General features: G+C 69.1%; 41 protein-coding genes and 1 tRNA gene (1 of these 42 cut by a window edge). 31 read left to right on the forward strand and 11 right to left on the reverse strand.

Translation table 11 applies throughout. The features are described from left to right. The 8 genes from OMP43_RS20200 to OMP43_RS20235 all read left to right on the forward strand — a co-directional run. Positions 1-225: the 3' portion of a flagellar motor protein MotB gene (locus OMP43_RS20200; protein ID WP_280281390.1), read on the forward strand. It extends 270 nt beyond the left edge of the window; only the last 225 of its 495 coding nucleotides appear in the window; its start codon lies off the left edge, out of view; it ends in the stop codon at positions 223-225. Then, positions 222-812: a flagella basal body P-ring formation protein FlgA gene (locus OMP43_RS20205; RefSeq protein WP_280281349.1), complete on the forward strand. Its 591-nt coding sequence runs from the start codon at positions 222-224 to the stop codon at positions 810-812. Before OMP43_RS20200 ends, OMP43_RS20205 begins: the two co-directional genes overlap by 4 nt. A 69-nt stretch (positions 813-881) precedes the next feature. Continuing rightward, a complete protein-coding gene (locus tag OMP43_RS20210; RefSeq protein ID WP_280281350.1) occupies positions 882-1,175 on the forward strand; it encodes a flagellar biosynthesis anti-sigma factor FlgM in 294 nt (97 codons plus the stop codon). Further along, positions 1,162-1,473 carry a flagellar protein FlgN gene (locus tag OMP43_RS20215; RefSeq protein ID WP_280281351.1) on the forward strand — a complete coding sequence of 104 codons (312 nt, stop codon included), beginning with the start codon at positions 1,162-1,164 and terminating at the stop codon, positions 1,471-1,473. The genes OMP43_RS20210 and OMP43_RS20215 overlap by 14 nt, the downstream gene beginning before the upstream one ends. 87 nt (positions 1,474-1,560) lie before the next feature. Beyond that, on the forward strand, positions 1,561-2,448 hold the full coding sequence (locus OMP43_RS20220) for a lytic transglycosylase domain-containing protein (RefSeq protein WP_280281352.1): 888 nt from the start codon (positions 1,561-1,563) through the stop codon (positions 2,446-2,448). A 6-nt stretch (positions 2,449-2,454) separates the two neighbouring features. Continuing rightward, positions 2,455-4,536 carry a flagellar biosynthesis protein FlhA gene (flhA, locus tag OMP43_RS20225; protein WP_280281353.1) on the forward strand — a complete coding sequence of 694 codons (2,082 nt, stop codon included), beginning with the start codon at positions 2,455-2,457 and terminating at the stop codon, positions 4,534-4,536. Further along, positions 4,533-5,297 carry an RNA polymerase sigma factor FliA gene (gene fliA / locus OMP43_RS20230; RefSeq protein ID WP_280281354.1) on the forward strand — a complete coding sequence of 255 codons (765 nt, stop codon included), beginning with the start codon at positions 4,533-4,535 and terminating at the stop codon, positions 5,295-5,297. Before flhA ends, fliA begins: the two co-directional genes overlap by 4 nt. A 141-nt stretch (positions 5,298-5,438) precedes the next feature. Further along, positions 5,439-6,794 carry a M28 family peptidase gene (locus OMP43_RS20235; protein ID WP_280281355.1) on the forward strand — a complete coding sequence of 452 codons (1,356 nt, stop codon included), beginning with the start codon at positions 5,439-5,441 and terminating at the stop codon, positions 6,792-6,794. A 144-nt stretch (positions 6,795-6,938) separates the two neighbouring features. Here the strand turns inward: OMP43_RS20235 and OMP43_RS20240 are convergent, their stop codons facing one another. Continuing rightward, positions 6,939-7,823: a flagellin gene (locus tag OMP43_RS20240; protein WP_280281356.1), complete on the reverse strand. Its 885-nt coding sequence runs from the start codon at positions 7,821-7,823 to the stop codon at positions 6,939-6,941. 222 nt (positions 7,824-8,045) lie between these two features. On the opposite strand from OMP43_RS20240, the gene OMP43_RS20245 reads away from it, so the two are divergent. From OMP43_RS20245 to OMP43_RS20330, 18 genes are all read left to right on the forward strand, one after another. Next, the gene (locus OMP43_RS20245; protein WP_280281357.1) at positions 8,046-9,305 is read left to right on the forward strand and encodes a sigma 54-interacting transcriptional regulator; all 1,260 of its coding nucleotides are present in this window, start codon (positions 8,046-8,048) and stop codon (positions 9,303-9,305) included. Then, positions 9,302-9,670: a flagellar hook-basal body complex protein FliE gene (fliE, locus tag OMP43_RS20250; RefSeq protein WP_280281358.1), complete on the forward strand. Its 369-nt coding sequence runs from the start codon at positions 9,302-9,304 to the stop codon at positions 9,668-9,670. The genes OMP43_RS20245 and fliE overlap by 4 nt, the downstream gene beginning before the upstream one ends. A gap of 3 nt (positions 9,671-9,673) precedes the next feature. Then, entirely contained in the window at positions 9,674-11,356 is a 1,683-nt protein-coding gene (gene fliF, locus OMP43_RS20255) for a flagellar basal-body MS-ring/collar protein FliF (protein WP_280281359.1), read from the forward strand. Next, positions 11,353-12,369 (forward strand): flagellar motor switch protein FliG, encoded by a 1,017-nt coding sequence (gene fliG / locus OMP43_RS20260; protein WP_280281360.1) that lies wholly within the window; start codon positions 11,353-11,355, stop codon positions 12,367-12,369. Before fliF ends, fliG begins: the two co-directional genes overlap by 4 nt. Then, a complete protein-coding gene (locus OMP43_RS20265) occupies positions 12,362-13,093 on the forward strand; it encodes a FliH/SctL family protein (protein WP_280281361.1) in 732 nt (243 codons plus the stop codon). The genes fliG and OMP43_RS20265 overlap by 8 nt, the downstream gene beginning before the upstream one ends. Next, complete coding sequence (locus OMP43_RS20270; protein WP_280281362.1) at positions 13,087-14,415, forward strand: FliI/YscN family ATPase; 1,329 nt, start codon at positions 13,087-13,089, stop codon at positions 14,413-14,415. The genes OMP43_RS20265 and OMP43_RS20270 overlap by 7 nt, the downstream gene beginning before the upstream one ends. Positions 14,416-14,459: 44 nt before the next feature. Continuing rightward, a complete protein-coding gene (locus OMP43_RS20275) occupies positions 14,460-14,885 on the forward strand; it encodes a hypothetical protein (RefSeq protein ID WP_280281363.1) in 426 nt (141 codons plus the stop codon). Between the two features lie 35 nt (positions 14,886-14,920). Continuing rightward, the gene (locus OMP43_RS20280) at positions 14,921-16,465 is read left to right on the forward strand and encodes a flagellar hook-length control protein FliK (RefSeq protein WP_280281364.1); all 1,545 of its coding nucleotides are present in this window, start codon (positions 14,921-14,923) and stop codon (positions 16,463-16,465) included. An 18-nt stretch (positions 16,466-16,483) separates the two neighbouring features. Continuing rightward, positions 16,484-17,113 (forward strand): flagellar basal body-associated FliL family protein, encoded by a 630-nt coding sequence (locus tag OMP43_RS20285; RefSeq protein WP_280281365.1) that lies wholly within the window; start codon positions 16,484-16,486, stop codon positions 17,111-17,113. A 6-nt stretch (positions 17,114-17,119) separates the two neighbouring features. Then, the gene (locus OMP43_RS20290; RefSeq protein WP_280281366.1) at positions 17,120-18,067 is read left to right on the forward strand and encodes a flagellar motor switch protein FliM; all 948 of its coding nucleotides are present in this window, start codon (positions 17,120-17,122) and stop codon (positions 18,065-18,067) included. Beyond that, positions 18,064-18,360 carry a flagellar motor switch protein FliN gene (gene fliN / locus OMP43_RS20295; RefSeq protein ID WP_280281367.1) on the forward strand — a complete coding sequence of 99 codons (297 nt, stop codon included), beginning with the start codon at positions 18,064-18,066 and terminating at the stop codon, positions 18,358-18,360. Before OMP43_RS20290 ends, fliN begins: the two co-directional genes overlap by 4 nt. A 4-nt stretch (positions 18,361-18,364) precedes the next feature. Then, positions 18,365-18,613, forward strand: a complete 249-nt coding sequence (locus OMP43_RS20300) for a flagellar biosynthetic protein FliO (RefSeq protein ID WP_086127677.1) — start codon at positions 18,365-18,367, stop codon at positions 18,611-18,613. Next, positions 18,610-19,440 (forward strand): flagellar type III secretion system pore protein FliP, encoded by an 831-nt coding sequence (fliP, locus tag OMP43_RS20305; protein ID WP_280281368.1) that lies wholly within the window; start codon positions 18,610-18,612, stop codon positions 19,438-19,440. The genes OMP43_RS20300 and fliP overlap by 4 nt, the downstream gene beginning before the upstream one ends. Before the next feature lie 105 nt (positions 19,441-19,545). Further along, a complete protein-coding gene (fliQ, locus tag OMP43_RS20310; protein ID WP_086127675.1) occupies positions 19,546-19,815 on the forward strand; it encodes a flagellar biosynthesis protein FliQ in 270 nt (89 codons plus the stop codon). A gap of 7 nt (positions 19,816-19,822) precedes the next feature. Then, complete coding sequence (fliR, locus tag OMP43_RS20315) at positions 19,823-20,593, forward strand: flagellar biosynthetic protein FliR (RefSeq protein WP_280281369.1); 771 nt, start codon at positions 19,823-19,825, stop codon at positions 20,591-20,593. Then, positions 20,593-21,729, forward strand: a complete 1,137-nt coding sequence (locus tag OMP43_RS20320) for a flagellar type III secretion system protein FlhB (RefSeq protein WP_280281370.1) — start codon at positions 20,593-20,595, stop codon at positions 21,727-21,729. The genes fliR and OMP43_RS20320 overlap by 1 nt, the downstream gene beginning before the upstream one ends. Before the next feature lie 45 nt (positions 21,730-21,774). Next, positions 21,775-23,181 (forward strand): flagellar filament capping protein FliD, encoded by a 1,407-nt coding sequence (gene fliD, locus OMP43_RS20325; protein WP_280281371.1) that lies wholly within the window; start codon positions 21,775-21,777, stop codon positions 23,179-23,181. Then, on the forward strand, positions 23,181-23,579 hold the full coding sequence (locus OMP43_RS20330) for a flagellar protein FliS (RefSeq protein WP_280281372.1): 399 nt from the start codon (positions 23,181-23,183) through the stop codon (positions 23,577-23,579). Before fliD ends, OMP43_RS20330 begins: the two co-directional genes overlap by 1 nt. A 214-nt stretch (positions 23,580-23,793) precedes the next feature. Here the strand turns inward: OMP43_RS20330 and OMP43_RS20335 are convergent, their stop codons facing one another. The 3 genes from OMP43_RS20335 to OMP43_RS20345 all read right to left on the reverse strand — a co-directional run bounded on the left by OMP43_RS20335 (position 23,794) and on the right by OMP43_RS20345 (position 26,545). Next, positions 23,794-24,714 (reverse strand): oxidoreductase, encoded by a 921-nt coding sequence (locus tag OMP43_RS20335; RefSeq protein WP_280281373.1) that lies wholly within the window; start codon positions 24,712-24,714, stop codon positions 23,794-23,796. A 53-nt stretch (positions 24,715-24,767) separates the two neighbouring features. Beyond that, a complete protein-coding gene (locus OMP43_RS20340) occupies positions 24,768-25,343 on the reverse strand; it encodes a TetR/AcrR family transcriptional regulator (RefSeq protein ID WP_280281374.1) in 576 nt (191 codons plus the stop codon). Between the two features lie 122 nt (positions 25,344-25,465). Next, positions 25,466-26,545 (reverse strand): CaiB/BaiF CoA-transferase family protein, encoded by a 1,080-nt coding sequence (locus tag OMP43_RS20345; protein WP_280281375.1) that lies wholly within the window; start codon positions 26,543-26,545, stop codon positions 25,466-25,468. A 98-nt stretch (positions 26,546-26,643) separates the two neighbouring features. Between OMP43_RS20345 and OMP43_RS20350 the strand changes: the two genes are divergently transcribed. Together OMP43_RS20350 and OMP43_RS20355 are read left to right on the forward strand one after the other, a co-directional pair. Further along, the gene (locus OMP43_RS20350; RefSeq protein WP_280281376.1) at positions 26,644-27,189 is read left to right on the forward strand and encodes an NADPH-dependent FMN reductase; all 546 of its coding nucleotides are present in this window, start codon (positions 26,644-26,646) and stop codon (positions 27,187-27,189) included. A gap of 60 nt (positions 27,190-27,249) precedes the next feature. Beyond that, on the forward strand, positions 27,250-27,798 hold the full coding sequence (locus OMP43_RS20355) for a response regulator (protein WP_280281377.1): 549 nt from the start codon (positions 27,250-27,252) through the stop codon (positions 27,796-27,798). A gap of 7 nt (positions 27,799-27,805) precedes the next feature. Here OMP43_RS20355 and OMP43_RS20360 read toward each other — a convergent pair whose 3' ends face one another. Genes OMP43_RS20360 through argH form a run of 5 tightly spaced genes read right to left on the reverse strand, consistent with a single transcriptional unit; the run spans position 27,806 to position 32,390 of the window. Then, positions 27,806-28,759 (reverse strand): CorA family divalent cation transporter, encoded by a 954-nt coding sequence (locus OMP43_RS20360; protein ID WP_280281378.1) that lies wholly within the window; start codon positions 28,757-28,759, stop codon positions 27,806-27,808. After that, on the reverse strand, positions 28,756-29,487 hold the full coding sequence (locus OMP43_RS20365) for an NAD(P)-dependent oxidoreductase (RefSeq protein ID WP_280281379.1): 732 nt from the start codon (positions 29,485-29,487) through the stop codon (positions 28,756-28,758). The genes OMP43_RS20360 and OMP43_RS20365 overlap by 4 nt, the downstream gene beginning before the upstream one ends. After that, positions 29,484-30,746, reverse strand: coding sequence for a diaminopimelate decarboxylase (gene lysA / locus OMP43_RS20370; RefSeq protein ID WP_280281380.1), 1,263 nt, complete (start codon positions 30,744-30,746; stop codon positions 29,484-29,486). Before lysA ends, OMP43_RS20365 begins: the two co-directional genes overlap by 4 nt. Before the next feature lie 19 nt (positions 30,747-30,765). Continuing rightward, entirely contained in the window at positions 30,766-31,014 is a 249-nt protein-coding gene (locus OMP43_RS20375) for a hypothetical protein (protein WP_280281381.1), read from the reverse strand. Next, the gene (gene argH, locus OMP43_RS20380) at positions 31,011-32,390 is read right to left on the reverse strand and encodes an argininosuccinate lyase (RefSeq protein WP_280281382.1); all 1,380 of its coding nucleotides are present in this window, start codon (positions 32,388-32,390) and stop codon (positions 31,011-31,013) included. Before argH ends, OMP43_RS20375 begins: the two co-directional genes overlap by 4 nt. Before the next feature lie 109 nt (positions 32,391-32,499). Between argH and OMP43_RS20385 the strand changes: the two genes are divergently transcribed. Beyond that, entirely contained in the window at positions 32,500-32,997 is a 498-nt protein-coding gene (locus tag OMP43_RS20385; protein WP_348538619.1) for a TlpA disulfide reductase family protein, read from the forward strand. Positions 32,998-33,260: 263 nt separating this feature from the next. Here OMP43_RS20385 and OMP43_RS20390 read toward each other — a convergent pair whose 3' ends face one another. Both OMP43_RS20390 and OMP43_RS20395 read right to left on the reverse strand, forming a co-directional pair. After that, on the reverse strand, positions 33,261-33,947 hold the full coding sequence (locus OMP43_RS20390; protein WP_280281384.1) for an RlmE family RNA methyltransferase: 687 nt from the start codon (positions 33,945-33,947) through the stop codon (positions 33,261-33,263). Between the two features lie 160 nt (positions 33,948-34,107). Continuing rightward, the gene (locus tag OMP43_RS20395) at positions 34,108-35,079 is read right to left on the reverse strand and encodes a Ppx/GppA phosphatase family protein (protein WP_280281385.1); all 972 of its coding nucleotides are present in this window, start codon (positions 35,077-35,079) and stop codon (positions 34,108-34,110) included. 239 nt (positions 35,080-35,318) lie between these two features. Between OMP43_RS20395 and OMP43_RS20400 the strand changes: the two genes are divergently transcribed. After that, a tRNA-Gln gene (locus OMP43_RS20400) sits at positions 35,319-35,392 on the forward strand. 510 nt (positions 35,393-35,902) lie between these two features. Further along, positions 35,903-44,479, forward strand: an 8,577-nt coding sequence (locus OMP43_RS20405) for a hypothetical protein (protein ID WP_280281386.1), incomplete at its 3' end; no start/stop codon positions are given.

A 44,479-nucleotide genomic window follows, 5' to 3' on the forward strand; every position in this document is an offset into this window, starting at 1 on the left:
GACCCGCGGACCCTGTTGCGCATCACCGGCGAAGTCGACGGATCGGAAGCGGATGTCGATCCGGCTACCGGCAGCGGCCCGATCCTCGCCGCCGATCGCGCCCGCGCCGTCGCCGCCCTGCTGGTCGGCCAGCGCGCGGTCGATCCCGCGCGCATCATGATCTCCACCGGCCGCGGCCAGCGCCGCGCCGTCCTCGCCCTCGGCTTCGAGGGAGACCGGCAATGATCCGCCGCCCGGCAATCGCCACGCCTCTTTCCATGGAGAAGACCATGTTCCTCGCCATCGCTCTCGTCACCGCCGCACCCGCCGGCGCGCAGGATTTCCAGTCGACCCAGGCGCTCGACGCGATCGTCGCCCAGTTCGCCGGCAAGCCCGTCGGCGCGCAGGGCGGGGCGATCGCCCCGATCGACCGGCGGCTGAAGCTCGCCTCCTGCCCCGCGCCCCAGCTCGAATGGCGCAGCGAGAATCGCGACGCGGTCGTGGTGCGCTGCATGGCGCCGGCCTGGAAGATCTTCGTGCCCGTCGCCGCGGTGCCCCGCCCCCGGGCCGAGCAGCCCGCGCCGATGCCCGCCACCACGCTCGTCCGCCCGGCGATCCCGGTGAAGGTGGAGCCGGTGATCAAGCGCGGCGACGCAGTCACGGTGGAGGCGGGGGCCGAGGGGTTCGCGATCTCGCGACAGGGCATCGCGATGAACGACGCGCCTCCGGGCGGCCGGATCGGCATCAAGGTGGACGACAGGCAGCCGCCGATCCAGGCGATCGCGATCGAGCCCGGCCGCGCCCGCCTGCCCGGCTTTGCCGAGGGCAGCTGAAATTTTTCCGTAAAGCTTCGCGCGCCCTGGCCGTTTGAAGGGCTGCAGGCACAGCTAGGATCGCAGGCAATGGTGGACTCAATCGGCACGAAGGGAGGCGCGGTCACCGATCGTCGCACCGTGCCCGTTGACCCCGCCGCCCGCGTGGCGGCGGTGCGCCCGGTCGCGAGCGACGCGCCGGCGGTGCGGAGCGCCGCGGCGGAGATCGCCGTGGAACAGGCGGCGCGGCCGCCGGTCGACACCGATCGGGTCTCGCGCATCCGCAAGGCGATCCACGACAACAAGTTCCCGCTTTCTCCCTCGACGATCGCCGACCGGCTGCTCGCCTTCAAGCTCGATTGGAAGTCCCGTGAACCGTCGTGACGCGCTCATCCAGGTGATCGAATGCCTTCACGCCGAGATCGCGGCGCTCAAGGCGAACGATGTCGCCGCGCTCGAGGCGGCCACCCGCACCAAGCTGGCCGCGATCGACACGGTCGCGCTGCACGACGGCGAGGCGCCCGGCCCCGAGATCCGCGAGCTCGCCGCCGAGGCGCACAAGCTCAACGAGACTTGCCGCATCTATGTGAACCTGATGGCGGCAAATGTTCGCCGCCGCCTGCAAATCCTTTCCGGCCAGCAGGCCCCCGCCTACAAGGTGGGCGGCTACGCCCTCGGCTGAACGGGCGTTTCCGACATCCGTTAACCGTAACTGGCACGGTCCTTGCTGTGGATAGCCTCGGATTAGGCTATTCGGATTCCAGGATCGATGAGCGTTACTTCGGTCAACACCAGGGCAAGCGTCCAGACGGCGATCGCCGCGGCAAGCCGCAAGACCGGCATCGACTTCAACTATCTGCTCGGCCAGGCGCAGGTGGAAAGCGGGCTGCGCGCCGATGCGCGCGCCGGCACGTCCTCCGCCACCGGCCTCTATCAGTTCATCGAGCAGAGCTGGCTGGGCGTGGTGAAGCAGCACGGTGCCGAGCACGGCCTGTCCTGGGCCGCCGACAGCATCAAGCAGACCGGCACCGGCCGCTATGTCGTCAGCGATCCCGCCGCGCGCAGCGCGATCCTGGGCCTGCGCAGCGATCCGCAGACCGCGTCGCTGATGGCCGCCGAGCATGCCGCCGACAACAAGGCGGCGCTCGAGGATTCGCTCGGCCGCCCCGCCACCGGCACCGATCTCTACATGGCGCACTTCCTCGGCCTGGGCGGCGCCGGCAAGTTCCTGAGCGCGATGGCCGACAGCCCCGGCCGTACCGGCGCCTCGCTGTTCCCCGCCGCCGCGCGCGCCAATCGCAGCGTGTTCTACGCGTCGAACGGCCAGCCGCGCACGCTCTCGGACATCTATAGCCGCTTCGCCGGCAAGCTCGACCAGGGCGCGGCCGCGGGCGGCGCCGCCGGCATCGCCCCGGACGGGCTCGATGCCGGCTTCGCCGCCGCCGCGCGCGCCTGGAGCGACGGCGACAACGAAGTCGTGCTCGGCAACGGCGCGGTCGATCGCGACCGCCACTGGGTGCAGAACACGCTCGCCCAGCTGAACGTCGCCCAGGGTTCGCCCGGCGAACCGGCGCTCGGCCGCCGCATCGATCCGCTCCGGCCGACGCCGGAGAATGCCAGGCTCGCCTATCTCATGCTCGCGAATCTGGGAGCGTAACCCCCCGTGTCCGCACTCTCGCTTCCCGCAGGGACCGGCCCTGCCCTGAAGAGCTTCGCGCTGCCCGGCGCGATCCTGCTGCTCGTCGCGCTGATGGTGGTGCCGATCCCGGCCTTCCTGCTCGACGCCTTCTTCATCCTCAACATCATGATCAGCCTCGCGGTGCTGATGGTGGCGCTGAACGCGCAGAAGCCGCTCGATTTCTCCGCCTTCCCCACCGTGCTGCTGTTTGCGACGCTGTTCCGACTCGGCCTCAACGTCGCCTCGACGCGCGTCGTGCTGGTGCACGGCCATGAGGGGGAAAGCGCCGCCGGCCATGTGATCGAGGCGTTCGGCACCTTCATGATCGGCGGCGACTATGTCGTCGGCCTGGTGGTGTTCGCGGTCATCGTGATCATCAACATGATCGTCGTCACCAAGGGTGCCGGCCGCGTCTCGGAAGTCTCGGCGCGCTTCACCCTCGATGCGCTGCCCGGCAAGCAGATGGCGATCGACGCCGATCTCAATGCCGGCCTGATCACGCCCGACGACGCGAAGAAGCGCCGCGAGGAAGTGTCGACCGAAGCCGATTTCTACGGCGCGATGGACGGTTCGTCCAAGTTCGTGAAGGGCGACGCGATCGCCGGCCTGCTGATCCTGGCGATCAACGTGATCGGCGGCCTGATCCTCGGCGTCGCCAGCCATCACATGGCAGTGGGCGAGGCGGCCTCCACCTATGTCCTGCTCGCCATCGGCGATGCGCTGGTCGCGCAGGTGCCGGCGCTGCTGCTCTCGATCGCCGCCGCGGCGATCGTCACCCGCGTCGCGTCGAGCCACGACCTGGCCGGCCAGATCGGCACCCAGTTCGCCAGCCACAAGACCTGGATGCCGGTCGCCGTCATCCTGGGCCTGCTCGGCGTCTTCCCGGGCATGCCGCATTTCCTGATGCTGCCGGCCGCCGCCGCCGCCGGCTTCGCGGCCTGGCGCCTGCGCAAGGCGGCCAACCGCCCGAAGCCCGTCGCCGCGCCGCCGGCCGAGCCGGCCGACCTTTCCAGGATCGGCTGGGACGAAGTGACCGACAACATGCAGGTGATGCTCGACATCGGCTATGGCCTGGTGCCGCTGGTCGACGAGCGGCGCGGCGGCCCGCTGATGGGCCGCATCACCGGGGTGCGCCGCCAGCTCTCCAAGGAGCTCGGCTTCGTCGTGCCCCAGGTGCGCGTGCGCGACGACATCAACCTGGCGCCCTTCACCTATCGCATCGTCATCGGCGGCGTCGTCGTCGCCGAGGACAATGTCTCGCCCGACGAGGTGCTGGCGATCGACACCGGCCAGGCCTCGGGCCGCCTCGACGGCAAGCCGGTCAAGGACCCGACCTTCGGGCTCGACGCGCTGTGGATCGCCCAGGGCGATTCCGATGCCGCCACGGGCCTGGGCTATCTCGTCGTCGATCCGGGCACCGTGGTCGCCACCCATCTGAACCAGTGCCTGATCCAGAATGCGTCGGACCTGCTCGGCCCGGACGAGGTCCAGGCGCTGCTCGACGGGCTCAAGGAGCGTTCGGCCCAGCTGGTCGCGGCGCTGTGCCCGTCGCCGGTGCCGCTCACCACGCTCACCCAGGTGCTGCGCGGCCTGCTCGCCGAGAGCATCCCGCTCAAGGAGTTCCGCCGGATCGCCGCCGCCATCGCGGTCGCCGCCCAGCGGACGCTGGACGCGGACGAGCTGATGGAGCTGATCCGCCCCGAGCTCGGCCCGCTGATCATCCAGCGCCTGTGCGGCGTGCGCGAGCCGCTGCGGGTGATGACGCTCGAAGGCCAGCTCGAGGCGCTGCTCGGCCAGGCGGTCCGCTCGGATCCCTCGAAGCGTCATACGATCGAGCCCGATCTGGGCCGTCGCATCGCCGAGGCGCTGCAGCGCGCCGCCCAGCCGCTGATCGCCGAGGCCAAGCCCTTCGCGCTCGTCGTCCAGCCCTCGATCCGGGTGGCGATCCGCAAGCTGGTCAAGACGATCCTGCCCGACACGCCGGTGATGAGCTTCTTCGAAGTGCCCGAGGACAAGGCCGTCGAAGTCGTCGCGGTGATCGGCGCGCCGGAGGCGCTGCCCGCATGAACGCTTTCACTCCGGGGAAACTGGACGCCATGGCTTCACTGGCCCTTACGCCGCTGACCTACACGCCCACGCCGCCGCGGCGCGATCCCGAGGCGCTGGTGCGCAGGCACCTGCCGCTCGTCCGGCGCATCGCCTGGCACATCCATGGCTCGATGAGCTCGCTCGTCGAGGTGGAGGACCTGATCCAGGTCGGGCTGGTCGCGCTGATCGAGGCGGCGGCGGCGTTCGAGGACCGGGGGCAGGTGACCTTCGAGCAATATCTCGCCACCCGGCTGCGCGGCGCGATGATCGACGAGCTGCGCCGCCAGGCGACCACCACGCGCGGGGCGATGCGCCGGCGCAAGGCCTATCAGGAAGCGATATCGGTGCTGACCAACGAACTGGGCCGCGCGCCCGACGACGAACAGGTCGCCGCCCGACTCGGCGTGACGCCGGAGAAGCTGCGCGCCGACTATGCCAATGCCGAGGCGGTGCGCTTCGATTCGATCGACGACAGCTATTCGGACGAGAGCCCCTGGTTCATGTCCGACGAGCCCAGCGCCTTCGACCAGCTGGCGGAGAGCGACCAGCGCGAGGCGCTGATCGCGGCGATCGCCGAGCTGCCGGAGCGCGAGCAGCAGGTGATCCAGCTCTATTATGTCGAGGAACTGAATCTCGAGGAGATCGGGCAGGTCCTGGGCGTGGGGGCCGCGCGCATCTGCCAGATCAAGGCGTCGGCGCATGCGCGGCTGAAGAAGGGGCTGGCGCGCCGGCTCGGCTAGTCGCCGCCAGCATCGAGCAGGCGAAATCCCACATCGCAAGGCGGTCCGGCCGCAGCCTCGCCGATCCGGGCCTTTGCCGGCGCCGCTTGCGCCGCATCGACGCTTGCCGCAGAAATCCCCGCTGACCATTCGGGGGATTGCATGACCAAGCATCTGTTCCTGGCCGGCGCGATGGCGTTGGGCCTGCTGGCGTCGCCGGCCTTCGCGCAGGACGCATGGACCGTCCGCCCCGAATGGGTGCGCGCGCACGAATCCTTCCTTGCCAGCGAGGCCCTGCAGGGGCGCGGCAGCGCGACCCGCGACGAAGCGATCGCCGCCACCTATGTCGGCTCGCAGTTCGAAGGCTATGGGCTCAAGGTCGCGCCGGGCATGACCGGCTATCTCCAGCCCGCCAAGGTGATCCGCTACGCGCTGAACGGCCCGGCGACGCTGACGATCGCGGGCAAGCCGGCCGCCGCGCCCATGGTGCTGGTCGGCGCGGCCGAGAGCATTTCCGGCACGTCCGCGGTGTTCGACGGCGCCGATCTCGCCAAGATCCCGCATGCCCAGGTGCTGTTCGTGACCGGCGGCAAGGCCTCGCCCATGGCGCTGGTCCGCGCCGCCAGCGCGGCCGGGGCGAAGCTGGTGATCGTGCGCGAGGACGATGCGACGCGGGGGCTGGCCAAGGCGCTGGGCGGCAAGCCGCGCATGCCCGCCGGGCTCGAGGGCAAGGCGCCGCCGAGCTATGCCGCCTTCGCGACGCTGCCCTCGGCCGATTTCGACAAGGCGGTGGCCCAGGCCGGCGCGCCGGTCGCGCTCGGCCTGCCGGTGGTGCGCGAGGAGGCGATCACCACCAACGCGATCGGCTGGCTGCCGGGCAGCGATCCCAAGGCGGGCGTGATCCTGGTCACCGCGCATCTCGACCATCTCGGCCGCAAGCCCGACGGCACGATCATGTACGGCGCGAACGACGATGCCTCGGGCACCACCGCGGTGCTCGAGCTGGCCCGGGCGATGGCGGCGGCGAAGCAGGCCCGGCGCGGGCTGTTGTTCGTCGCCTATGGCAGCGAGGAGATCGGGGGCTATGGCTCGAGCTGGTTCGGCGATCACCCGCCGGTGCCGCTCGACCAGATCGTCGCCAATATCGAGATCGAGATGATCGGCGCGCAGGATCCCAAGCTGCCCGCCGGCACGATGATGATGACCGGCTTCGAGCGCTCCACCCTGGGCGAGACGCTGAAGGCGCATGGCGCGCTGGTCACCGCCGATCCCTATCCCGAGCAGCGTTTCTTCGAGCGCTCGGACAATTATTCGCTCGCCGTGCGCGGGGTGGTGGCGCACACCATTTCGGGCTGGGCGGTCACGCCGACCTATCACACGCCCGACGACACGCTCGCCAATCTCGACATCGCGTTCATGACGCGCGCGATCCAGTCGCTGGTCGAGCCGCTGCACGCGCTGGCCAACAGCGATGCCCGGCCGCAATGGAAGCCCGGCGGCAAGCCCGAGGGGAAGTAGCGCAGGGCGCCGGCGCGATCTTCGCCGGACAAGGAAAAACCCCGGTGGACGATCCCACCGGGGTTCCCCATGCGCCCCCTCCGGCAAGAAGGGGTGACCGGCCTTGGTGCCTGTCAGGGGGGTGACACCCCGACCGGCACGCGCTTACTGAAGCAGCTTGAGCACCGACTGCTGGCTCTGGTTCGCCTGGGCGAGCATCGCCGTCGACGCCTGCGACAGGATCTGGGCCTTGGCCAGCGCCGTCGTCTCCGCCGAATAATCGGTGTCCTCGATGCGGCTGCGGGCGTCGCTCAGGTTCGCGACGTTGGTCGTCAGGTTGTTGACCACCGAGTCGAGGCGGCTCTGCGCGGCGCCGAGCGAGGCGCGGAGCGTGGCGACCGACTTCAGCGCGGTATCCACGGTGCCCTGGGCGGTGTCGGCGCTGCCCGAGGTGCCGACCGAGAGGGCCGGGACGGCCGGGCTGGCGGCGGCGTCACCCACGATGCTGCCCACGTCGAGCGCGTCGATGCTGATCGTGATCTTGTCGGTCGATTCGGCGCCGGTCTGGATCGAGAAGGTCTTCGCGGCGACTTCGCCGGCGGCCGGGGCCGCGGGATCCGCCGGCGGCTTGCCGATCTGGAACAGCGTGTTGCCGTTGAACTTGGTGTTGGTCAGCACGTCCTTGATCTGCGAGGTCAGCTGCGTGACTTCGGCCTGCAGGTTCTTGCGGTCGTCGTCCGAATAGGTGCCGCTCGACGACTGGACCGCCAGCTCGCGGATGCGCTGCAGCATGTTGGTCACTTCGTTGAGCGCGCCTTCCGCGGTCTGCGCCAGCGAGATGCCGTCATTGGCGTTGCGGACCGCCTGGGTCATGCCGCGGATCGAGGCGGTCATGGTCGAGGCGATCGCCAGGCCGGCGGCGTCGTCCTTCGCGCTGTTGATGCGCTTGCCGGTCGACAGGCGCTCCATGGCCGTGCTCAGCGCCTTGTTGGCGCCGGTCGAAGCATTGGCGGCGCGCAGCGCCGCGGTGTTGGTCGAGATAACAGTCATGTTCGTTACTCCATGCTCGTCGGCTTCCCGCCTACCCCCCTGAACGGGAGCTCGGAGCCGCCAGGCCAAGGAACGGCCGCCCGCCGCCGGGCTTAAGCAAAAAATTTCGCCGCTACGCGCGCACGCGTAGACGCGCCCGGACCAAGGTTGCTGCGGGACACGCAATTTTACGCGGCGTTAACCAAGCCGGCGGCAAAAGGATGGTGTCTCAGGGGGTAACCAATGCGATCCATCGTCCCGTCCGCCGCAGTGCTGCGCCAGAAATATGCTCTCGTCTCGTCGCTGCGCGCCCAGGGTTTCGCCATCGGCACCTGCGAGGACGGCCGGCCGGCCGCCCAGGACCTGTTCCTCGTCGCCGAGGGCGAAGTGCCGCCCGCCGCGGCGCGCACGCTGATCCTGGGCGACGAAGGCCGCCAGGCGATCGCGTTCGGCGACGGCAATCCGGCCCGGCTCTCCTATACGGCGGAAGACGCCGCGGTCGGCGCGGGCTTCGCCACGGCGCTGCTGCGCGGCCCGCACGAGCCGGTCGCCGCCGATCCCGAGAGCCTGGCGCTGCTGGCGCTGGCCGAGCGGGTCGCCGCGTCGGATATCACCGTCCTGATCAACGGCCCCACCGGCACCGGCAAGGAAGTCCTTGCCCGCGCCATCCACAACGGCTCCGCCCGCCGCGAGGGCCCGTTCGTCGCCATCAACTGCGCCGCGCTGCCCGAGACGATGCTCGAGGCGATGCTGTTCGGCCACCAGAAGGGCGCATTCACCGGTGCCTCCTCGGGCGGCCAGGGCTTTTTCCGCGCCGCGCATGGCGGCACGCTGCTGCTCGACGAGATCGCCGAGATGCCGCTCAACCTCCAGGCCAAGCTGCTGCGCGCGCTGCAGGAGCGCGAAGTGGTGCCGATCGGCGGCACCCTGCCGGAGAAGGTGGACGTCCGCGTCATCGCCTGCGCCAATCGCGACCTGCAGGGCGAAGTCACCGCCGGCCGCTTCCGCGCCGACCTTTATTACCGCCTCTCGGTCTTCCCGCTGACCACCAAGGCGCTGGCCGAGCGCCCCGGCGACATCGCCGCGCTCTCGGCCGCGATGGTCGTCCGCCATGCCGGCGGGCGCGGCGCGATGCCGTGGATCTCGAACGCGGCGCTCGATGCGCTCGCCAGCCATGACTGGCCGGGCAATGTCCGCGAGCTCGAGAACGTCATCCAGCGCGCGCTGCTGCTCTGCGGCGGCCGCACCATCGATCCCGAGCATCTGATCTTCGACAGGCCGGCCACGCGCCGCGTCGAGATCGAGGCGGCGGGCACGCTCTCCAACATCGTCCAGATCCACGAATTCGCCGCGATCCGCGAGATGCTCGCCGAATGCGGCGGCAGCCGGATCGAGACTGCCAGGCGGCTCGGCATCTCGGAGCGCACGCTGCGCTACCGCCTCGCCAAGGCGCGCGAGCAGGGCGAGAGCATCGACACCGGTAAGGCGAGGGCTTCGGCATGAGCGGCATCGACGGTATCGGCGGCGGCGCGATGAGCGTCGACCGGGTCCTGGCGCTCCGCGCCCAGATCCTCGAGCGCAACGCCGCGCTCGCCAAGGCCAACGAGACGCCGGCGGGCGCGGTGACGGGCACGTCGGGGAGCAAGTCCGCGACTTTCGCCGCGTCGATGGAAGACGCCTTCAAGCAGGTCAACCAGGCCCAGAGCCAGGCCGGTGCGCTCTCCGAAGCCTATGAGCGCGGCGAGACGGTCGACATCGCCAAGGTGATGCTCGCCCGCCAGCAGGCCTCGGTCGGCTTCGAGGCGACCCTGCAGGTCCGCAACAAACTCCTGTCCGCCTACAAGGACATCATGAGCATGCCGGTGTAACCCATGAGCAACGCCCTCACCTCCGCCGATGCCGCCATCCCGTCCGCCGCCGGCCGGCTCGGCGCGCCGCTCGCCCAGATGCGGGGCCTGCTCGCGCAGCCCGCGGTCCGGCGGGCCATGCCGCTCCTCTTCCTGATCGGCCTGGTCGCCGCTGGCTTCCTGGCCTGGTCGCTGGTCTCGACGCCGCCGCAGCGGATCCTGTTCGCCAATGTGAGCGATGCCGACAAGGCGGCGATCACTACGGCGCTGCAGGGAGCGAGCATCCGCTCGAGCATCGACGGCTCGGGCTCGATCACCGTCGCCGAGGATGATTTCCACAAGGCCCGCATGCTGCTCGCCAGCCAGAACCTGCCCAAGGCGGCGCCGGGCGGCTACCAGATCCTCGACCAGCTCCCTATGGGCGTCAGCCGTGCGGTGGAGGGCGAGCGCCTGCGCCAGGCCCGCGAGACCGAGCTCGCCCGCTCGATCGAGGAGATCGATTCGGTCGCCGAGGCGCGCGTCCATCTCGCCACGCCCGAGGCCAGCGTCTTCGTGCGCGACAAGGCGGTGCCCACCGCTTCGGTGATCCTCAAGCTCCAGCCCGGCCGCGCGCTGGGCGATGCGCAGACCCGCGCGATCGTCAATCTCGTCGCCTCGTCGGTTCCCGGCATGGCGCCGGAGAACGTCACCATCGTCGACCAGATGGGCGCCCTGCTGTCCAAGAAGGGCAACGAGGCCAATTCGGCCGGCGACGCCCGCATCGACTATCAGCGCCGCATCGAGGACAAATATCGCGAGCAGCTCGTCCAGCTGCTGACGCCGCTGGTCGGTGCCGGCAACTTCACCGCCGAGGTGCAGGCCGATGTCGATCTGGACGAGAATCAGGCGACGCGCGAGAGCTATGACAAGGAAGGCGCCGTGCTCGCGGCCGAGCAGGGCGCCTGGACCGGCAGCAAGGACGGCAACGCGCCCGGCGGCATTCCCGGCGCGCTCTCCAACACGCCGCCGCCCGCCAGCACGATCACCGCGCCCAATGCGCAGCCGACGCCCGGCGCGGCGCCCGCCGCCGGCGCCGCGGCCACCGCCGGCGCAAGCCAGGCCACGCCGCAGAAGCAGAGCGACAGCTTCTCCCGCGCCTATCAGACCGGCAAGCAGGTCTCGGTCACGCGCCAGGCGCCGGGCGGGATCAGGCGCCTCTCGGTCGCGGTGCTGCTGCGCGAGGAGCCGGGCAAGCCGCGCTCGACGGTGGAGATCCAGCAGATCACCCAGCTGGTCCAGGCCGCGATGGGCTATAATCAGGGCCGTGCCGACCAGGTGACGGTGATCAGCCGCAAGTTCACCACCGCCGCCGATGCCGCCGACAAGGGCCCGGCCTGGTACGAGGCCAATTGGGTGCCGCTCGCCGCGCGCAACGCGACGGCGCTGGTGATCGCGCTGCTCGTGCTGTTCCTGGGCGTTCGCCCGCTCACCAAGGCGCTGCTCAAGAAGCGCGAGGAGCCGGCCGCAGGCAATCGCCCGGCGCTGTCGATGGGTGGCCATGCCGGCGAGGAAGGCGGGCACGGCGCGCCGCCGGTCTCGATCGACATGCTCGAAGGCGCTCATAACAGCTATGACGAGCGGGTCGGCCTGGTCCGCGGCTTCACCCGCGACAATCCCGCGCGTGCCGCCCTGGCGGTCCGCGACATGATCAAGGCCGACGCGCAATGAACGCCATCCGCAGCTTCAACGGCGTCGAGCGCGCCGCGGTCCTGATGATGCTGGTGGGCGAGGAGGAAGCCGCGGCGATCCTCCAGAAGCTCGATCCGGAGGAAGTGCGCCAGCTCGGCAAGGCGATGTTCAACGTGGCGGACGTCAGCGAGGCCGAGGTCGAGATCGTCCTGGACGATTTCGTCTTCAAGGCGCGCGAGCGCACCGGCGTCACGTTCGATCCGGCGCCGAAGATCGAGAGCATCATGACCAGGGCGCTGGGCCCCGAGCGCGCCTCGGGCGTGCTCGCCCGGGTGATGCCGGCCAGCCAGGTCGCCGCGATCGAATGGCTCGACTGGTTCGAGCCCGAGGAGATCGCCGGGATGATCGAGGCGGAGCATCCGCAGATCGCCGCGGTCCTGCTCGCCAATCTCGATCCCGACATCGCCGCCAAGGTGTTCGAGCATTTGCCCGAGGCGGCGCAGCCGCAGATCCTGCGCCGCATCGCCAAGCTGGGCCCGATCCCGCCCGAGGCGATCGAGACGCTGAAGACGATGCTCCAGGGCCGCGCCGGCATGGGCGGGCGCAAGTCGAGCGGCGGGCTCCAGCTGGGCGGCACGCGCGAGGCGGCGAAGATCCTTTCCGGCGCGCGCAAGATCACCGAGCAGCGCGTCATGCCCAAGCTCGCCAAGATCGACCGCGAGGTCGCCCGCGCGATCGAGGAGGCGATGTTCGTCTTCGACAATCTGCTCGAGCTCGACGACAAGAACCTGTCGACGCTCATCCGCAACATCGACAGCAATATCCTGGTCAAGTCGCTCAAGGGCGTCGAGGAAGAGGTTCGCGGCCGGTTCCTCGGCTGCATGTCGAGCCGCGCCGCCGATGGCATCCGCGACGAGATCGAATCGCTGGGGCCGATGAAGATGGCCGATGTGCTCGACGCGCAGAAGGCGATGATCGCGATCGCGCGCGGCCTGGTGAAGGACGGCACGATCCAGATGCCGTCAAAGGGCGGGGACGACGACTATGTCTGATTTCTCGCCGGGATTCGCCGGGCGGATCAGCGCGGCCGGGCATGTGCTGGCCCGCGCCTTTGGCGACGGCGCCGGCTTCGCGCCGTCGGATGTCGACCGGATCGGCCGCCGCGTGTTCGAGGAGGTATCGGCCCAGCCGCGCCACTTCGCGCCGGCCAATCCGGAAGCCAATCCCACCGAGGGCTGGGATCCGTTCACCGCCGATGCCCAGCATCCCGCCGAGCATGGCGCGTTCATCGATCCGATCGCGGCCGCGCACGAGGCGGGCTTCGCCGAGGGGCATGCCGCCGCGCTCGTCGAGGCCGAGGCCGCCAAGGCGCGCGAGACGGCGCTGCTCGACCAGATCTCGGCCGCGCTCGCCAGCGGCGCCCATTTCGACCGCGAGCGCATGGCCGGGCAGTTGCGCCAGACCGTGCTCCACCTGGTCACCAGGCTGGTCGGCGAAGTCGGCGTCGCGCCGGACGTGCTCGCCCAGCGGATCCATGCCGCGGTCGACCTGCTGGCCGACAGCGCCGAATCCGCGCTGCTGCGCCTCCATCCCGACGACGTCCCCTTCGTCCAGGGCAAGCTCCCCGCCACGGTCTTCCCGGTCGGCGACCCGCATGTCCAGCGCGGCGGCTTCGTGATCGAGAGCGCCTCGACCATCGTCGAGGACGGCCCCGACCTGTGGCTCGAGCAGCTCGCCCAGGCGATCGACCGCGTGCCGATCCCGCCGGTATGCTGAACCTGTTCACCGAAGACTATCTGGATGGCCTTGGCCGCAGCGACTTCGTCGCCCGGCCGCGCATTTCCGGCCGGCTCGCTTCCTATGACGGGCTGCTGATGGAGGCGGTCGGCCTCCAGCTGCCGGTCGGCACCGTCTGCGCGATCGGCGACGGCGCCAGCCGGGTCGAGGCCGAAGTGATCGGCTTCCGTTCGGGCAGGACGCTGCTGATGAATCTCGGCGGCCCCGCCGCGCTGCTGCCCAACGCCCCGGTTCGCCCGATCGGTGCGCCGGGCGAGGCCGAGGTGGGTGCCGCGATGCTCGGCCGGGTGGTCGACGGTTCGGGCAAGCCGATCGACGGCCTCGGCCCGATCCGGGGCGCGGGGAAATGGCCGCTGGCCGGCAAGCTCCAGTCGCCGCTCGATCGCGGCCGGGTGCTCGAGCCGCTCGATGTCGGCGTGCGCGCGATCAACGGGCTGCTCACCATCGGCCAGGGCCAGCGCGTCGGCATCATGGCCGGCTCGGGCGTCGGCAAGTCGGTGCTGCTCGGCATGATGGTCCGCGCGGCCCAGGCGGACGTGATCGTCATCGGCCTGATCGGCGAGCGCAGCCGCGAAGTCGCCGATTTCCTCGAGACCAAGGTGGCGGGCGAGGCGCGGGCGCGCTCGGTCGTCGTCGCGGTTCCCGCCAATCATTCCCCCGTGCTCCGCATTCGCGGCGCGCTGCGCGCCACCGCCATTGCCGAGGCGTTCCGCGCCGAGGGCAAGAAGGTGCTGCTGATCATGGATTCGCTCACTCGCGTCGCCCATGCCGGGCGCGAGATCGGCCTGGCGCTGGGCGAGCCGGCCTCGGCGCGCGGCTATCCGCCCTCGGCCATCGCGATGCTGCCCAGCCTGATCGAGCGCGCCGGCACCGATGTGCACAGCGGCGGCTCGATCACCGCGATCTACACCGTGCTCGCCGACGGCGACGACGGCAACGATCCGGTGGTGGACAGCGCCCGCTCGATCCTGGACGGCCATATCGTGCTGAGCCGCGCGCTCGCCGAGCGCGGCGTCTATCCGGCGATCGACCTGGGGCCCTCGGTCAGCCGCGTGATGACCGATATCGCGCCCAAGGATCATGTGGCGGCCGCGCGCGTGCTGCGCCGGCACCTCGCCACCTATGAGGAGAATCGCGACCTGGTGCTGATGGGCGCCTATCGCGCCGGTGCCGATCCGGAGATCGACGCGGCGATCGCCTGCCATCCGGCGGTGATGGAATATATCCGCCAGGGCGCCGACGAGATCGTGACGCTGCCCGATGCGGTGGCCGAGCTGGTCGGCGTGTTCGGCCATGGCTGATCCGATGGCGGTGCCGGCCCGCGGCCCGGTGCCGGAAACCCGATATGCCTAGGTCGGCGAAGAAGCTCGGCCGCCTGCTCCGCGTCCGCACGCTCCAGCTCGACCTGGTCCGTGCCGACGAAGTGCGGGCGCTCGCCAAGGTCGACCAGGAAGCCCGGCTGCGCGATCGCATCGCCAATCTGGCGGCGAATGTGGCGCCGGCGCCCAGCGTTTCCGAATCGGCCTCGAGCCTGGCCGCCGCCGCGCATTTCCGCGAGCGGCTCCACCAGTCCGCCTTCGCCGCCGAGAAGCGCGTCGAAGTGGCCGAGCAGAGCCTGGAGATGGCGCGCGCCGCCACGCGCGAGGCACGGCGCGACCAGAATGCGATCGAGAAGCTGATCACCCGCGCCGAAGCCGATGCCGCGCTCAAGGCGCTGCGCGAGCTCGAGCAGCTGCCGCCCATGGGCAGAAATCGGCACGATATTTGCTGAGTGCCCCGTGAACCTTGTTTCACGGGGACCTGAACTTGATCCAGCTCGCTACCGCGCTTCCCGCCATCACCGTGGGGCCCGTCAAGCCGAACGCCGCGATTGCCGCGGATGCGGGCGGCTTCGCGCTGGCGCTCGACGCGCTGATGCCAGGGATCGCGGCTCCCCCAATCCCTTCCCCGCCGCAACCCGGCGAAGTGCCGGTCCTGCCGCCGATGGGGCAGGAATCTGCCGAAGGCGGCAAGGAATTGCCGGATGCCGTGCCCGCGCTCGACGGCAAGGCCGGGGAGCAGGCGGGTTCGGATGCCGAGCAGGACGGCGATGCGGCTGCCGAGGACGCGCCGCCCCCGCCCTTCGCCTGGTTCGCCGCCGCGCCGGCGCCTGCACCTGCGCCCGAGCCAGGTCCCGAAGCCGATGCCCCATTGCCGATCATGCGCGGCGACGCCGGCGGCAAGGCGCCGGCCCATCGCGAGAACATGCTCCCCCCGGCCGTCGTGGCCGAGACCGGCACGGTACCGGACGGCAAGGCGAAGGCCGAGCGTGCCGCCGCGCGGGTCGCCGCCGAACCGGACGCGCCGGTCGCGCCCGAGGCCAGGCCGCAGCCCGAGGCGGCGGCGCAGGCACCGGCGCTGCGCCGCCGCGGTGCCGAGAGCGCCCCGCCCGTCGCGCCCGCCCCGTCGCGCACGGTGCCGGCGCCCGGCGCGGCACGCGGCAATCCGGCCGTCGATCCGGCCGTCGATCCGGCCATGGCCGACCTCGCCGCTGCCGCCGTCGCGCAGGCGGAGCCCGCAAAGGCCGCCGATGCGCCCGGATCCGTGCCGCCGCAGCCCGTGCTCGCCCCGGCACCGCGCGAACTCCGCCGGGCTGCCGCCGAGGCGCCGGTGGTGCGCATCGCGCTCGACCGGCCGGCACCGCCGCAGAAGGTGTCGATCGCCGATGTGACCCAGGGGCGGCGCGAGGCACCGGCCGCTCCGCCGCCGGCCGCCGTGCCGCAACCGGGCGTCGCGCTCGAGCCGGCCCGCCCGGGCGCCCCGGCCAGGGCGCCGGGCGATTCGCAGCCCGATCTCTCGACGCTCGCCGCGCCGGCCACCGGCACCCAGACGATCCTGGCCGCTTCCGCCGCCGGCGCGAGCCAGGATGCCGCGCTCGACATGCGCCACCAGCAATGGACGGCGAAGATGATGGACCGGATCGAGACGCTGCGCGACGCCGCGCCGGCGCGCGAGACTCGGCTCAGCCTGATGCCCGAGGCGCTCGGCAAGGTCGACATCGCGATCCGCCAGGACGATGCCGGCATCCACGTCCAGTTCCATACCGAGAGCCAGGCCGCGCGCCAGCTGATCGCCGATGCCCAGCCCAGGCTGGCGGAGATCGCCGAGCAGCGCGGCATCCGCCTTGGCTCGACCAGCGTCGAATCGAACGCGACCGGCACCGGCACCGGCACCGGCGCCGGTCCGGGCAATCCGCAGACGGGGCAGGGCGAGCGCCACGACGCCGCCCCCAACCGCCACCAGCCCCTGGCGGCGCCCGCCGCCCGCCGCGAGGCGCGGGCTTCCACCCATGACGACGAACGGGTCGCCTGAGACCCCCGGAGATAGATGATGTCCGACGCCAAGACCGAAAGCGCCGACGCGCCGAAGAAGAAGAAAAAGAACCTGCTGCTGCTCGTCGGCCTGCCCGTGCTGCTGCTCGGCGGCGGCGGCGGGGCGGCCTTTTACGGCATGCAGGCCGGCTGGTTCAGCGCGACCGCGCATGCCGAGCAGAATGACGAGCCCCGGCTGGTGCCCAAGAGCGAGGAGAAGCGCGCCTCGATGAGCGGCGGCGGCGAGGGCGGCCATGGCGGCGAAGGCGAGGGGGGCGCGGCCCCCGGCCATGGCGGCAAGCCCACGCCCAAGGGCGAGGGCGGCGACAAATATGCCTCGAGCTATTATCCGATGGAGAAGGAGTTCACTTCCAACCTCCAGGACAGCGTCCATTTCGTCCAGGTCGGCATCGCCGTGTCGACGCCCTATGACGAGCGCGTCCTCGAGAACATCAAGACGCACGAGATCGCGATTCGCTCGGCCGTGCTGATGGCGCTCGGCGAGACGACCGAGGACGAGGTGTTCACCGCCGAGGGCAAGCGCCACATCCAGGACCGGCTGGCCAAGGCGATCAACGGCGTTCTGAAGGAAAAGGAAGGCTTTGGCGGCGTTAGTAACGTCTACTTTACCAATTTCATTGTTCAGTGAACGGGCATGGTTAACAGCCCTTCATCAGACGGCACGGCCGAACGGCGGGAACGCCCCCGAGCCAGCGCGGAGCACGCGCCGGCGCTGGGGACGGCCAACCTCAATCCGTTCGGCGACCTCGTCACGCTGCAGCATCTGAGCGCGCGGCTGGCCAAGTCGCTGAAGGGCGCTTTCGAAGGGCTGCTGCGCAAGGATCTGCGCGCCTGGGCCGAGCCGCTCTCGGTCCAGCGCTTCGCCGACTACAAGGCGGAGCGCGGCGGCACGCTCTCGGCCTGGCAGCCGCTGGCGATGGGCAATGCCCGTGCCCGGGCCCAGTTCGTGCTCGAGGCCGGGCTGGTCTTCGAGATGCTCGATGCCTTTTTCGGCGGAGACGGCGAGGCGCCGCATCCGCTGCCCGGCGAGTTCACGCCGTCCGCCGAGGCGCTGGTCGGCCGGCTGGCCCAGTCGGCCACCCTGCTGCTCGACCGGGCCTGGGAGCCGCTCTCGCGTATCGCCTTCCGCGTGGAGGCTGCGCCCAATCTCGCCGCCGCGCCCGATTTCGGCGCGGACGACCCCGTCGTCGTCACTCGCTTCGGCCTGGCCGAGGGCGAGGGCCGGCCGCATTTCGTCGACATCCTCTATCCCGTCGCCGCGCTGAAGCCGCACGGCGCCGCGCTGATGGTCAAGGTGCACGGCAACAAGGACGAGGTGGAGCCCGAATGGCGCTCGGGCCTCACCCGCGCGGTGATGGCGGTCACGCTGCCCGTCCGCTCGGTGCTCGCCGAACCGACCATGCCGCTCGGCCGCCTGCTCGAGCTCAAGGAAGGCGACGTCATTCCGATCGATTTCGGCCCCGAGGTTCCGGTGATGGTGGCGAAGCGCCGCCTGGGCACCGGCCTTGTCGGCACCGCCAACGGCCGTGCGGCCGTCCGCCTCACTTCGCTCGAACCGATCAACGCAGAGGACTTCCAATGAACGACATGACGGCCGCATTCCAGGTCGACACTGCCGTCGCCGCCAATTTCCGGCTGCTGCAGGACGTCGACGTCAAGCTGACCGTCGAGATCGGCTCGACCCGGCTGACGCTGCGCGAGCTGCTCGCGCTGGGCGAGAGCAGCGTGATCGAGCTCGACCGCGAGGCCAACGAGCTGCTCGACGTGTTCGTCAACGGCACGCTGATCGGCCGCGGCGAAGTGGTCACGGTCGGCGAGAAGTTCGGCGTGCGGATGACCGAGCTGGTCAGCCCGGACAAGCGCGCGGCCCGCTGATCCCATGACCTGGTACATCCTCAAGCTGATCGTGCTGCTGCCGCTGGTCTGCGGCCTGCTGGTCGGTTGCCTCTATGCCTGGCGCAAGCTCGAATCGCGCCTGCCCAGGAACCAGCAGACGCGCATGGTGCAGCTGAAGGAGACGATGCTGCTCTCCCCCGGCCTGCGCCTCGCCGTCATCGAGTTCGAGGGGCAGAAGCTGCTCGTCTCGGTGAGCCGCAGCGGCGTCACCCTGGTGGACAAGCAGCAATGACGCGGGCGCTCATCCCGGCGCCGCGCACGGTCGGCGGGCGCGCGGCCCTGTTCATCGGGCTGCTCGCCTTTCTGGTGCTCTTCGCCTTCCCGGCCTTCGCCCAGGGCGCCGCCCCGGTCGCGCCCGCCCCGGTCGCCACGCCGGGCGCGGGCGACGCGGTCGACCGCGCGCTCGGCGACCTGGGCGGCGGCAACGCCCCGCTCAGCCTGTCGCTCCAGGTCCTCATCATCATGGGCCTGCTCACGGTGCTGCCGGGCATCCTGCTGATGATGACCAGCTTCACCCGGATCATCATCGTGCTGGCGCTTCTCCGGCAAGCACTGGGCCTCCAGCAGACCCCGCCGAACCAGGTGCTGATCGGCCTGGCGATGTTCCTGAGCTTCTTCGTGATGGCGCCGACGCTGAACACGATGAACGTCAGCGCGATCCAGCCCTATTCGGCCGGCAAGATCGGCGCGACCGAGATGATCGCCAAGTCCGGCGAGGCGCTGCATGGCTTCATGATCAAGCAGACCCGCACCAAGGACGTCACGCTGTTCGCCGGGCTCGCGAAGAGCGGCCCCTATGCCAAGCCGCAGGACGTGCCCTTCTCGGTGCTGCTCCCCGCCTTTGTGACGAGCGAGCTCAAGACCGCCTTCCAGATCGGCTTCCTGATCTTCCTGCCCTTCATCGTCATCGATCTCGTCGTCGCCACCGTGCTGATGGCGCTCGGCATGATGATGATGTCGCCGACGATCATCTCGCTGCCCTTCAAGCTGCTGCTGTTCGTCCTGGTCGACGGCTGGGCGCTGACGATGGGCTCGCTCGCCTCCAGCTTCGTGAGTTAGCGATGTTGGACGGCACCAGCCCGCTCCCCCACCCGGCCACCCAGCCAGGCTACCTTATGGGTGGCCGGGTGGGGGAGCGGGCTGGTACCGCGAAGGATTAGACTCATGGACGCCGATTACTTCCTTACCGTCGGCCGCGAGGCGATGTGGGTGCTGGCGCTCGCCGCCACGCCGATCCTGGTGCCGGCGCTGCTCGCGGGCCTGGTGCTCGGCATGGTCCAGGCGGCCACGTCGATCCAGGAGCAGACGCTCACCTTCGTGCCCAAGCTGATCGTGGTCGCGCTCAGCCTGATCATCTTCGGCTCGATGATCATGGGGCTGCTCGGCGATTTCACCACGAGCATCTTCGAGCGCATTCCGGACCTGGTGAAGTAACCCCGCGATGATGGGCTTCGGCCTCTCGATCGAGCCGCAGCTCTGGGCGCTGCTGTTCGCCATGGTGCGGATCGGCGCGGCCTTTGTCGCGGCGCCGGTGTTCAGCGCAGTGGCGATCCCGCTGCCGGCGCGCATCGCGCTCACCGGCGCGATCGGCGTGCTGGTGATGAACGTCGCCCATATCGCGCCGCCCGCCGAGATCTTCTCGCTCGCCACCTTCCTCGCCATCGCGGCGGAAGCGCTGATCGGCCTCGCCATGGGCTTCGTCCTCCAGGTCGCCTTCGCCGCGCCGATGGTGGCGAGCGAAGTGATCTCGATGTCGATGGGCCTGGGCTTCGCCAATGCGGTCGACCCGGCGAGCGGCCATGCCACGCCGGCTATCGGCACGTTCCTGTCGCTGATGCTCACCCTGATCTTCCTCTCGCTCGACGGGCATCTCGTCCTCGTCGACCTGGTGGTGCGCAGCTATCAGGTAATGCCGCCCGGCGCCTGGATCGCGCCCGAGCGGCTGCTCGGCATCGCGATGTTCGGCGGCTATACCTTCCTGGCCGGGCTGCTGCTCTCGCTGCCGATCGGCTTCCTGCTGCTCTGCCTCAACCTGATCGTCGGCATGCTGAGCCGCGCCGCGCCCGCGCTCAACCTGTTCGCGGTGGGCCTGCCCGCCAGCCTGTTGTTCGGCGTGGTCGCGCTGCTGCTCGCGCTGCCCGCCATGGGCGATTATCTCGTCGTCATCATCCGCGAGGCGCTCGCGATGATGCCGCAGCTGGTGCTCGGCTGATGTCGGAGTCCGGCGGCGAAAAGACGGAAGCCCCGACACCCAAGCGCAAGCGCAAGGCCGCGGACGAGGGCCAGATCCTCAGTTCGAAGGATTTCGGCACCGCGCTGATCGTGCTGCTCGGCTGCGCCTGGATGGCGATGCTCGGGCCCGCGCTGATCCGCGCCTGCAAGGAAGTGATGGTCGGCAGCTTCAGCTTCGGGCGCGCCGATATCGAGGATTTCGAGCCCTGGCGCCCGCTGGCCGAGGCGGGATGGAAGCTCGCGCTGCCGATCGGCGGGCTGCTGCTGGTCGCGGTCGTCGGCGCGGTGCTCAGCCATGCCGGGCTCGCCGGGCTGCGCTGGAACTCCAAGCTGTTCGCGCCCAAGGCCTCGCGGATCAATCCGGGCTCGGGCCTCAAGCGCATCTTCGGCCCCACCGGCTGGATCGAGATGGGCAAGGCGCTGCTCAAGGTGGTGCTGCTCGGCAGCATCGGCACCTGGCTGCTCTGGTCGCTCACCCGCCGCTCGCTCGGGCTGGTCGAGGCCGATCTGCACGGCGCGATCGGCGCGATGGGCGGCGAGTTCCTGATGCTGCTCTTCGTCATGGCCGGCGGGCTGATGCTGATCGCCGGCATCGACCTGCCGATCCAGATCCTCCGGCACATGAACCGGCTGCGCATGACCAAGCAGGAAGTGAAGGACGAGCACAAGGAAAGCGAGGGCTCGCCCGAGGCCAAGGCGGCGCAGCGCCAGCGCCAGCGCCAGATCCTGAAGGGCGGCTTCCGCAAGGCGGTGGAGACCGCGCATGTCGTGATCACCAACCCGACGCACTTCGCCGTGGCGCTGCGCTACGAACAGGGCCGGGACCAGGTGCCGGTGGTGGTGGCCAAGGGCCGCGGCGCCACCGCGCTGGCGATCCGCGAGCTGGCCGGCGAGCTGGAAGTGCCGGTCCTCGAATATCCGCAGCTCGCCCGCGCGGTCTATTACACCAGCCGCGAGAATCAGGAGATCCGCGACGATCTCTACATGGCGGTGGCGACGGTGCTCGCCTTCGTCTTCCAGCTCAGCCGCCGGGCCGGCGCGGTCCAGCCGGCGATCACCGTGCCCGAGACGGCACTTTTCGACGAGAACGGCCGCAAACCGGCGCGCGCGCACTAAAGGCGCGGCGGCGGCGGCCGTTTACCGGGAGAGCAGGGGGACGAGATGGCCGTCGAATCGATCGCAAAGACGCTGGGCACCGGATCGGGGATCGACATCACCGCGCTGGTCCAGTCGCTCGTCGACAACAGCTTCGCCAACAAGAACCAGGCGCTCACCAACAAGGGCACCGCGCTCACCACGCAGATCTCCACCGTGGGGACGATCAAGAGCAACATCACCGACTTCGCCTCGGCGCTCGCCTCGCTCACCAGCTCGGGCTCGCTCGCGACCCAGCCGACCAGCTCGAACACCGGCATCCTCGGCATCACCCGCCTGTCGGGCGCCGATCTCGCCGGTCTCAGCGCGACGATGGAGGTGCGCCAGCTCGCCCAGGGCCAGGTTTCCAGCTCGCCGTCCTTCGGCGGCGGCAGCGGCTCGGTGGTGGGATCGGGCACGCTCACGCTCACCTTCGGCTCCGCGACCGTGGCCGATGGCGCGATGACCGGCTTCACCGCCGGCACGGCCACGCCGATCGACATCACCATCGATTCGCCCAACGCAACGCTCGCGGACGTCGCCGCCGCGATCAACGCCAAGAAGGCGGGCGTCACCGCGACGATCCTGAGCGATTCGAACGGCGCCCGGCTGGTGCTCAAGAGCGGCACCGGCTCGTCCCAGGCCTTCACGCTGAGCGGCACCGACGGCCTTGCCCAGCTCGCGGTTGGCCCCGGCGCCGGCGGATCGACGATAAACGCGGCCGCCCAGGATGCCCGGGTCGCGCTCGACGGCGTCGAGGCGAAATATCCGACCAACAGCATCACCACCATGATCCCCGGCGCGCGGATCGACCTGGTCTCGGCCTCGGTCGGCACCAAGGTGATGATCGGCGCCAGCGCGCCGACCAGCGCGATCAGCCAGGCGGTGGCCAATTTCGTCGAAACCTACAACCAGGTGTTCAAGGCGGTGCAGGAGGCGACCGATCCGATCAACGGCCCGCTCAAGTCCGATCCGGCGGCGAAGCAGCTGCTCCAGCAGCTCAAGCGGCTGACGCTCAGCCCGCTCGTCCCCGGCGCGGGCAAGAACGCGCCCTCCGCGCTCGCCGATATCGGCGTGAAGACCAATCGCGACGGTACGCTCAGCCTCGATACCACGCGCCTCTCCAAGGTGCTGACCACCTATCCCAACGACGTCGAGAAGATGTTCACGGAGAATGCCGGCCTCACCAAGGCGCTTTCCGACGTCGCGACGATCGCCACGAGTACCAAGACCGGCCTGGGCGCGAGCGCCGACAAATACAGCAAGGCGCAGGACGATCTCGCCGACCAGAAGACCAAGATCGCGGCGGATACGCAGAAGATGCGCGACCGCATGACCCAGCAGTTCGCGGCGATGGACGCGAAGGTCGCGGCCTACAAGTCGACCCAGACCTTCCTCAAGCAGCAGATCGATTCCTGGAACGCGAAGAGCTGATGCGCTACGCCTCGGCGCTCGCCGCCAACCCCGCCGACACCTATCGCCAGATCGACATTGTCGGCCGGACGGCCGGCGGCGATCCGCACGCGCTGGTCGGCCTGCTCTACGAAGAGGGGATCGCCGCGCTGCGCACGGCGGCCTGGGCAGTGGAGCGCGGCAATTATTCGGTGCGGGGCGAGCGGGTGGCGCGGGCCACCGCGATCCTCTTCGCGCTGGAGGCGGGGCTGGACTTCGACCGGGGCGGCGAAGTCGCCCGGACGCTCGCCACTTTCTACCACGGCCTGCGCGGCGAGGTCCTGCAGGCCGCCACCGGCACCGATCCCGTGCCGTTCCGCGAGGCGGCGAACAGCCTGGACGAGATCGCCCGCGCCTGGCGCAGCCTGAAGGCGGGCTAGGTCGGATCGACATTCAGCTATGTCTCTTCCGTTACGGTGGCGAGGGAAGGGAGTTGAGTGTCGAAATCGCTCCTTTCCGCCATGCTGAACTTGTTTCAGGGTGACGCAGGAGGCTGGCTCGAAGCCAAGCCACACCCTTGGCCTGAATGCCGATTGGCCCCGGGTGCCGCTCGCGAACGTTCGAACGCGCGGTCCGTTCGTCGCCCGCCTGCCGCTACGGTGCCGGCATAAGCCCGGGATCGATGCCGGTCATCGCGACGGACGCATCCCAGAGGCGCTTCGCAAGAACCGGGTCTTGCGCTTCGTCCGATCGGGCTGCCTCGCCCGAGACGCCCCTGGTGCCCCGAAAGCCGATCGGCCCATAATAGCCGCCGGGTTGGACCGGCCCCGTTGCCGCCTGCAATGTCGGCCAAGCCCCCATGGCGGCATTGTTGAGCACCATGCCCGTGATGCGGACCAGGACCTGCACCGGCCACATGTGACGGGCGAGATCGGTCGAAGCCACGCCGGGATGGCAGCCGACGGAAAGAATGGCCGAACCGGACGCGCGCAGGCGGCGATCCAGCTCGTAGAAGAAGAGCGCGTTTGCGAGCTTGCTGGCGGCGTAGCGGCCCACCCGGGAATAGCTGCGCTCGGCGTTGAGATCGCCCCAGTCAATCTGGGCGCCCCTGTGCGCCAGGCTGGAGGTGGTCACTATGCGCGCGCCGTGCGTCTCCGCGAGCTTGGGCAGAAGCAGTGCGGTGAGCGCGAAAGTGCCGAGATGGTTCACGCCGAACTGCAGCTCGAAGCCTTGCTTCGTCCGCATCAGCGGCGGGGTCATCACCCCGGCATTGTTCACCAGGGCGTCGATGCGCGGCTCCGCGGTGGCCAGACCGGCCGCGTGACGGATGCTGTCGAGATCGCCGAGATCGAGCGGCAGGAAGGCGAGATCGGCCCGCGGTATCGCCGTCCTGATCCGGGCCATGGCAGCCTCGGCCTTGCCCCGGTCGCGGCAGGCGAGCAGCACGCGCGCGCCGCGTGCGGCAAGCACATGCGCGGCTTCAAAACCGATTCCGGTATTGGCTCCGGTGACGATGAAGCATTTGCCCGACTGATCGGGAACACCGGCTTCGGTGAAGCCTCTGGATTTCGTCATGATGCGGTCCTTTTATATTGAGTATGTACACACTCATTGTGGCTGCAAAAAAATCAGCCGGCCCCGGCCGTTCCGTTCCAGAACAATGTGAAACCGGCCTCGCTGATGATCTCATGGTCCTTCGGGCTCGCGGCGATCGCGTCCATGACCATGTCGGCAAGACCAATCAGCGCGGTGTCGATGTAGAATGCCGCAAAACCGGGGTCGGCGTGTCCGGAAAGGATTTCCTCGACCATCCCCCGGAGTTCGCGGAACCTTGCCTCGCAGCGTTGGCGGCTCACATCCGTCACGTGCTCGGAGACCTTGAGCTGACGCATCGCCCTGCGCCAGGTCGGATTGGCAAGCCCCCATTCCACCACCCGGCACCAGATAAGTCGCAGGCGTTCGCGTGCATCGACGCTGGCCGGATAGGGAGCGAGCACCGTTTCGGCGAGATTGGTTTCGATCTCGACGAATAACGCGTTCAGCAGATCGTCCTTCGTCGGGAAATAGGTGAACAGCGTCCCCTCCGAGACTCCAGCGGCTCTGGCGATCTTGGCCGTCGATGCGGCCGTGCCCAGCGCCGCAACCAATTCGGCGGCAGCGGTCAAAAGAGCGTCGCGTTTTTCTTCGCTAAGGGGTCGGGCCATCTTTGGATCAGTGAATGAGCGTGCAATCACTCATTTATACGAGCTGTCTGTGCGCTTTGTCAATATGCCGGCACTCGGCTCTATGGCCATGCATGTTCGCAGCTGGCGTCCGCGCCATGCGTTCAGGCCCAGCGGGCGAGGATGTCGGCCACGGCCTCGTCCATCGGCGGCGTCGCCTCGGCCGGCGTGCCCGAGAAGCGCGGCGCCGGCATCGGCTGCATCGCGCCGTCCCGCACGGCGAAGGTGCCGCGCGCGCGATTGTGCGGATGGAGCGGCGCCTCGGTGAGCGAGAGCACCGGCGTCACGCAGCCCTCGCTCGCTTCGAACAGCGCCGCCCATTCGTCGCGCCCGCGCGAGGCGAAGGCGGCGGCGAGCGCCTCGGCCAGGGCCGGCCAGCAGGCCCGGTCATATGGGTCGAACCCGTGCGGCGCGATGCCGAGCCCTTCGCAGAGCGCGCGAAAGCCATGCGGCTCGAGCGCGCCGACCGCCACATGCCGTCCGTCGGCACAGGCATAGCAGCGATAATAGGGCGCGCCCCCGTCGACCATGTTCGCCGCCCGCGCATCGGCCCAGCGGCCCGAGGCGTGGAGCGCATAATAGAGCGACATCATCGAAGCGGCACCGTCCACCTGCGCCGCCTCGATCACCTGGCCGCGGCCGGTCGCCTGGGCGGCGAGGATCGCGGAGACCAGGCCGAGCGCCAGGAACAGCGATCCGCCGGCATATTCGCCGATCAGGTTGAGCGGGGGCACCGGCGCGGCGGCGGTGCCGATGGCGTGCAGCGCGCCCGACAGCGCGAGATGGTTGATGTCGTTGCCCGGCGTGCCGGCGAGCGGACCTTCGCGCCCCCAGCCGCTGGCGCGGGCATAGACGAGGCGCGGATTGAGCGCGAGGCAGCGGGCCGGATCGAGCCCCACCTGCTCGGCGATGCCGGGGCGATAGCCTTCGATCACGCCGTCCGCCTGCGCGATCAGCGCGAGCGCCTGCTCGCGCCCCGCCGCCTGGCTCAGGTCGAGCGACACTTGCGAGCGGCCGCGATAGAGGTTCGCCGCCACGGCGCTGCCTTCGCTTCCGGGCCGGCGGATCCGCACGACGTCGCAGCCCAGATCGGCGAGCAGCATGCCCGCGAAGAGCACCGCGCCGGGCATGTCGAGCTCGACGATGCGCACGCCCGCCAGGGGCCCGTGCGTAGCTGCAACCATCATGTCCCCCAAAGGTGATTCCGCCGATCCATAGCCTTTGCCCGCGCCTCAGGTCCACGCACTGGCGCTCGCCCCGGCTTTAGGTTAGCGGGATGGGCATGTCGGCACCTCACATCGTCGCGCTGGGCGGCACCCTGCGGCCCGAATCCGCCACCGGGCGGCTGCTCGCGGCAACGCTCGAAATGGCCGCGGCGCGCGGCGCCCGCACCACCCTGCTCACCGGCGAGGCGATCGCCTTTCCGCATTACGAGCCGGGCAATGTCGAAGGGAACGAGGCCGTCGGCCGCTATCTGGAGGCGCTGCGCACGGCGGACGCGGTGATCGTCGGCTCGCCCGGCTATCACGGCACGCTCTCCGGGCTGGTCAAGACCGCGCTCGATTATGTCGAGGCGCTGAGCAAGGACGAGCGCCCCTATCTCGACGGCTTGCCGGTGGGCCTGATCGCCACCGCCGCGGGCTGGCAGGCAGCGGTCTCGACGCTGCAGGCGCTGCGCACCATCACCCATGCGCTGCGCGGCTGGCCGACGCCGATGGGCCTGGCGATCAACACCGCCGAGCCGGGCGACGCCCTGGACAAGTGCAACGGCCCGATGGAAGTGATGGTGGGCCAGATCTTCACCTTCCTGGAGCGCCGGGCCGGCTAGGGACCCTGGGGTTGCCCGGCATTTAACGGTTTCGTGAGGCTTGCTTCCTAGAATGGAAGGATGGACGAGGCTTCGGCACAGGAAGGCATCGGCAGTCGCCGACGCGCCACGCGCACCATCCTGGCGGTCGACGACAGCCGGACCAATCTGCACGTGCTCGCGCATCGCCTGGGCCAGCTCGGCTATCTCGTCGTGCTCGCCGATCGCGGGTCGCAGGCGCTCGAGCTGATCTCGGCGCGCGGCTTCGATCTGGTGCTGCTCGACCGGGTGATGCCGGAAGTGTCCGGCCTCCATGTGCTGCACGAGATCCGCGGCACCCGCGACACGGTGGACCTGCCGGTGATCATGGTCACCAGCCATGACGAGCCGGGCGGCGCGGTCGAGGCCCTGCAGGCCGGCGCCGACGATTATCTGGCGGCGCCCTATCCGTTCGAGGAGCTGGCTGCGCGGATCGAGCGCACCTTGTCGCGCTCCGACCGGATGGAGGAGTTGAAGCGCTCCAACCTCGCGCTCGACGCGCGCATCGCGGCGCGGGCGATCGAACTGGGCGAGGCGCGCAGCGAGCTCGCCATGGCCCGGGTCGAGCTGGAGCGCCGCCAGCGCGCCTGAGCGCGGCTCAGCGCTCGAACCAGTGCCGCCCGACGAAATAGGCGGTGATCAGGAAGGCGATCCCGAGGCAGAGGATCGCGATCGCGTCGAACGCCCAGGGCTCCCGCGCGAACCACAGCCCCTCGACGTTCATGCCGTAGAGGCCGGTGATGAAGGTCAGCGGCAGGAACACCATCGCCGCCACCGCGATCACCAGCGAACGCTGGTCGATCAGCTCGGCGCGCAGGTCGGTCAGCGTCTCGTGGGTGAGCGCGGCGCGCTCGCGGATGCTCTCCAGCTCCTCGGCCATGCGCGCGGCGCGATCGGCGGCGGCGGCGAGGTGGAGCCGGTCGTCATCGGCCAGCCATTCGACCGGCAGCCCGGCGAGCTTCTCCAGCGCGGCGCGCTGCGGATAGAGGAAGCGGCGCAGCCCGATCGCCTTCACCCGGGTCTCGTTGACCAGCCGGCGCAGGTCGAAGGCGCGGTGCTGCGAGATATGCTCCTCGCAATCGTCCAGCGAATCGCCCAGCTCGGCGACCATCGGGTCGAGCTCCTCGGTGATCGCCTGGGCGATCGCGGCGATCAGGTCGCCGGGGTCGAGGATCTTGCCGTCCTCCACCTGCTTGCGCACCGGCTGGATCGCGTTGAGCTGCTTGCGCGAGACCGAGAAGACGCAGCCGCCATGCGCGTACATGCGGATCGAGGCGAGCGGATCGGAATCGCCAAGCGCCTCGGACGACATGCCGCGCAGATTGACCAGCGCCGCCGGGCCGAACAGGTCGCAGCGCGGGCGCGTCTCCATCGCGGTGAGCGCGTCGATCACCGGCTGGGCCAGCCTGGCCTCGCCGCCCAGCCAGAGCTGGGCACGCTCGTCATTGGTGTTGAGATGGATCCAGCTGAGGCTGGCATCCTGGCCGAGCGCTTCCTTGAGGATCGGCTGCGCGACCTTCCCGTCGCGGACGATATAGGCGAAGCCGCTCACCCGGCGATCTCCAGCCACACGGAGAGGCCGGGTCCCGGCACTTCGGGAGGAGCCGGGAGGGCGATGCGCGGCGCATCGGCGCGGGCGCGGTCGAGGATGGCGGTGGGCACGGCGGGAAGGTGGTACACGCGCTCGGCCTGCGCAAGCGCGCGCGCCTGGCGCAGCGTCAGATCGTCGGGATCGGCGCTGCACAGCGTGAAGCGCAGCAGCCGCGCGGCTTCCGGCGCGCGCAGCCGCGCCACCACGTCGCCGCCAAGTCCCTCCGCCAGCGCGGCGGCGATGGCGCGGCGGCGATCGGCCGGGTCGGGAAAGCGCGTGCGCAACTCGGGCCGGGCCGCGTGGAGCGCGCGCGCGGTATCGCCCAGATCGGCGGGCAGCTCGGCCTCGAGCTTCTGGCGCAGCGCCGCCGCCAGCCCGGCCGACACGCCGCCGGTCCCCACCGCCACCAGCACCGGATCGCGCGCCACGATCGCGGGCAGGGTGAAGTCGCACAGGTCCGGGCGGTCGACGGTGTTCACCAGCACGCCGCGGGCGCGCAGGCGCGCGACGATGGGTCCGGGATCGTCCGCGGCGACGATGGCGAGCGCAGCCACGGCCTCCTCGCCGACGATCGCCGCGCCGGCGCGCTCGAGCAGCCGGCGCTTGGCTTCCGCCGCTTCGCCCGTGCCGATCAGCATGACCGGCCGCCCCGCCAGCTTCACGAAGATCGGCAGGGCGGTCAGCGTCATTGCTCCAGCCAGTCCGGTATCTGTTCGGCGCCCATGATCGTCTCGGCGGTGATCCGGCCCGCGACCACTTCGAAGCGATCGCCCGAGACGAGCACTTCGGGCACCAGCGCCCGGCTGTTATAGGTGCTGGCCATGGTCGCGCCATAGGCGCCGGCGCTCTGCAGCACGGCGAGGTCGCCGTTCTTCACCCGGTCGATCTCGCGGTTCTTGAGGAACACGTCGCTGCTCTCGCACACCGGGCCGGCGACGTTCGCCACCATCGTCTCGCCGCTCGGCGTTACCGAGGCGAAGCCGTGCCAGGCATCGTAGAGCGCGACGCGCGCCAGGTCGTTCATCGCGGCGTCGACCACCACCCAGGGATTGGTCACTCCCGGCTTCACCCACAGCACTTCGGTGAGCAGCACCCCGGCATTGGCGGAGATGTGGCGGCCCGGCTCGAACATCAGCTCGACGTCCCAGCCCCTGGTCACCCGCGCGACCATCTCGCCGAACGCGGCCGAAGTCGGCGGCACGTCGCCGGGCTTGTAGGCGACGCCCAGCCCGCCGCCCAGGTCGACATGCGTGATCCGGTGCCCCGCGGCGCGCAGCTCGGCGACGAGCCGGCCGACCCGCTCGAACGCGGCCTCGAGCGGGTCGAGGCTGAGCAGCTGGCTGCCGATGTGCACGGCCACGCCGCGCAGGTCGATGCCCTCCAGCTTCGCCAGCCGGTCGAAGATCGCCGGGGCCTGGTCGATCGGCAGGCCGAACTTGTTCTCGGCCTTGCCGGTGGAGATCTTCTCGTGCGTGCCGGCATCCACGTCGGGATTGACGCGTAGCGCCGCCGGGGCGGTCATCCCCTTGGACCGTGCGATCTCGGCGAGGACGACGCCCTCTTCCTCCAGCTCGAGGTTGAACTGGCCGATCCCGGCGTCGAGCGCCTGGTGCAGCTCCTTGCGGGTCTTGCCGACGCCGGAGAACACCACGTCGTGCGCCGGGATGCCGGCGGCCAGGGCGCGCGACAGTTCGCCGCCGGAGACGACATCGGCGCCGAAGCCTTCATTGGCGAGCAGGCGGAGCACCGCGAGGTTCGGATTGGCCTTCACCGCGAAGGCGACATGGTGCCGGCCGACCGGCTCCAGCCCCTTGCGAAAGGCGCGGGCGGCTTCGCGGAACGCCTCGGTCGAATAGACATAGACCGGAGTACCGACCTGCTCGGCGATGCGCGCGAGCGGAACATTCTCGGCGTGCAGGGCACCGCCGATCACTTCGAAATGGGACACTGGGAGACTTTCTGTGGGCTTAGCGCGGCGGCAGGTCGAACGTGTCGCTGCGCCGCTGGTCCGAACTTTGGATGAGATCGTCGCTGCGCGCGGGGCGCGTCTGCGTCGGCGGATTGAGGAGATCGCCCGGCGACGGGGTCGCGCGCGCGCCATAGGGCGCGGGAGGCAGCGACGCCGCCGCCACGGGTTTGAGCGCTTCGCGCGCGCCGCAGCTCGCCAGGGCGAGCCCGCCCATGGCCGCGATCGCCAGCATCACCAGTCGCTTCATCGCCCTTCCTCCTGACGGTTCTTCCTCGCCGCCGCGATCGCCTCGCGCACGCGCCCGGGCGAAGTGCCGCCAAAGCTCGTCCGGCTCGATACCGAAGCATCGACGCTGAGAACGTCATATACGCGTTCATCGATCCGCGTGTCGATTTCCTTGAGTTGGGTGATCGATAGCTGATCGAGACGTATGCCCTCGCCTTCCGCCTTCGCCACCGCGCGCCCGGTGATGTGGTGCGCCTCGCGGAACGGGATGCCGCCCTCGCGCACCAGCCAGTCGGCCAGGTCGGTGGCGGTGGAGAAGCCGGCCTCGGCCGCCGCGCGCATCCGGTCGAGCCGGAAGGTCGCGCTCTCCACCATGCCGGTCATCGCCGCGATGCTGAGCCCCAACAGGTCATGCGCCTCGAACACCGGCGGCTTGTCGTCCTGCATGTCCTTCGAATAGGCGAGCGGCAGCCCCTTCATCGTGATCATCAGCGACACCAGCGCGCCGGTGATCCGCCCCGAATGCCCGCGCACCAGCTCGGCGGCGTCGGGGTTGCGCTTCTGCGGCATGATCGAGCTGCCGGTCGACCATTGGTCGCTCAGCGAGACGAAGCCGAAGGGCTGGCTCGCCCAGATCACGAATTCCTCGGCCAGGCGGCTGAGGTGGAGCGCGGTCTGCGCGGCGGCGGTGAGATATTCGATCGCGAAGTCGCGGTCCGACACCGAATCGAGCGAGTTGCGCGTCGGCCCGTCAAAGCCGAGCGCCTTTGCCGTCGCCTCGCGGTCCAGGTCGAAGCCGGTGCCGGCCAGCGCCGCCGAGCCGAGCGGGCACAGGTTCAGGCGCGCGCGCGCGTCCCTCAGCCGGCCGCGGTCGCGCGCGAACATCTCGAAATAGGCCATCAGGTGATGGCCGAGCGTCACCGGCTGGGCGACCTGGAGATGAGTGAAGCCGGGCATCACGCTGTCGGCATGTTCCTCGGCACGGGCGAGCAGCGCGTCCTGCAGCGCGCCCAGCGCCGCCTCGGCCTGGTCGGCCGCGTCGCGCACCCAGAGGCGGAAATCGGTCGCCACCTGGTCGTTGCGCGAGCGGGCGGTGTGGAGGCGCCCGGCCACCGGCCCGATCTTCGCCGCCAGCCGCGATTCGGCGAGCATGTGGATGTCCTCGAGCGCCAGGTCCTCGGGCACGCCCTCGGCCTCGAAATCGGCCGCGACCTCGCCCAGGCCGGCATGGATCGCCGCGGCGTCCTCCGCCGCGACGATGCCCTGCGCGCCCAGCATCGCCACATGCGCCTGGCTGCCGCGCAGGTCCTGGCGCCACATCCGCTTGTCGAAGGGGATGGATGCGTTAATCTCGCGCATCACCGCGGACGGGCCTTCGGCGAAGCGCCCGCCCCACATGGCATTGGAGCTGTCCTTGCGCTCGGCGATCTCACTTCTCCTTCTGGCCACGCTGGCGATCGCGGGGTGCGATAAGCGCTCCGGCCCCGCGCAGCAAGCAAACGAAACTATGCCGGTGGCCAATGCGGCGGCAGATGCCCTGGCGGCGGCGAAAGCGCGGGCGGACAAGGGGGCGGTCGACCGCAGCCACAAGGGCGAGGGGATGCGGGAATATGCCTTTGTCGATCCCGCGGGCAAGCGGACCAATCTCTCCGCCTACAGGGGCAAGCCGGTGCTGCTCAATCTCTGGGCGACCTGGTGCATCCCCTGCCGCGCCGAGATGCCGACGCTGGATGCGCTTGCCGGGCAAAAAGGCGACGCGCTGCGCGTGATCACCCTCAGCCAGGACTTCAAGGGCCGCGAGGCCGTCGATCCCTATTTCGCCAAGGCGGGCTTCAAGCACCTCAAGCCCTGGACCGATCCCGACGCGGCGTTCAGCCTCGGCATGCAAGTGAACCTGCCCACCACGATCCTGTTCGATTCGGCCGGCAAGGAAGTGTGGCGCGTCGCGGGCGAGATGGACTGGACCGGGGCCAAGGCCGCCGCGCTGCTGGCGGAAGCGCGCTAGGGTCACGAGACTCAATCGGCGAAGCCTTGATCGGGTTTTTGCCCTAGGTTTGGGACTCACTATTCCTCCTTCATCACCCCCGGCCTTGCGCCGGGGTCCCGCTGTCTTGCTGAGGGCAGAAGAAGCGGGATCCCGGCGCAAGGCCGGGATGACGGCTATCGGGAGCCCCCTGTCTCAAGGGGATAGTCGCCGAACAAGCCCGGGGTGACGACGGGATCGGGCAAGCCCCGCCATGCCCGCGCCTCGAAGCCGGGCGGCGACCGTCACGCTTCGCCCGATTCCGCCTTCGCCCGCCCCTTGAAACCCTGCGCCACCACGAACCATTCCACCGAGCCCTTGCGGCTCGACGGCGGCTTGGCGTGCTTCACCGTGGCGAAGTTGCGCTTCATTTCCGCCACCAGCGTCGAATCGGCGCCGCCGGCGAACACCTTGGCGACGAAATCGCCGCCCGGCTCGAGCACCTGGATCGCGAAGTCGAGCGCGGTCTCGACCAGGCCCATGGTGCGCAGCGCATCGGTCTGCGGATGGCCGACGGTGTTGGCCGCCATGTCCGACACGATCAGATCGGGCGCGCCGCCCAGCTCCGCGATCAGCCGGTCGGGCGCGGCATCGTCCATGAAGTCCATCTGCAGGATCACCGCGCCATCGATCGGGTCGACCGGCAGCAGGTCGATGCCGACCACCGGCGCCTTGGGCAGCCGGCGGCGGACCACCTGGGTCCAGCCGCCCGGCGCGATGCCGAGATCGACCACGCGCTTCTTGCCCTTGAGAAAGCCGAACTTCTCGTCGAGCTCGATCAGCTTATAGGCCGCACGGCTGCGATAGCCCTCGGCCTTGGCGCGCTTGACGTACGGATCGTTGAGCTGGCGCTCGAGCCAGCGCGTCGACTGCGCGGTGCGCTTTCGCGCCGTCAGCACGCGGGTATGGCCGCGTCCGCCGCCTCTGCTCATATCTTCATTCCTGCTGTGCCGGCCCGCTCCCCCACCCGGCCACCCAACGGCAGTATCATATGGGTGGCCGGGTGGGGGAGCGGGCGAAGCAGCCCAAGGTTCCGGCGATGCGCAGCATCGTTGGAAAGGCTGCGGAGGGCGGCACCGTCAACGGACAAGGTCACAGGATTCTCCCGTTGATCAGGCGGCGCAATATGCCCTCGCGGATGCCGCGATCGGCGATGCCCAGCCGTTCGGCCGGCCATAGATCGAGAATCGTCTCGAGGATAGCGCAGCCGGCGACGACGAGATCGGCCCGCTCCGCGCCGATGCACGGCACCTGGCTGCGCTCGGCCATGCTCATCCCGGCGATCCGCTGGCTCACCTCGCGCATCGCCGGGGCGGGAACGATCAGCCCGTCGACCACCGAACGGTCATAGGCGACGAGGCCCAGATGCACGCTGGCGAGCGTGGTGACCGTGCCCGAGGTGCCGAGCAGGCGCCGCGTGCCGCGCGGCGTGCGCAGGCGCTGGGCGAAGGGCGCGAAGCTCTCGGCCACCCGGGCGCGCATGCTCGCATAGAGCGCCGCGCGCTCCTCCGCGGTCCCGGCGGCGCCCGAGGCCTCGGTGAGCGAGACCACGCCCCAGCGCGCGCTGTGCCAGTCGAGGATGCGGGGCACTTCGCCGCGCGAATCGACCAGCACCAGCTCGGTCGAGCCGCCGCCGATGTCGAACACCAGCGCGGGGCCGTCGCCGGGCTCGAGCAGCGCATGGCAGCCCAGCACGGCGAGCCGCGCCTCTTCCTCGGCGGTGATGATGTCGAGCGCGATGCCCGTCTCGCGATAGACGCGCTCGATGAACTCGGCGCCGTTCGCGGCCTGGCGGCATGCCTCGGTCGCCACCGAGCGGGCGAGGATCACGTGCCGGCGCTTCAGCTTCTCGGCGCAGATCCGCAGGGCCGCGATGGTGCGCTCGATCGCCGCGTCGGAGAGCCGGCCGCTGGTGGCTAGGCCCTCGCCCAGCCGGACGATGCGCGAGAAGGCGTCGACCACCGCGAAGCCCGAACCCTGGGGGCGCGCGATCAGCAGGCGGCAATTGTTGGTGCCGAGGTCCAGTGCCGCATAGTGGCGCGCGTCGCCCGGCCGGCCGCGCATCGGCCGCTCCACGGGCGGCGGAGCTCTCCGGATTTTTCCGGAGCCACGGCCGCGGGGCATATTGGCGGTGCCATCCCCCATCGTATCACTCGCTTATGTTCTGTTCCGTCACGGCTTTTCGCCGCCGGTGCTTGAACGCGAGGCTAGCGGAGACCGGGGGCGGGGGCAAGGCGGGGCCCGTTGACAGCGCCGCGCAGCCGCCCTATTGCGCCCCGCCTGCCGGCCGTGATGCCGCGTGATGCCCCGTCGTCTAAAGGTAAGACCACGGACTCTGACTCCGTTAATTGAGGTTCGAATCCTCACGGGGCATCCAGCACTTTTCCATAAGCCGCTGTAAATGTGGGGCAAATCCAACAACCCCTGATATCATTCCCACATCCGCGCCCACACAATGATCAAATTGACGCCGGTTGAAGGCGAACCTCCGCGGTAATCCGATACGCCATCGAGCATTTCGTCACCGTCCCCGGCTTGGAGCCGATGATGGACAACGAAAACCGCTACCCCAGTGTGTTCGAAGGCATAATGACCAGCCTCCAGGATGCGGCGGCCTTCGCGAAAGGAAAGGTGAGCTCGGCCGCGCCCACATCGCTCATCGGAGCGACCCTACCGCGCCGCCCCAAAACACTTCGGAGATCGTCGATAAAGATGAGCCAGGCTGACCAGCTGGTTCTTGCGCCCGCCCGGAAGCATCACTCAACGGAATTGCCCACTCCGTAGGAGCGAAAATTTTGCGCGGCCGCTAAACAAGGGCGGAATTCCTCCGATTTGGGTGTGAAGGGACGGCGTGTCGCGCCGTCCGGGTTCATGCTTGGGGGAATGGATGGTTGCGATCTTCACCGGCGCCGGTACTGGATTCGAGCGTGGTTCGGGGAGCAAGCTGGGATCGTCGGGTCTGCTGGGCTCGGCCGGTTTCGGGCGGAGTGGCGAGCAGATCTTCCTCAACGCGGCGAACGGCAATCTGCTGATCAGCCAGCGGGACGAGTTCCTGGTCGGCCGCGGCCCGGATGCGGGGGTCAACCGCACCTATAACAGCCTGGGCAACCAGAGCGACGACAATGGCGACAATTGGCGCCAGAGCACCCAGCGCGCAGTGAGCCTCAACGGCACGGCGAATAGCTGGGGCAGCTCCGTCACGCACCAGTTGGGGGACGGGTCGGAGATCGTCTATTATTGGACCGGCTCCGCCTATGTCACCACCGAAGGCGGCGGCGTCCATGATAAGATCACGTGGGACGGCTCGGTCTTTCGCTGGACGGATGGCGATACCGGCACCGTCGAGACTTATGCCGCTGGCGGCCCAAGCCCATGGTATCGATTGTCGACGGTCAGCGACACGAGCGGCAACACCCTCACCTATGGCTATACCGGCGACAAGCTCACCTCGCTCACCACCGCGAATGGCGAGACGCTCACCTACACCTGGAGCGGCAACCACATCACCGAGGTGAACTCGGGCGACGGCACGCTTACTCGCTATTATTACGACGGCTATGACCGGCTGAGCCGGGTCGATGCCGAGCTGACCGGCGGCGGCGCGGTCTATTCGACCTATTACAGCTATCACGGCAGCTCGAAGCTGGTCGCGACGATCAGCGAGACCGACGGTTCCTACCTCGCGATCGGTTATGATGGCGCCAACCGCGTCACCAGCCTCAGCCAGACCGTCGCGGCGGGCAATACCCGTACCACGAGCATCGCCTATGGCGTGGACTATACGGTCGTCACCGATCCCGCCGGCCAGGCGACCACCCTCCATTATAATTATCTCGGCGCACTGACGCAGATCACGGCGCCACCGGCCTCGGCAGGCGCCGCGCCGCAGACGGTAAAGTTCGCGTATGACGAGGACGGGAACCTCACGGCGGTTACCGATCCCGCCGGGCAGACCACCAACTATACCCGTGACAGCTGGGGCAATGTCCTCGTCGAAACGGATCGTCTCGACAATTTCACCCAGCGCCTCTTCGGTCCGGGCAACAAGCTGCTCATCGAAACCCGGCTGGGATCCGGCTCGACCCGCTATGCCTATGACAGCGCCAACCGGCTGGTCTACACGGTCTCGGCGGAAGGCCGGGTCACCCGCAACTGGTATAATGGCTATGGCCAGCTCTATTTCATCAGCGAGTTTCCCGACAATCTCTACGATCTGAGCGGGCTCACGGCGGAAGAGCCGCTGAGCCAGTCGCAGCTCGATAGCTGGTGCACGGGGCTAGGCGACACGTCGAGCGCAGTGATCACCTATCTGTCGTACGATGCGCGCGGCAACATGATCCGCCGCATGCAGGCTTCCGCGAGCAGCAAATATTCGGTGTACGACGGCATGGGTGGGGAGCGGGACGAGCACTTCACCTATGATTCGGCCGGGCGGCTGCTGAGCCGCTACGTCCTGAGCCAGAACACCGAGAGCTTCGTCTATGACGGCCTTGGCCGGGTGGTGGCGAGCACCGACCTGAACGGCGGGACGACGAGCATCGTGTTCAACGATGCGGCGACGCAGACCGTGGTCACGCTGGGCAACGGCCTTACCGAGACCTCGACCTATAACAAGGCGGGCGAGCTGGTCAGCTACACCAAATTCGGCCCGTTCGTGACCGGCACTGCGATAGGCTATCAGTATGACAAGAACGGCCGGGCGCGCATCTATACCGACGCCTCGGGCAACAAGACCTATTATCTCTATGACAAGGCCGGCCGGAAGGTCGCCGACATCGATGCCAATGGCGGCGTCACCGAATATTGGTACGACCTGAACAATCGGCTGATCGGGACCGTGCGCTATGCCAACGCCGCCACAGGCAGCGGAACGCTCGCGGCGCTGGGCGATCCGAACAACAGTCTGGAACTCGCGTCGATCCGGCCGTCCAGCCATTCCTATGATCTGTGGACCTGGTCGGTCTACGACAAGGAAGGCCGGCTGATCGAGGCGATCGAGGGCGACGGCTCGGTCACCGCGTACGAATATGACGCATCCGGCCGGCTGGTGAAGACCACCGGCTATGCCAACAAGCTGAGCAGCGGGCAGCTCGACGCGTTCAAGGTGAACGGCCCGAGCGCCTGGCTACCGGCCGCGCACGCCAAGGACAGCGTCGCGCGTATCTTCTACGACAGGGACGGCCGCAAGATCGGCGCGCTCGATGGCGAAGGCTATCTCACGCGCACGATCTATGACGGCGCCGGGCGCAAGGTGCGGGAGATCGCCTATGCGAACATCACCAATGCGGCTTTGCGGGCATCGGGCAGCTTCCAGGGCCTGATCGACAGCGCCGGCACCAGCGCGAGCGACCGCTCGGTGCGCTATGTCTATGACGGGCAGAACCTGCTGCGCTTCACGATCGACGCGCTGGGGCAGGTCACCGAATATGGCTATGGCAGCATTTCGGTGGCCATCGGCCTGGTGCGCCAGACGGTCCGCTATGCCGGCACGCTCGGCACGCTGTCGAGCTACAGCTATGCGAGCGTGAAGAGCGCGGTCGCCGCGCTGGCGAGCGATCCCGCCAACCGGACAAGCTGGGCGGTCTACGACAATGCCGGCCGCTTGGCCTATGCGATCGACGCCGCGGGCGCGGTGGTGGGCTATAGCTACGACACCAGGGGCCAGATGGTCCGCAAGGCCGAATATGCCACGGCGCGGCCGACCGGATCGCTGCCGAGCCTGGGCGACATGGACGCCTGGGCCAGCGGCACCACCACGGCGAACGATCGCATCACCCGCTATTATTACAATGCGACGGGGGAGTTGCGTTACACTGTCGACGCCGAAGGCTATATCACCGGCAACGACTATGACGGCGCCGGCAGGGTGCGCTTCAGCGCCCGTTGGGACACGCCCGTTTCCGCCAATGACAGCTGGACGATCTACACCGTCGACGGTGCGCGCAGCGGGCAATGGGCGGGCACTAACAGCTATTATGATGCGAATGGCCGCCTGACCTTCACCACCACCAATGAAGGCCAATCGCGGCGCTTCTACTATTACGCCACGGGTCTGCTGGCCTGGGACATCCTGTCGGAGGGCGGCCAGGACGATAGCCGGACCTATTATGTCTATGACGCGGCGGGCCGGAAGGCATCGGTCTATGTTGCCTATGGCACGGCGGAGCAGGCGATCACCACCTATGCCTATAATGGCCTGGGCGACCTGGTGGGGGTCAGCGATCCGAACGCACATTCCACCGGCTTCGAATATGACCATGCAGGGCGGGTGATCCGCCAGACGAACGCGTACGGCTCGCCGACGGTGTTCGAATATAACGCATTCGGCGAAGTGACGCGGACGATCAACGCGCGGGGCTTGAGCACCTACAGCTATTACGACCAGGCGGGCCGGGTCACCTCGGTGGTCGATGCGCTGAACTACGCGACCACGACCAGCTACACGGTGTTCGGCGAAGTGGCGAGCGTGACGCGGGCGGGGGCGACGACCAGCTTCGGCTATGACAAGCTCGGCCGGGTAGTGACGACCACCGATGCCGAGGGCGGCGTCGAGACCAGCGGCTATGACGCGTTCGGCAACCGCATCCGCTTCGTCAACAAGCTCGGCGGAGTGACGGAATATAGCTATAATCGCCGCGGGTTGCTGGCGGAGGAGAAGGTCCAGGCGATCCTGGACGGGAGCGGGAACGTCGTCACGGCGGGCTTCTCGCGCAACCGCTATGAATATGATGCGCGCGGCAATGTGGTGCACCGGATCGAGGCCTATGGCCTGGCCGAGCAGCGCGACACCTGGTTCGCCTATGACAAGGCGAACCGGCTGACCTCGAAATGGGGCGAGGCGGTGGCGGTGGGGCTGTCCCCGGCCACCGTCACGCCGACCGAATATTATCGCTACGACACGCGCGGCAACCTGGTCGAGACGATCGACGCGAACGGCGCGCGTACGCTCGTCTATTATGACGATCTGGACCGCAAGGTGGCGACGGTGGTGCAGACGGGCAGCGCCGGCAATCCGCAGGGCTTGCTGTCGACCTTCGCCTATGATCCGGGCGGCAACCTGATCCGCAGCCGCACCTGGGCGGCGCCGGTCGCACTGCCGGGCGCGGCGGGCGGGACGCCGCCCGCGCCGGCGGACGGCAATTACCGCGAGACGGTCAATAGCTACGACAATCTCGACCGGCTGAAGACGAGCAGCATCACCGGCCAGTCCTATGGCTATTGGAACGGCAGCAGCTACGTCTATGCGACCGGCGCGACGCTGACCACGAGCTACGACTATGACGTGGTGGGCAATGTCGTGCGCACGACCGGGCCGGATGGTGTCGCGGTCTACAGCTATTACGACGTGCTGGACCGCAAGATCGCGCAGGTGGACGGCGGGTCCTATGCGACGAGCTGGAGCTATGACGCGGAGGGCAATGTCCTGTCCGAGCGGCGGTATGCGGTGCAGGCGAGCGGCGTCTCGACCTCCGGTTACAGCGCCTCGACGTCCGCCGCGGACCGAGTGACCGAGTTCAGCTATGACCGGATGGGCCGGCGGCTCACCGAGGCCCGGAGCGGTGTCGAGGCGTGGTCGCTGAACGCGGCGAGCGGCCAATTGTCGGGCGCGAGCGGCACGTCGCTGATCCGCTACACCTACAATGCGCTGGGCCAGGTGAAGTCGAAGACCGAGGCGACGGGCGACGTCACCCTCTACAGCTACGACAATGCCGGGCGGTTGATCCAGGAGGCGCGTCCGGGCTTCAGCGGCGTGACGCCGACGGTGCGCTACCAGTATAATGGTCTCGGCCAGCTCATCGTGACGCGGCAGGGCGATGCGTCGCTGCAGGCGGGCGACCGGATCACGACCAACCTCTATGACGGCGCGGGCCGGCTCACCGGCACGGTCGACGCGCTCGGGCAGACGCGCAGCTATGTCTATGACGCGGCGGGGCGGAAGCTGGGCGAAACCTATAGCCGCGCGCTGGGCGATGCCGCCGGCACGCTGGTGACCGAGGGGATATCCTATCAGTACGACCTGGCCGGCAACGTCATCCGCCAGGCGGTGAACACCGTCTCGGGCGGCAGCTGGAGCGAAGTCAGCTATACCCAGATGGCCTATAACGCGTTCGGCGAGATCACCGCTCGCGGGACCAATGGCGGCTGGCAGGAGCAGTTCCGCTACGACAATGGCGGCCGGCTGACCGCGTCGAATGCGGGCGACGGGGTGTGGCGGATCCATGGCTATGACCAGGCGGGCCGGCAGACGCTGAGCCTGGAGAGCGACGGCGCGACCGATCTGTCGGGCATGTCGCAGGCGGATGCGATCGGGCGGATCGCGGGCGGCACGGTGACGGCGAGCGCGACGGTGTATGACGGGCGCGGCCAGGCGATCCAGGCGGTGCAGGTGCTGCGCCGCACGGCGGCGGACGGGGCGGCGCAGAACATCGCGACCGGGCGCGGCTATACCGCGTTCGGCGAGCTGGCCTGGGAAACCGACGCCTATGGCCGGCGGACCGATTACAGCTACAACAGCATGGGCCGGGTGACGCAGATCGAGCGGCCGAGCGTCTCCGTCACTGCCGAGAACGGCACGGTCTCGAGCCTCCGCCCGACCGAGCGGATGTTCTACGACATAGCAGGCCGGCTGATCGGCACGCAGGACGCCAACAGCGTGCAGAGCGGCTCGGGCGTGAAGACCACGCGCCAGCTGCTGGCGGGCACCGGCTATGGCGACGCCGCGGCGCTGGTGCTCAAGGAATGGCACCCGGACGGCGGGGCGATCTCGAACGGCTATGACGTGTTCGGCGACCAGGCCTCGGCCACCGACGAGATCGGCCGCACCACCTATATGGCCTATGACAAGCTTGGCCGCCTCACCCAGGTGACGCGGCCGGGGACGGCGGCGGGCGCGCTGGTGGAATCCTATGCCTATGACGTGCTGGGCCAGCGCATCGGTCGTTGGAACAATGTCGTCGGCTATGCCGGGCGCGAGCGGACGCAATATGATGCGCTCGGCCGGATGACACTGCAGGTCGCCTATGGCGGCGACGCCACCACCACCAGCTATGCCTGGGACGGCGGCATGGCCACCTCGGGCATGGGGGGCTTCGGCGGGTGGGTCACGACGACGAGCACGGATGCCGATCGCGCCTCGGCCAGCGACGACATCTATGCGGCGATCCAGCATGTCGACATTTTCGGCCGGGTTGCCGCCCGTAGCGACAAGGGCGGCCAAGCCTATGGCTATCAATATGATCGCCTCGGTCGCATCGTAGCCGAGACGAGCACGCTCTACGGCGTTTCCGCCCGCAATCTCAGCTATAGCTATTACAACACCGGGCAGGTCCGGCAGGTCCTCTCGGGCGACGCGCCGGTTGCGAACAGCAATTGGGATCGCAAGGTCGCGAGCTACGAATATGACCTGCTCGGCCAGCTGACGCGCGAGACATTGGTCAGCGAAGCCGGCAAGTACAAGGAAGGAGGGTTCTTCTGGTTTCCGGACCCCGGCAATTCCCCAGACACGCCCGAGGGAGAGGGGCAAGGCCACTGGGAGCTGGTTCCCCCAAGCTACACGGTTGAGACGCGGACCTTGCAGGACGGCCGCGCCAACTATGATGCGGGCGGCCGGATCACGCGCTATCGCGACACGATCGCGCCAGGCGTCGATGCGGTGGACAAGAGCTGGACCTATGATGCCGCCGGCAATGTTCGCTCGATCGTAACCAGCTACCTGCCGATGCAGGCGAACGGCGCGCTCGCGAGCACAGCGACGCCGCAGAGCTGGTGGTACCGGTACGACAGCATGAACCGGCTGGTGACGACCAAGGGCATATTCATCGGTGCGCCGGGATCGGGGTCGATCCAGCGCGGCGATGCGGGCACGGACATCAGCTATGATGCGACGGGCGCGCGGGCGAGCGCGCAGACGGGTTCGAACGCGCAGGAAGTCTATGCCTATGATGCGGCGGGCCAACTGGTCACAGTGGTGATTGGCGGGATGACGCGGGCGCAGACCGGCTATGACCTGCTGGGCCGGGTCACCAGCTATGCCGAATATGATGGCTGGGGCATGGGCGTGCACAGCCGGTACGACATCGTCTACGACCCGCGCGGGCTGGTGCTGGCGGAAAAAAGCTCGACCCGGCAGGGCAGCGACTGGATCTATACCCACACGGCCAATTACTACAGCGCCACCGGCGCGGGCGCGGCCGGCCCGGCGATCGGCTGGGCGGGCCAGACCGGCAGCGCGAGCGGGAGCCTGCTCTATTATAGCGAGACCAAGAATTGGAAGAATGGCGGTACGCCGGTCTATGGCGGGCCGGGCAGCTATTCGCAGGCCGATCTCGATTATGCCGACAGCTATACCAGGCAGTCCTATGAATGGCGCGAGGGCGCGCGGCAGGCGCTGGTGCAGCTGGTCAACCGCGATGGCACGAGCAGCTCGAGCTATGACTATGACCGCGACGGAGGGCTGAGCCAGGTCGTCATCGCGGGCGGGGCGCGGTCGCGCACCATCGCCTATCGCAGCGACCTGCAGGGGCAGGTGCTCTATCGGTACGAGGCCGACAGCAACTGGTGGAACAGCGAGCCGGCCACCCGCACCTATAGGTTCGGCGGGCGGCAGATGGGGGTGGTGAGCAACGACGGGACGTCGAATGTCGACTATGCCGCCTCGATCGACGCGCGGACGGCGGTGCCGGGCAACGGTGCGTTCCGGAACGGGGCGGCGGGCGGCACGGTGTTCGCGGATTTCGACGCGAACTTCACGGCGCTGAACGGCGGCACGATGGGCGGCGCGTCGAGCTATGTGGCGAACGGGGGCGAGACGCTGCAGTCGATCGCGGCGCAGCTCTGGGGCGATGCCAATCTGTGGTACAAGCTGGCGGAGGCCAATCCGGGCCTGTCGGCGGGCGGAGCGCTGGGCGGGGGCACGGCGCTGACGGTGCCCGGCGGAGTGGTGGGCAACCGCCACGACGCGACGACCTTCAGGCCCTATGACCCGGCCGAGGCGATCGGCAACACCTCTCCGAACACGCCGAACCCACCGCAGAAGGGCAACCGATGCGGGACGCTGGGGGCGATCGTCATGGTGGCGATCGCGGTGGCGGTGACGATGCTCACCCGGGTGCCGTTCGCCAAGCTGTTCGCGGGAATGGGCATGGGAAGCGCGGTGGGCGCGGGAGGTGCGGTGCTGGCGGGCACGACGTCGATCGGGCTGACCAGCACGGCCGCGATCGCGGGCGGCGTGGCGGCAGGCGTGGCGGGGAGCGTGGCGAGCCAGGCGTTCGGCGTGGCGGCCCGCCTCCAGGACGGGATCAGCTGGAAGGGCGTGGCGCTGGCGGGGATCAGCGCGGGGGTGAGCGGCGGGCTGGCGGGTGGCTTCGAGACGATCGCGGGCAGCGCGTTCCTGGGCGATGTGGTGCGCGGTGCGCTGGGGAGCGTGGTCAGCCAGGGGATCGGGGTCGCGACGCGGCTGCAGGAC

This window comes from Sphingomonas sp. CBMAI 2297 (assembly GCF_029870595.1).
GTDB lineage: Bacteria > Pseudomonadota > Alphaproteobacteria > Sphingomonadales > Sphingomonadaceae > Sphingomonas.

What these genes read in the sequence shown, in the direction of transcription:
- OMP43_RS20205 (WP_280281349.1), top strand. Translation starts at nt 222, where the DNA reads ATGATCCGCCGCCCGGCAATCGCCACGCCTCTTTCCATGGAGAAGACC.
- OMP43_RS20210 (WP_280281350.1), top strand. Translation starts at nt 882, where the DNA reads ATGGTGGACTCAATCGGCACGAAGGGAGGCGCGGTCACCGATCGTCGC.
- OMP43_RS20220 (WP_280281352.1), top strand. Translation starts at nt 1,561, where the DNA reads ATGAGCGTTACTTCGGTCAACACCAGGGCAAGCGTCCAGACGGCGATC.
- fliA (WP_280281354.1), top strand. Translation starts at nt 4,533, where the DNA reads ATGAACGCTTTCACTCCGGGGAAACTGGACGCCATGGCTTCACTGGCC.
- OMP43_RS20235 (WP_280281355.1), top strand. Translation starts at nt 5,439, where the DNA reads ATGACCAAGCATCTGTTCCTGGCCGGCGCGATGGCGTTGGGCCTGCTG.
- OMP43_RS20240 (WP_280281356.1), bottom strand. Translation starts at nt 7,823, where the DNA reads ATGACTGTTATCTCGACCAACACCGCGGCGCTGCGCGCCGCCAATGCT.
- OMP43_RS20245 (WP_280281357.1), top strand. Translation starts at nt 8,046, where the DNA reads ATGCGATCCATCGTCCCGTCCGCCGCAGTGCTGCGCCAGAAATATGCT.
- fliE (WP_280281358.1), top strand. Translation starts at nt 9,302, where the DNA reads ATGAGCGGCATCGACGGTATCGGCGGCGGCGCGATGAGCGTCGACCGG.
- fliF (WP_280281359.1), top strand. Translation starts at nt 9,674, where the DNA reads ATGAGCAACGCCCTCACCTCCGCCGATGCCGCCATCCCGTCCGCCGCC.
- fliG (WP_280281360.1), top strand. Translation starts at nt 11,353, where the DNA reads ATGAACGCCATCCGCAGCTTCAACGGCGTCGAGCGCGCCGCGGTCCTG.
- OMP43_RS20265 (WP_280281361.1), top strand. Translation starts at nt 12,362, where the DNA reads ATGTCTGATTTCTCGCCGGGATTCGCCGGGCGGATCAGCGCGGCCGGG.
- OMP43_RS20270 (WP_280281362.1), top strand. Translation starts at nt 13,087, where the DNA reads ATGCTGAACCTGTTCACCGAAGACTATCTGGATGGCCTTGGCCGCAGC.
- OMP43_RS20275 (WP_280281363.1), top strand. Translation starts at nt 14,460, where the DNA reads ATGCCTAGGTCGGCGAAGAAGCTCGGCCGCCTGCTCCGCGTCCGCACG.
- OMP43_RS20285 (WP_280281365.1), top strand. Translation starts at nt 16,484, where the DNA reads ATGTCCGACGCCAAGACCGAAAGCGCCGACGCGCCGAAGAAGAAGAAA.
- OMP43_RS20290 (WP_280281366.1), top strand. Translation starts at nt 17,120, where the DNA reads ATGGTTAACAGCCCTTCATCAGACGGCACGGCCGAACGGCGGGAACGC.
- fliN (WP_280281367.1), top strand. Translation starts at nt 18,064, where the DNA reads ATGAACGACATGACGGCCGCATTCCAGGTCGACACTGCCGTCGCCGCC.
- OMP43_RS20300 (WP_086127677.1), top strand. Translation starts at nt 18,365, where the DNA reads ATGACCTGGTACATCCTCAAGCTGATCGTGCTGCTGCCGCTGGTCTGC.
- fliP (WP_280281368.1), top strand. Translation starts at nt 18,610, where the DNA reads ATGACGCGGGCGCTCATCCCGGCGCCGCGCACGGTCGGCGGGCGCGCG.
- fliQ (WP_086127675.1), top strand. Translation starts at nt 19,546, where the DNA reads ATGGACGCCGATTACTTCCTTACCGTCGGCCGCGAGGCGATGTGGGTG.
- fliR (WP_280281369.1), top strand. Translation starts at nt 19,823, where the DNA reads ATGATGGGCTTCGGCCTCTCGATCGAGCCGCAGCTCTGGGCGCTGCTG.
- OMP43_RS20320 (WP_280281370.1), top strand. Translation starts at nt 20,593, where the DNA reads ATGTCGGAGTCCGGCGGCGAAAAGACGGAAGCCCCGACACCCAAGCGC.
- fliD (WP_280281371.1), top strand. Translation starts at nt 21,775, where the DNA reads ATGGCCGTCGAATCGATCGCAAAGACGCTGGGCACCGGATCGGGGATC.
- OMP43_RS20330 (WP_280281372.1), top strand. Translation starts at nt 23,181, where the DNA reads ATGCGCTACGCCTCGGCGCTCGCCGCCAACCCCGCCGACACCTATCGC.
- OMP43_RS20335 (WP_280281373.1), bottom strand. Translation starts at nt 24,714, where the DNA reads ATGACGAAATCCAGAGGCTTCACCGAAGCCGGTGTTCCCGATCAGTCG.
- OMP43_RS20340 (WP_280281374.1), bottom strand. Translation starts at nt 25,343, where the DNA reads ATGGCCCGACCCCTTAGCGAAGAAAAACGCGACGCTCTTTTGACCGCT.
- OMP43_RS20345 (WP_280281375.1), bottom strand. Translation starts at nt 26,545, where the DNA reads ATGGTTGCAGCTACGCACGGGCCCCTGGCGGGCGTGCGCATCGTCGAG.
- OMP43_RS20350 (WP_280281376.1), top strand. Translation starts at nt 26,644, where the DNA reads ATGTCGGCACCTCACATCGTCGCGCTGGGCGGCACCCTGCGGCCCGAA.
- OMP43_RS20355 (WP_280281377.1), top strand. Translation starts at nt 27,250, where the DNA reads ATGGACGAGGCTTCGGCACAGGAAGGCATCGGCAGTCGCCGACGCGCC.
- OMP43_RS20365 (WP_280281379.1), bottom strand. Translation starts at nt 29,487, where the DNA reads ATGACGCTGACCGCCCTGCCGATCTTCGTGAAGCTGGCGGGGCGGCCG.
- OMP43_RS20375 (WP_280281381.1), bottom strand. Translation starts at nt 31,014, where the DNA reads ATGAAGCGACTGGTGATGCTGGCGATCGCGGCCATGGGCGGGCTCGCC.
- argH (WP_280281382.1), bottom strand. Translation starts at nt 32,390, where the DNA reads ATGTGGGGCGGGCGCTTCGCCGAAGGCCCGTCCGCGGTGATGCGCGAG.
- OMP43_RS20385 (WP_348538619.1), top strand. Translation starts at nt 32,500, where the DNA reads ATGCCGGTGGCCAATGCGGCGGCAGATGCCCTGGCGGCGGCGAAAGCG.
- OMP43_RS20390 (WP_280281384.1), bottom strand. Translation starts at nt 33,947, where the DNA reads ATGAGCAGAGGCGGCGGACGCGGCCATACCCGCGTGCTGACGGCGCGA.
- OMP43_RS20395 (WP_280281385.1), bottom strand. Translation starts at nt 35,079, where the DNA reads ATGCGCGGCCGGCCGGGCGACGCGCGCCACTATGCGGCACTGGACCTC.